The organism is Rhodothermales bacterium (assembly GCA_039944855.1).
Lineage (GTDB): Bacteria > Bacteroidota > Rhodothermia > Rhodothermales > JANQRZ01 > JBBSMX01.
Genome location: JBDUXZ010000005.1, coordinates 1 through 57,382, shown reverse-complemented (window position 1 = coordinate 57,382; position 57,382 = coordinate 1). Strand labels below are relative to the sequence as shown.

51 protein-coding genes (1 of these 51 cut by a window edge) are annotated in these 57,382 nt (G+C 65.5%); 16 read left to right on the top strand and 35 right to left on the bottom strand.

What is annotated here, in order from left to right:
* Positions 1-502, top strand: partial view of an HDIG domain-containing metalloprotein gene (locus ABJF88_02765; GenBank protein MEP0545827.1) — the final stretch only. Its footprint begins 2,084 nt before the window's first position; only the last 502 of its 2,586 coding nucleotides appear in the window; its start codon lies beyond the left edge, outside the window; its stop codon occupies positions 500-502.
* Here the strand turns inward: ABJF88_02765 and ABJF88_02760 are convergent.
* Positions 499-1,416, bottom strand: a complete 918-nt coding sequence (locus ABJF88_02760; GenBank protein ID MEP0545826.1) for a GntR family transcriptional regulator — start codon at positions 1,414-1,416, stop codon at positions 499-501. The two genes, ABJF88_02765 and ABJF88_02760, sit on opposite strands and share 4 nt — an antisense overlap.
* A gap of 141 nt (positions 1,417-1,557) precedes the next feature.
* On the opposite strand from ABJF88_02760, the gene ABJF88_02755 reads away from it, so the two are divergent.
* A complete protein-coding gene (locus ABJF88_02755) occupies positions 1,558-2,199 on the top strand; it encodes a YceI family protein (GenBank protein ID MEP0545825.1) in 642 nt (213 codons plus the stop codon).
* A 7-nt stretch (positions 2,200-2,206) separates the two neighbouring features.
* Here ABJF88_02755 and ABJF88_02750 read toward each other — a convergent pair whose 3' ends face one another.
* From ABJF88_02750 to pruA, 3 genes are all read right to left on the bottom strand, one after another.
* The gene (locus ABJF88_02750; GenBank protein MEP0545824.1) at positions 2,207-2,422 is read right to left on the bottom strand and encodes a hypothetical protein; all 216 of its coding nucleotides are present in this window, start codon (positions 2,420-2,422) and stop codon (positions 2,207-2,209) included.
* Between the two features lie 13 nt (positions 2,423-2,435).
* Positions 2,436-2,912 carry a hypothetical protein gene (locus tag ABJF88_02745; protein ID MEP0545823.1) on the bottom strand — a complete coding sequence of 159 codons (477 nt, stop codon included), beginning with the start codon at positions 2,910-2,912 and terminating at the stop codon, positions 2,436-2,438.
* A gap of 80 nt (positions 2,913-2,992) precedes the next feature.
* Positions 2,993-4,666 carry an L-glutamate gamma-semialdehyde dehydrogenase gene (gene pruA / locus ABJF88_02740; GenBank protein MEP0545822.1) on the bottom strand — a complete coding sequence of 558 codons (1,674 nt, stop codon included), beginning with the start codon at positions 4,664-4,666 and terminating at the stop codon, positions 2,993-2,995.
* Between the two features lie 174 nt (positions 4,667-4,840).
* On the opposite strand from pruA, the gene ABJF88_02735 reads away from it, so the two are divergent.
* The 8 genes from ABJF88_02735 (at position 4,841) to ABJF88_02700 (ending at position 13,247) form a co-directional block, all read left to right on the top strand.
* Entirely contained in the window at positions 4,841-6,433 is a 1,593-nt protein-coding gene (locus ABJF88_02735) for a T9SS type A sorting domain-containing protein (GenBank protein MEP0545821.1), read from the top strand.
* A 206-nt stretch (positions 6,434-6,639) separates the two neighbouring features.
* On the top strand, positions 6,640-7,890 hold the full coding sequence (locus tag ABJF88_02730) for an ABC transporter permease (protein ID MEP0545820.1): 1,251 nt from the start codon (positions 6,640-6,642) through the stop codon (positions 7,888-7,890).
* Positions 7,891-7,928: 38 nt separating this feature from the next.
* Positions 7,929-8,408, top strand: a complete 480-nt coding sequence (locus ABJF88_02725; GenBank protein MEP0545819.1) for a peroxiredoxin — start codon at positions 7,929-7,931, stop codon at positions 8,406-8,408.
* Between the two features lie 2 nt (positions 8,409-8,410).
* Complete coding sequence (locus ABJF88_02720) at positions 8,411-8,689, top strand: MoaD/ThiS family protein (protein ID MEP0545818.1); 279 nt, start codon at positions 8,411-8,413, stop codon at positions 8,687-8,689.
* A gap of 245 nt (positions 8,690-8,934) precedes the next feature.
* Positions 8,935-9,324, top strand: a complete 390-nt coding sequence (locus ABJF88_02715) for a molybdenum cofactor biosynthesis protein MoaE (protein MEP0545817.1) — start codon at positions 8,935-8,937, stop codon at positions 9,322-9,324.
* Between the two features lie 35 nt (positions 9,325-9,359).
* The gene (pta, locus tag ABJF88_02710; protein MEP0545816.1) at positions 9,360-10,340 is read left to right on the top strand and encodes a phosphate acetyltransferase; all 981 of its coding nucleotides are present in this window, start codon (positions 9,360-9,362) and stop codon (positions 10,338-10,340) included.
* A 2-nt stretch (positions 10,341-10,342) separates the two neighbouring features.
* Complete coding sequence (locus ABJF88_02705; GenBank protein ID MEP0545815.1) at positions 10,343-11,698, top strand: mechanosensitive ion channel family protein; 1,356 nt, start codon at positions 10,343-10,345, stop codon at positions 11,696-11,698.
* A 76-nt stretch (positions 11,699-11,774) separates the two neighbouring features.
* Positions 11,775-13,247, top strand: coding sequence for a hypothetical protein (locus tag ABJF88_02700; protein ID MEP0545814.1), 1,473 nt, complete (start codon positions 11,775-11,777; stop codon positions 13,245-13,247).
* On the opposite strand, the gene ABJF88_02695 is transcribed toward ABJF88_02700, so the two are convergent.
* The 6 genes from ABJF88_02695 to ABJF88_02670 all read right to left on the bottom strand — a co-directional run bounded on the left by ABJF88_02695 (position 13,196) and on the right by ABJF88_02670 (position 18,678).
* Positions 13,196-13,693 carry an RES family NAD+ phosphorylase gene (locus ABJF88_02695; GenBank protein MEP0545813.1) on the bottom strand — a complete coding sequence of 166 codons (498 nt, stop codon included), beginning with the start codon at positions 13,691-13,693 and terminating at the stop codon, positions 13,196-13,198. The two genes, ABJF88_02700 and ABJF88_02695, sit on opposite strands and share 52 nt — an antisense overlap.
* 6 nt (positions 13,694-13,699) lie before the next feature.
* Positions 13,700-14,104 (bottom strand): antitoxin Xre/MbcA/ParS toxin-binding domain-containing protein, encoded by a 405-nt coding sequence (locus ABJF88_02690; GenBank protein MEP0545812.1) that lies wholly within the window; start codon positions 14,102-14,104, stop codon positions 13,700-13,702.
* An 86-nt stretch (positions 14,105-14,190) separates the two neighbouring features.
* Positions 14,191-15,186 (bottom strand): phosphoribosylaminoimidazolesuccinocarboxamide synthase, encoded by a 996-nt coding sequence (locus ABJF88_02685; GenBank protein ID MEP0545811.1) that lies wholly within the window; start codon positions 15,184-15,186, stop codon positions 14,191-14,193.
* A gap of 44 nt (positions 15,187-15,230) precedes the next feature.
* Positions 15,231-16,241 (bottom strand): LacI family DNA-binding transcriptional regulator, encoded by a 1,011-nt coding sequence (locus tag ABJF88_02680; GenBank protein ID MEP0545810.1) that lies wholly within the window; start codon positions 16,239-16,241, stop codon positions 15,231-15,233.
* 43 nt (positions 16,242-16,284) lie between these two features.
* Positions 16,285-17,163, bottom strand: coding sequence for a PfkB family carbohydrate kinase (locus ABJF88_02675; GenBank protein ID MEP0545809.1), 879 nt, complete (start codon positions 17,161-17,163; stop codon positions 16,285-16,287).
* 129 nt (positions 17,164-17,292) lie between these two features.
* Complete coding sequence (locus ABJF88_02670) at positions 17,293-18,678, bottom strand: DUF2254 domain-containing protein (GenBank protein MEP0545808.1); 1,386 nt, start codon at positions 18,676-18,678, stop codon at positions 17,293-17,295.
* Positions 18,679-18,831: 153 nt separating this feature from the next.
* On the opposite strand from ABJF88_02670, the gene ABJF88_02665 reads away from it, so the two are divergent.
* The 3 genes from ABJF88_02665 (at position 18,832) to miaA (ending at position 22,341) form a co-directional block, all read left to right on the top strand.
* Entirely contained in the window at positions 18,832-19,788 is a 957-nt protein-coding gene (locus ABJF88_02665) for a tyrosine-type recombinase/integrase (GenBank protein MEP0545807.1), read from the top strand.
* A gap of 14 nt (positions 19,789-19,802) precedes the next feature.
* Entirely contained in the window at positions 19,803-21,353 is a 1,551-nt protein-coding gene (locus ABJF88_02660; protein MEP0545806.1) for an NAD(P)/FAD-dependent oxidoreductase, read from the top strand.
* Positions 21,354-21,423: 70 nt separating this feature from the next.
* Entirely contained in the window at positions 21,424-22,341 is a 918-nt protein-coding gene (gene miaA, locus ABJF88_02655) for a tRNA (adenosine(37)-N6)-dimethylallyltransferase MiaA (protein MEP0545805.1), read from the top strand.
* 5 nt (positions 22,342-22,346) lie between these two features.
* Here miaA and ABJF88_02650 read toward each other — a convergent pair whose 3' ends face one another.
* The 25 genes from ABJF88_02650 to ABJF88_02530 form a co-directional block, all read right to left on the bottom strand.
* On the bottom strand, positions 22,347-24,071 hold the full coding sequence (locus ABJF88_02650) for a class I SAM-dependent methyltransferase (protein ID MEP0545804.1): 1,725 nt from the start codon (positions 24,069-24,071) through the stop codon (positions 22,347-22,349).
* Positions 24,072-24,226: 155 nt separating this feature from the next.
* Positions 24,227-24,646, bottom strand: coding sequence for an ATP-binding protein (locus tag ABJF88_02645; protein ID MEP0545803.1), 420 nt, complete (start codon positions 24,644-24,646; stop codon positions 24,227-24,229).
* 4 nt (positions 24,647-24,650) lie between these two features.
* Entirely contained in the window at positions 24,651-25,601 is a 951-nt protein-coding gene (locus ABJF88_02640) for a glycosyltransferase (GenBank protein MEP0545802.1), read from the bottom strand.
* A 1-nt stretch (position 25,602) separates the two neighbouring features.
* Entirely contained in the window at positions 25,603-26,676 is a 1,074-nt protein-coding gene (locus ABJF88_02635) for a Xaa-Pro peptidase family protein (GenBank protein MEP0545801.1), read from the bottom strand.
* A gap of 16 nt (positions 26,677-26,692) precedes the next feature.
* The gene (gene guaB, locus ABJF88_02630; GenBank protein MEP0545800.1) at positions 26,693-28,156 is read right to left on the bottom strand and encodes an IMP dehydrogenase; all 1,464 of its coding nucleotides are present in this window, start codon (positions 28,154-28,156) and stop codon (positions 26,693-26,695) included.
* Positions 28,157-28,179: 23 nt separating this feature from the next.
* Positions 28,180-29,034 carry a pseudouridine synthase gene (locus tag ABJF88_02625; GenBank protein MEP0545799.1) on the bottom strand — a complete coding sequence of 285 codons (855 nt, stop codon included), beginning with the start codon at positions 29,032-29,034 and terminating at the stop codon, positions 28,180-28,182.
* On the bottom strand, positions 29,012-29,656 hold the full coding sequence (gene scpB / locus ABJF88_02620; protein MEP0545798.1) for an SMC-Scp complex subunit ScpB: 645 nt from the start codon (positions 29,654-29,656) through the stop codon (positions 29,012-29,014). The genes ABJF88_02625 and scpB overlap by 23 nt, the downstream gene beginning before the upstream one ends.
* Positions 29,649-30,422 (bottom strand): segregation/condensation protein A, encoded by a 774-nt coding sequence (locus ABJF88_02615; protein MEP0545797.1) that lies wholly within the window; start codon positions 30,420-30,422, stop codon positions 29,649-29,651. The genes scpB and ABJF88_02615 overlap by 8 nt, the downstream gene beginning before the upstream one ends.
* A 46-nt stretch (positions 30,423-30,468) precedes the next feature.
* Positions 30,469-31,419 (bottom strand): NAD-dependent epimerase/dehydratase family protein, encoded by a 951-nt coding sequence (locus tag ABJF88_02610; protein ID MEP0545796.1) that lies wholly within the window; start codon positions 31,417-31,419, stop codon positions 30,469-30,471.
* Positions 31,420-31,547: 128 nt separating this feature from the next.
* Entirely contained in the window at positions 31,548-32,795 is a 1,248-nt protein-coding gene (locus ABJF88_02605) for a pitrilysin family protein (protein ID MEP0545795.1), read from the bottom strand.
* Between the two features lie 121 nt (positions 32,796-32,916).
* A complete protein-coding gene (gene pnp, locus ABJF88_02600) occupies positions 32,917-35,199 on the bottom strand; it encodes a polyribonucleotide nucleotidyltransferase (protein ID MEP0545794.1) in 2,283 nt (760 codons plus the stop codon).
* 261 nt (positions 35,200-35,460) lie between these two features.
* On the bottom strand, positions 35,461-35,727 hold the full coding sequence (rpsO, locus tag ABJF88_02595; GenBank protein MEP0545793.1) for a 30S ribosomal protein S15: 267 nt from the start codon (positions 35,725-35,727) through the stop codon (positions 35,461-35,463).
* A 194-nt stretch (positions 35,728-35,921) separates the two neighbouring features.
* Positions 35,922-37,250 (bottom strand): T9SS type A sorting domain-containing protein, encoded by a 1,329-nt coding sequence (locus ABJF88_02590; protein ID MEP0545792.1) that lies wholly within the window; start codon positions 37,248-37,250, stop codon positions 35,922-35,924.
* A gap of 159 nt (positions 37,251-37,409) precedes the next feature.
* Positions 37,410-38,348, bottom strand: a complete 939-nt coding sequence (locus ABJF88_02585; protein MEP0545791.1) for a bifunctional riboflavin kinase/FAD synthetase — start codon at positions 38,346-38,348, stop codon at positions 37,410-37,412.
* Positions 38,349-38,362: 14 nt separating this feature from the next.
* Positions 38,363-39,091 (bottom strand): tRNA pseudouridine(55) synthase TruB, encoded by a 729-nt coding sequence (truB, locus tag ABJF88_02580; GenBank protein ID MEP0545790.1) that lies wholly within the window; start codon positions 39,089-39,091, stop codon positions 38,363-38,365.
* A complete protein-coding gene (gene rbfA / locus ABJF88_02575) occupies positions 39,084-39,518 on the bottom strand; it encodes a 30S ribosome-binding factor RbfA (GenBank protein ID MEP0545789.1) in 435 nt (144 codons plus the stop codon). Before rbfA ends, truB begins: the two co-directional genes overlap by 8 nt.
* Before the next feature lie 61 nt (positions 39,519-39,579).
* Complete coding sequence (infB, locus tag ABJF88_02570; protein MEP0545788.1) at positions 39,580-42,390, bottom strand: translation initiation factor IF-2; 2,811 nt, start codon at positions 42,388-42,390, stop codon at positions 39,580-39,582.
* Between the two features lie 126 nt (positions 42,391-42,516).
* Positions 42,517-43,986, bottom strand: coding sequence for a transcription termination factor NusA (nusA, locus tag ABJF88_02565; GenBank protein ID MEP0545787.1), 1,470 nt, complete (start codon positions 43,984-43,986; stop codon positions 42,517-42,519).
* Positions 43,987-44,019: 33 nt separating this feature from the next.
* Positions 44,020-44,523 carry a ribosome maturation factor RimP gene (locus tag ABJF88_02560; protein MEP0545786.1) on the bottom strand — a complete coding sequence of 168 codons (504 nt, stop codon included), beginning with the start codon at positions 44,521-44,523 and terminating at the stop codon, positions 44,020-44,022.
* 329 nt (positions 44,524-44,852) lie between these two features.
* Positions 44,853-46,487 (bottom strand): L-aspartate oxidase, encoded by a 1,635-nt coding sequence (nadB, locus tag ABJF88_02555; GenBank protein ID MEP0545785.1) that lies wholly within the window; start codon positions 46,485-46,487, stop codon positions 44,853-44,855.
* 523 nt (positions 46,488-47,010) lie between these two features.
* A protein-coding gene (prfB, locus tag ABJF88_02550; GenBank protein ID MEP0545784.1) for a peptide chain release factor 2 occupies positions 47,011-48,118 on the bottom strand; the annotation gives its coding sequence in 2 pieces (ribosomal slippage) (positions 47,011-48,069 and positions 48,071-48,118; 1,107 coding nt in all).
* Positions 48,119-48,222: 104 nt separating this feature from the next.
* On the bottom strand, positions 48,223-50,847 hold the full coding sequence (locus tag ABJF88_02545; GenBank protein MEP0545783.1) for a M1 family aminopeptidase: 2,625 nt from the start codon (positions 50,845-50,847) through the stop codon (positions 48,223-48,225).
* Between the two features lie 119 nt (positions 50,848-50,966).
* Complete coding sequence (locus ABJF88_02540; GenBank protein ID MEP0545782.1) at positions 50,967-51,650, bottom strand: hypothetical protein; 684 nt, start codon at positions 51,648-51,650, stop codon at positions 50,967-50,969.
* 207 nt (positions 51,651-51,857) lie between these two features.
* Positions 51,858-52,505, bottom strand: a complete 648-nt coding sequence (locus tag ABJF88_02535) for a hypothetical protein (GenBank protein MEP0545781.1) — start codon at positions 52,503-52,505, stop codon at positions 51,858-51,860.
* A 31-nt stretch (positions 52,506-52,536) separates the two neighbouring features.
* Complete coding sequence (locus ABJF88_02530) at positions 52,537-53,733, bottom strand: aminotransferase class I/II-fold pyridoxal phosphate-dependent enzyme (protein MEP0545780.1); 1,197 nt, start codon at positions 53,731-53,733, stop codon at positions 52,537-52,539.
* 440 nt (positions 53,734-54,173) lie between these two features.
* On the opposite strand from ABJF88_02530, the gene ABJF88_02525 reads away from it, so the two are divergent.
* The 3 genes from ABJF88_02525 to ABJF88_02515 all read left to right on the top strand — a co-directional run.
* A complete protein-coding gene (locus tag ABJF88_02525) occupies positions 54,174-55,700 on the top strand; it encodes an aldehyde dehydrogenase family protein (GenBank protein MEP0545779.1) in 1,527 nt (508 codons plus the stop codon).
* 218 nt (positions 55,701-55,918) lie between these two features.
* Positions 55,919-56,743, top strand: a complete 825-nt coding sequence (gene asd / locus ABJF88_02520) for an archaetidylserine decarboxylase (protein MEP0545778.1) — start codon at positions 55,919-55,921, stop codon at positions 56,741-56,743.
* 222 nt (positions 56,744-56,965) lie between these two features.
* Positions 56,966-57,382, top strand: a 417-nt coding sequence (locus tag ABJF88_02515) for a hypothetical protein (protein MEP0545777.1), incomplete at its 3' end; no start/stop codon positions are given.

Below are 57,382 nucleotides of genomic sequence, written 5' to 3'. Positions count from 1 at the left end.
CCCGCGCCCGCAGACCAACGAGCAGGGCATCGTGATGCTCGCCGACTCCGTCGAGGCTGCCAGCCGCAGCCTCGACAAGCCCACGCCGAAGCGGCTCGAAGGGCTCGTCGACGCCATCTTCCGCGCCCGCACCGAGGACGGCCAGCTCGACGGCTGCGCCCTGACGTTCGCCGACCTGAACCACATCAAGGAGACGTTCCTCTCGATCCTCGGCGGCATCTACCACTTCCGCGTCAAGTACCCGGATCAGGATAAGACCACGGGCGAGGAGAGCACGCCTCCCGAGCCGGCACCGGAGCCGGAACCCCCAACGCCCGAGCCCGAATCGCCTCCCGTGCAGCCCGCGTCCGACGCTGTTGCGAGCGATGATACGCCCGACGACGTTCCGCCCACGGCGCAGGACGTGCCGGCGGAGAAGGAGCCGCCGAAGGACGGCGGTGCGGGCCGTCCGAACGGCCGGAAGCCGGGACCGTCGAGCGAGGAACGCGCGTCGCTGGGCTAGCGACGCATCGCCTCCCGCACCGTGTCCAGCGAGGCCGGATCGACGATAGGGTTGAGCGGGGCGTGCGCCACGTCGTCGAGGAGGGGGCGGAGTTTGCGGCGGGCTTGGGGTGTGAAGAGCAGGAGGTCCACGTCCGTGATGAAGTCGGCGAGGCGCTCGCGGTCGGCGTCGGATTGGAGGGCGAGGGCGGGGCCGGGGAAGCCGGTGAGGTGGCGGAGCTCGTCGAGGATGGGGCCGACGGCGTCGCTGTAGCGTGTGACGAGGCCGAGCGTCGCGGTGGGGGCGAGGCGGGCGACGAGGTGGAGCGTGTCCGGCGGCGGGTGGACGAGCACGCCGACGGCTTCGGCGAGGGGGACGGCCCCGGCCGCGGCCCGCAGGCTCGGGTGCGGCGTCACGACGAGGTCGGCGTCGGCGTGGCGGTCGAGGTCGGCGAGGGCGACGGCGTCGACGCGCTCTTGCACGGCGGCGCTGACCTGCTCGGCGCACGCCTCGGCGAGCTCGCGGTACGACGCGGCGAAAACGATGTTGGGGCGCGAGCCGGGGTCGTCGAGGAAGGCGAGCTGCTCCTGAAAGAGGTATTCGACCTCGCCCTCGTCCAGGCCGAGCCCGATCAGCTTCTGGATCGCTTCCTGCACGACGCCCGCGCCGCGTTCCATCCGGTCCTCCGCCGGGGCCGGCGCGCGCTCGACGGCGGTGTAGCCGCTGCCCTGCCGCGCCTGCAGGAGCCCCTCGGTTTCGAGCTGCTGGTACGCCTTCCGCACCGTGTGAAACGACACGCCGAGCTGCTCGCCGAACGCCCGCGTCGACGGCAGCCGCTCGCCGGGCCGGAAGCGCCCGGTGGCGAGGTGGAACCGGAGCTGCTCGGCGAGCTGCTCCACGATCGGCGTGCTGGCGTCGCGGTCGAGTTGGATCATCAGGTTATCGAGCGATTAACGGGAGCGCCACGCGCAACTTTGCGGCGTGCTTCTTCGGATACGCCGGGACAAATCGAGCCGCCGCCCTCCCCACGTCACGGCCGGGCGGCGGTGCCCAAACTACTCGTATCGGAGGTCCCCATGCGACGCACCCTCTTCCGCATCGTCCCCACGCTGCTCGTCGGCATCCTGCTCACCGGTTTCGCGGCACACCGCACCGAGGCACCCGACCGGCCGACGAAGCCGCCCACGTCCGAACGCGCCGTGTTCGAGATCGACAAAGCGCACAGCATGGTCGGGTTCAAAGTCCGCCACCTCGGGCTCTCGAACGTCACCGGCACGTTCTCCGACTACATGGCCCGCGTAGAACTCGACCCGACCGACCTCTCGTCGATGTCCGTCGCTGCGCGGATCAACGTCGCGAGCGTCGACACCGGCAACGAACGCCGCGACGCCGACCTCCGCTCGGACAACTTCTTCGATGCCGCCCAGCATCCACAGATCCGCTTCCAGAGCACGGGAGTGACCGACATCGACGGCAACATGTTCAAGCTCGCAGGCGACCTCACGATCCGCGGCGTCACGAAGTCCGTCGTACTCGACGGCGAGCTGATCGGCGTGGCAACGGGGCCGATGGGCAAGCAGCGCGTCGGCATCGAGGCCCGCACGACGATCGACCGGCGCGACTTCGGGCTGACGTGGAACCGACTCACCGAGGCCGGTGGCGTGATCGTCGGCCACGACGTGACGATCCTCCTCGACATCCAGGCCGTCCATTCGTGAGCGGGACTCAGTCGAAGTCCGAGCAGCTCATGAAATAGAAGCAACTCGGGCAGCGGTACTTGCAGCCGTGGTTGTGCAGCCGCGAGCCGCAGTTCGGGCAGTAGTCCCAGTAGCACGCGTCCGGCGGGGCTTCGCGCTTCGCCGGACGCTCGGCGTTTTCTGCCGGCGTTGCCCGGGGCGGAGCGCCGTCGAAGAGGTCGTATTGCCGGGACGAAGGCGTCATCGGGCGGAGTCGGTCAGATCGCAGCGCGGGTGCGGCGCTCCTGCTCCGACGCATTCGCCGCAGCGAAGACGGCCGCTTCGAGCCGCTCGAACCCCGGCCAGTCGCCGGGCGCGAAGGAGTGCAGCGTGCGGCCGATCGGTACGTCGACGCCCTCCATCGTCCGGCGCGGGGAGTAGACGGAGTGCAGCGGGAGGGCGTTCGCGCGGCCGGCCGCGTCCCACACCGAGCGGACGCCGCCCCGCGAGCCGTCGAGCACGAGCTCGGCCGGGGTCCGGCGGAGGTCGTGGACCGTCCACGCCGTGCTGAGCGCGTAGACGAGCGGGACGACCCACACCACCCACGGCAGCGGGTCCTGCCCTTCGAGCATCGAGACGGCGGCGGCGATCATCACGCCCGTCATGCTCCACGCGAGCGGGCCGGTGAGCGCGCGGGCGTAGACGAGCGCCGTGGACGCATCGCCCGGGTGATGTCGGCTGCGGAAGACGGTCATGGGTCGGGTGGGGGGGTGTGGGCGGTTGGATGTGTGGAGGTAGAGAGCAGTCACGTCCACACCTCCAACCGCCCACACGCTCATACGTCAGTGTGCTTCTCCTGCCCGTTCGCGGCCGGTTCGTCAGCGCCGAGGAAGGGATAGGCGTAGTGCGTAGGCGGGTCGAACGTCTCTTTGATAGCGCGGAGGCTGGTCCACCGGAGGAGGTTGACGCGCGAGCCGGCCTTGTCGTTCGTGCCCGAGCCGCGCGCCCCGCCGAACGGCTGCTGCCCGACGACGGCCCCGGTCGGCTTGTCGTTGATGTAGAAGTTGCCGGCGGCCTCGGCGAGCGTGTCGCGCGCCTCGGCGACGGCGGCGCGGTCCCGCGCGAAGACGGCGCCGGTGAGGGCGTACGGGCTCGTCCGGTCGACGAGCCGGAGCGTCTCGCTGAAGCGCTGCGACTTGGGCGCGACGTAGAGCGAGGCGACGGGGCCGAACAACTCGTCGCACATCGTCTCGTACTTCGGGTCGTCGGCGACGAGCACGGTCGGCTCGATGTAGAACCCCTCGCTGTCGTCGGAGCCGCCGCCGTGGGCGATGCGGACGCCGCCGTCCTGCTTCGCCCGGTCGATGTAGCTCGTGATGTTGTCGAACGACTTCCGGTCGATGACGGCGTTGACGAAGTTCGAAAAGTCCTCGACCGGCCCCATCTTCAGCTCGTCGAGCTGGCTCATGAGCGACTCCTCGACGGCGGGCCAGAGCGCTTCGGGGATGTAAACGCGCGACGCCGCCGAGCACTTCTGCCCCTGGTACTCGAACGCGCCGCGCACGATCGCCGTGGCGACGGCCTCGGGCTCGGCCGACTCGTGGGCGACGATGAAGTCCTTCCCGCCCGTCTCGCCGACGATGCGCGGGTACGTCCGGTAGTGGCCGAGGTTGTTCGCGATCTCGCGCCAGAGGTGGTTGAACGTGCCCGTCGAACCCGTGAAGTGGAGCCCGGTGAAGTGCTCCGACGCGATCACCGGGTCGCCGACGTCGGGGCCGCTGCCGGGGACCATGTTGATGACGCCGGGCGGGAGGCCGGCCGCCTCCAGCAGTTCCATGATGTAGTGGGCCGAGAGGAGCGCCGTCGTCGCCGGCTTCCACAGGACCGTGTTGCCCATCAGCGCAGGCGCCGTCGGGAGGTTGCCGGCGATGCTCGTGAAGTTGAAGGGCGTGACGGCGAAGACGAACCCTTCGAGTGGACGGTACTCGACCTGGTTCCATTGGCCGGGCGGCGAGAACGGCTGGTCCTCGTAGATCTGCCGCATGAAGTGGACGTTGTAGCGGAAGAAGTCGATCAGCTCGCAGGCGGCGTCGATCTCGGCCTGGTACGGGTTCTTGCTCTGGCCGAGCATGGTCGACGCGTTGAGCGTGTCGCGCCACGGGCCTTCGAGGAGGTCGGCGGCGCGGAGGAAGATGGCGGCGCGGTCGTTCCAGTCCATCCGCATCCAGTCGTGCCGGGCCTCGACGGCGGCCTCGATCGCGCGATTGACCTCGGCCTCGCCGCACTTGTGTTCGATCCCGAGGACGCGGCTGTGCTCGTGCGGCGCGACGACCTCCGCCGTGCGCCCGGTCTCGACGCGCTCGCCGCCGATCACGGCGGGGATGTTGACCGTCTCCTCGCGCATCTCCAGGAGGCGGGCGCGGAGCGAGGCGCGCTCGGGGCTGCCGGGGGCGTAGGAGCGGACGGGCTCGTTGACGGGGATGGGCGGGGAGAGGATGGCGTTCGTCATGGCGGGGTCGGCGTCGTCGGAAAACACGGGAGAGGAGGCGCTCAAGATACGGGCGGCGAAGCGCTTCCACCGACGACGCGCGGCACCGGGCGGGAGATCCATCGGCGCTTCAACCCACGCGAAAACCTCCGGCAGGCTGTATGTTGCGACGTTCCGCTTTCGACCGTGTCGATGATGCCTCGCAGACTGCATATCGTATCCCTCGTGCTTGGGCTGTGCCTCGCGCTCGGCAGCACAACCGTGCACGCGCAACTCATGGTTGAGCCGTTGGATCTCAATGTGGCCGTGGAGCAAGAGACGACGGCGACGCGTAGCGTCACGCTCACCAACGCGGGGGAGGAACCGCTCACCTTCTGCGTCACCTTCGACCGGCCATTGCAGCGGCGGAGTCCGGTGCTACGACTTAGTGAACAGGCGACGGGCGAATTACCCTGCGGGACCTACGGCGAGGTGCTCTACTACTTCGACGAGGACGATCTCGGGAGTGGGTGGGGACCTTCCGGCGTCGTGATGACGCCCGAAGGTCGTCTCTTTACTACTGAATTGAGTGCTCTCCATCGGACGTTCGAGTTCACCCCCGACCTTACTCTCGTCCGCTCATTCGAGAACCCCACTGTCGCAGAACTCACGCCGTTCGCTGGCACGATAGGGATAGGCTATGACACCGAGAGCGGCACGCTCTGGTGGATGAACCTCGAACGTGAGAATGGGAGCGGAAGCCGCACGCGCCGCGTGCTGCTCCTCGAAGGCGACCTCACCGGCCGCCGCATCGAGATTGCCCCGCCCGATGACCCCATTGACGACTTCAGTCCTGGCGGTCTTGCCTACGACCCCAGCACCGATCACTTCCTCTTCTCGGCGGTGCTCGGCGACGGCGAGAACCGCGACAACTGGCAATTCTGGGCCGTGGACCGCGACGGTACCGTGCCCGAGGGCTACCCCGTTCGCCCAGAGCCTTATCCCGATGGCATCTTCAACATCATTGACGCCCATGGGGGCGCAGAAGGTGGCCCCGACGGCGTGCGGATCGAGTACGGGGTGTACCCGCCGGGAGCGCTTGGCTTCAGCCGGATTGCGGTCGTGGATCGGTGGGGCAACGACGAAGGCGAGGAGCTGGAGACGCCGGTGCCGCCGGTGCTCTTGGAGGCGGGCGGCGCCGGTCCGCGGGGGAACCCGCTCCGTAGTCGTATCGACCCCAACGGCATGATGTACATGACGTTCAACAACTTCAACCACAGAGGTATCGTCGGCGTCCGTCCGCACCCGCTCCCGCCGTCGTGGCTTGTGGTAAACTCGGACGCGGGGTCGGAGGGGGCGTGGGACGGGACGCTGGCGCCGGGCGCGAGCCGCGAGATCGCGCTGACGTTCCGAGCAGGAGCGCGTGCCGTGGGCGACTACACCTCGGCGCTGCAGGCGTTCGTTGCGGCGACGGGTGAAGCCGTCGAGGTACCGCTCTCGCTGACGGTGACGCAGGGGACGGGTGCCGAGGACGCGGGAGCCGAACCTGCGGTGTCGAGCCTGTCGGTGTACCCGAATCCGGCGCGTGCTTCGGCAACGGTGGCGCTCACGCTTGACGCGGCAGCCAACGCGCGGGTCGTGGTCTACGACGTGCTCGGACGGGCGGTGGCGATGCTCGCCGATGGAGCGCTCGGCGCGGGGACGCACGAACTGATGCTCGACGGGCGCGGGCTGCCGGTAGGGGTGTACGTCGTCCGCGTCGTCGGCGACGGGCTCGCGCTCACGCATCGGCTGACGCTGCTGCGGTAGCTATACTGTCATTGCGAGGAGCGTAGCGACGCGGCAATCTTCTTCAGGCTACGACGGCGGTCGCTTGTGGCCCTTCTGCTGATGCAGGGAGATTGCCGCGTCAGCCTTCGGCCTCCTCGCAATGACAGGGAAGGAATGGGGAGACGCAGCCCTCAGCGGCTCGGCGGATGCGGTACCTTTCGGGCCTCCTTCGCCGACCGCTCCGCATGGCCGCTCGCTCCTCTGCCTCCTTCCAGCGCTTCGTCGCGCTCCGCTACCTGCGCGGGGCGCAGGGCCGCGATGAGGGGCGGCGCTTCCTCCGTTTCGTCACGTACGCCGCGATTGGCGGCGTGGCGCTCGGCGTGGCGGCGCTCCTGCTCTCGCTGATGATCGTGCGCGGGTTCAGCCGCGAGATCGAGGAGAAGATCGTCGGGTTCGGCGCGCACGTACGCGTCGAGAGCTACGTCGACCAGCCGCTCACCGACGACACGCTCGCGACGAGCCTCGCCCGGCTGCCTGGCGTCGCGCGCGTCACGCCCGTCGTGGACGAGTTCGCCCTGCTCCGCTCGAAGTCGGGGATCGACGGGGCTGTCGTGACGGGGACGGTCGAGGGGCGGCAGGACTTCCTCGCCGAGCAGGTGCAGGAGGGCACGTTCACGTTTGCGCCCGACTCGGCGGGTCGGCCCGGCGTGGTGATCGGCCGAGCGCTCGCCGACCTGCTCGCCGTCGAGGTCGGCGGCCAGCTCACGGCGTTTTCGATGCGGGAGGTAGGCGCGGCGACCTTCGCCCGGCCGCGCGTCCGCGCCTTCCACGTCGCCGGCATCTACGAAACCGGCCTCGCCGACTTCGACGAGGTGTTTGCCTACACTGACCTCGAAGCTGCCCGCGCGCTCTTCGGCTACGCCGACGATCAGGTCACCCGGTTCGACCTCCAACTCGACGACCTCGACCGCGCCGACGCCACGGCCGAGGCCATCAACGAGGCGTACGGCGTGCCGGTCTACGCCCGGTCCATCTTCCAGGTGCAGCAGAACCTGTTCGCGTGGGTGAACCTCCAGCAGAGCGTCGTCCCGCTCGTGATCGGCGTGATCGTGCTCGTGGCGGCGTTCAACATCATCGGAACCCTGCTGATGGTGACACTCGAGAAGACGCGCGAGATCGGGATCATCCTCTCGATGGGGTGCCCGGCAGACGGCGTGAAGCGACTGTTCGTGTGGCTCGGCTTCCTCATCGGTGTCGTCGGGACGGGGCTGGGGATGGGGCTGGCGCTCGTGCTCGCCCTCCTGCAACTGGAGTTCGGGCTGATCCCGCTCCCGCAAGAGGCGTACTACATCGACACGGCGCCGGTAGAACTCAGCGCGTTCGACTTCGTACTGGTAGCCGTCGTGTCGCTCGCGCTGTGCACGCTGTCGGCGTACCTCCCGGCCCGCGTCGCCTCCCGCGTCGATCCCGTTCGGTCGATCCGCTTCGCGCAGTGACTCCACCCTTCCCTCTCACCCATCTCCACTCCCCGAACATGGCTATCGAAACCGGGCAGCAAGCCCCCGACTTCACCCTCTACACCGACAAGAACGAGGCGTTCACGCTCTCCGAGATGCGCGACGGCAAGAGCACGGTGCTCCTGTTCTTCCCCGGCGCGTTCACCGGCGTCTGCACCGCCGAGATGTGCTCCGTTAACGACGACCTCTCACGCTATCAGGACCTCGATGCCCAGGTCGTTGGCATCTCGACGGACTCGCCGTTCGTGCTGAGCGAGTTCAAAAAGCGCTATGACCTCGGCTTCCCGCTCCTCAGCGACCACAACGCCCAGGTCAGCGAGCAGTACGGCGCGAAGTACCACAACGACTTCACCGACATGAAGCTCGACCGGATCTCGAAGCGGTCCGCATTCGTGATCGACGCCGACGGCGAGGTGAAGTACGCCGAGGTACTGGAGAACGCAGGCAAGCAGCCCGATTTCGAAGCGATCCAGCAGGCACTTCGCGATCTCCAGTAGCCATGTCCCACGGCGAGGCCGACGCGGCCGAACAGATCGGCGTGCATGTGTTGTTCTTCAGCGTGCTCCGCGAGCGCGTCGGGGCGGGCGCGGTGGCGGTGTCGCTGCCCGCGCCCGCGACAGGCAATGTGTTGCTGGACCGGCTGATCGAACGCTACCCCGCGCTCGCTGACTTCCGCCCCGTCGTCCGCCTCGCCGTGAACCAACAGTACGTTGCTGGCGAAACAGCTTTGCACGACGGGGACGAAGTCGCGCTCCTCACCCCGACGAGTGGTGGCTGACAGCGCCTGCTGTATTGCGAAGCCTCAGCTGAGCAGTACCGTGATACCTTCTAACGTGTCATCCCGAGCGCAGTCGAGGAACCCCGGAGGGCTCGGCGAAGCCCATCTCTCCTCGGCACGACGTTGCTCGTCACAGATCCTTCGGCAAGCTCAGGATGACACAAGAGAGGGCTTCTCAACAAAGTAAGAACGCTTCCGCCGAGCGCCGCGACGCGCAGCGGTGGTGCGCGCTTCGTACCGGCCCGCTGCCGGTGGGGGAGGTGTCCGCTTTCCTCGCTGCGCCCGAAGCGGGCGGCCTCAGCCTGTTCGTCGGGACGACGCGGCAGTGGACGGGGGAGCGGGAGACGGTGCGGCTGTGGTACGAAGCGTACGAGCCCATGGCGCTCGCCGAACTCGGCCATCTCGCCGACGAAGCGGCCGAGCGGTGGCCCGTCGCGCGGTGTTGCCTGCTCCACCGGCTCGGCGAGGTGCCGGTCGCCGAGTCGAGCGTCGTCGTCGGTGTGGCGACGCCGCACCGGGCGGAGGCGTTCGCCGCGTGCCGGTGGCTCATCGATACCTTGAAAGAGCGCGTGCCGATCTGGAAGCGCGAGACGTTCGCCGACGGCTCCGAGGCGTGGGTCCGCCCGCACGGGTAGCGCTGCTGCCCTTAACTAAATTATCCGTTATTGCAATGATCGACCTCCTCTCTCGCGCCAAGAAGCTGAACAAGCGCATCGTCCTTCCCGAAGGCGAGGACCCCCGCACGATCCGCGCCGCCCACACGATCGTTGAGCAGGGGATCGCTCGGCCCGTGCTCCTCGGCAACGAAGAGCGCATCCGCGCCACGTCCGCCGAGATCGGCGTGACGCTCCCGCACACCGTCCCGATCATCGACCCGTCTCGGACGGAGCGGGCGACGGAGTACGCGCAGGAGCTGTTTCAACTCCGCAAGCATAAAGGGATGACGTACGAGCAGGCGCGCGAAACCGCGCAGGACGTGCTCTACTTCGGCGATCTCATGGTGCGTCGGGGCGAGGCCGACGGCTGCGTCGCCGGCGCGGCGCACCCGACGCCGGACGTGCTCCGCGCCGCGATCCACTGCATCGGCGTCGACGAGCACTCGGCGCTCGTGTCGAGTTTCTTCCTCATGATCCTGCCCGACGGACGGCCCGTCACGTTCGCCGACTGCGGCGTCGTGCCGACGCCCGACGTCGATCAACTCGCCTCGATTGGCATCGACGCGGCGCGGTCGCACAAGCTGCTCACGGGCGAGGAGCCCCGTGTCGCGTTCCTCTCGTTCTCAACGAAGGGCAGCGCCGACGACGAGGCGGTGACGCACGTGCAGCAGGCGACGGCGAAAGCGCAGGCTCGCCGTCCCGATCTCGCGATCGACGGCGAGCTGCAGTTCGACGCGGCGTTCGTGCCGTCGGTCGGCGAGCGGAAAGCGCCGGGCTCGGATGTGGCCGGGCACGCAAACGTGTTCGTCTTTCCGACGCTCGACGCGGGCAACATCGGGTACAAAATCGCCCAGCGCGTCGGCGGCGCTGAGGCGTTCGGGCCGATTCTGCAAGGCCTGAAGAAGCCCGCCAACGACCTCTCCCGCGGCGCCGATGCCGAGGACATCGTCAACGTCGTAGCGATCACGGCGATTCTCGCCGGGCAAGAGGACTGACGATGCCTTCCCGCCGCACCACCACACGCCGCACGACGCAGCAGTCGGGTCGCCGAAGCCGTCGGCGGATCCGCTCCGCCGTAAGCGGCCGGGCGCGGCGGCTCCGCACCGTGGGGTCGGCGAAGGCCGGGGCCGAGCGAAGCCTGCGTGGCTTCCGGCAGGCGACGGTCCTCGCCGTGGCGATCACGAGCCTGCTCGTCTTCTTCGTTCCCGACGCCGGTGAAGGCGCGACCCCACAGCAGCCCGATGCCACGCTCGATACGCTTGTCGTTGACAGCGTCGGGACGGGCACCATGGCCGCCACGCCAGCGATGGCGGATTCCGCCGTCGTCGCGCCGGAGTTCCGCGCCGATTCGCTCGCGCGCGAGACGACGACGCGCGCGCGGCAGGCCTTCACCGACATCTGGTACGTCCTCGTCCGCAGCCTGCCGAAGCTGATCGTCGCGTTTCTGATCCTGTTTCTGGCGTGGCTGATCGTGCGGCTTATCCGGCCGCTCGTCCGCCGCGTGCTCGGGCGCTGGGAGAAGGCGGCGGCGGTGACAGCGCTCTTCGGGATTGCCGTGTGGCTCATCGCGGTGAGCATCGCGGTCGGGGTAATCGCGGGCGACTTCCGGGCGCTTCTCGGCTCTCTCGGGCTCGTCGGCCTCGCACTGTCGTGGGCGCTGCAGACCCCGATCGAGAGCTTCACCGGCTGGCTGCTCAACTCGTTTCAGGGCTACTACCGCGTTGGCGACCGGATCGCAGTGGGGGAAGTGTTCGGCGACGTGTACCGGATCGACTTCCTCACGACGACGGTGTGGGAATACGGCGGCCCGGACCGCCCGCCCAGCTTCATTCAGGCCGAACAGGCGACGGGGCGGCTCATTACGTTCCCGAATAACGAGGTGCTGACGGGCAGCATCGTGAACTACACGCGCGACTTCGACTTCGTGTGGGACGAGTTGTCGATCTCGATCGCGCCAGAGTCCGACGTGCGCTACGCCGCCGGCGTCGCCGAGCGCGTGGCGCACGGGCTGCTGCACGACTACATGGTGGCCCCGGCTGCGCGTTACCGTGAAATCCTCCAGCGCGCCGGGTTACCCGACAGCGTGGCGGAGGACCCGACGCTCTATTTCTCGATGACGGATTGGAGCATCAACCTCACCGTGCGCTACCTCGTCGGGGCGCGGGAGCGGCGGAAGTGGAAGAGCGAGCTTGTCGCGCTGCTCGTCGAGGAGTTCGGCCGGCCCGAGCACGCGGACAAAATCCTGACGGTGTACCCGCGTCAGCAGCTCCAACTCGTGGAGGCCGACGGGACGATCACTCGCTGGCCCGTTGGCCGAGACGGCACGGGGTCGCCACCGAGCGAGTCCGCGTGACCGCTCCGAGTGTATATGCCGACGCTGGAGGGCTGCGGCCTCCGAAGTAATGTTGTCCGTTATTGCATCATCTTTTATGCCTTCCCCACCACGCCCGGTCGCAGACCGCGCCATTTTTGCCGGGCTGTGTGCGGCCATCGTGGTCTCGCGGCTGCCTTTCCTGAGCACGGCGAGCGCAGGCCTGGACCCTGACGCGTGGCGGATCGCCCTCGCCGCCCGTCACCTCGCGACGACGGGGGAGTATCTCGCCTCACGGTTCCCGTCGTACCCCGTGCATGAAATTGGGAGTGCACTCGGGTGGGCGCTGGGCGGGCTCGGCGGCCTGAATGGGCTGACGATCCTGTTCTCGGGCATCGCAGCAGGATTCTTCGGGCTGATTCTGCGACGACTTGAAGTAAAAGGCTATCTGCTCGGCGGACTCGCGTTCGCGTTCGTGCCGGTGGTCTACATCAACAGTCTGTTCGCGATGGACTACGTGTGGAGCCTGGCCATCGTGCTCGGCAGTCTGTACTTCGCGTTACGCGAGCAGCCTGGGATCGCAGGTGTGGGGTTGGGGCTTGCCATCGGCACTCGCCTCACGGCGGGTGCGATGGTGATCCCACTCGTATGGCTGCTCGCGATGGGAGGGAGGCCGCGGGAGGACCGGACCGCGGGGCGAAACGTACTCCACTTTGCTTTTGTCGCGTCAGTCGTGGCGGGCCTCTGCTACCTTCCGCCTCTGCTCGTGTATGGCCCCGACTTCCTCCGATTTTACGATGGTGCCCTCCCGCTCCGAATCGCCGTGCATCGCGCGACGCTCGACGTGTGGGGCGAGATTGGATTCGCCGCGGTCGGGGCGGCGGTGCTGTGGGCGCTCGTTCGCCCCCGACCGCTCGCAGCGCCCCGGCGGCATGTCGAGTGGGCGCTGCTCGGTGGAATCGGGCTGTATGCGATGGCCTTCGTCCGGCTTCCTCTCGAGTCGGGATACCTCATGCCTGTCGTCCCGCTCGGGCTGGCGTGGCTCGGGCTCCGGCTTCCGGACCGAGGCTTCGGCGCGCTTTGCATCGCACTACTTCTTTCTCCTTTCCTGCTCGACCTCGAAGCGGATAGCTCGCTTCCGCCCGTGGCGATGGAGCCGGCATTCCCCCTCCATATCGGCTCAGGTGAAATGCGTTTGCTCGCCCTCGGCCCCGTGTTCACCGAGCGGGCCCGTGTCCAGCACGAGACGGATAGCCTGCGAGGGCTCGCCGACGCGCTTCGTGGCTTGCCTCGTCCCGCCATCGTGCTCGCCGACGGGCTTTCGGCGAAACTCGATGTAACGCTCGGCGATGACGCCGAAGGCCTCGTCATCGTGCCTTCGCTCGACTGGCTCTGGGAGGAGCGTGCGGCCGATCCACTCTCCCTGCGTTGGCCCTCTACCGAGCCCACGTCCCGGTGGCCCCTCTACGTACTCCCAGGCGTCGAGCCCCCGAGCGGAAGCGACCCACGCCTCGCGGGCCGGCGACCGATCCCCGTCCCTTACCCCGCTGCGTCGAGGAAGCGGCGGTCTACGTCGAGTCGTTCGGGCTGACCGATCGTCAGCTCGGCGAAGTCGGGATGCGCGGGGTTGAGCAGGAAGTTCGGCTCGGCGGGCAGGATCACGCTCGGCACGCGCAGTATGGCTGAGCGCTCCCCGCGTGCCCACGCATCGCCGATTTCCTGGGTGGAGGATGGGGCCGGGTGCGCCTGCCAACCCTCCGGCAGCCGGTCCTCGCTGAGTGTCTCGACGAATCGCACGTCGAACGTGACGGGGATGAGGACGTAGTGGCCGAGCAGCCGCGTCGATTCCGCGTGGACGAGGATTTCGAGCAGGGCGAGGGAACGCGACCCTGCCGTGTACGCCACTGCCGTACCCCGGCTGTTCCACCGCCCGCCGTAGCGCCGCGCGCCTTCGCCACTGAACGCCCCGCCACCGGCTGCGCGGTCATCGGCGTAGCGGGCCTGCGTGATGCGCCATGCCGTAATTGGGTCCGGCATGCGGGCTTACACGAAAACGCCGTGCGCGAGGCGACCGAGCAGGTCTTCCACCTCCCGTGCGCCGGGCTCGGTGTCGGCGTAATCGAGCGGGCTCTGGCCGCCGAGCGCAGTGTTCGGGGCCTTCAGCCATCGCCGGGCCTCGGCCTCGCCCATCAGCACGTCAGTGGCGATCTCGTAGAGCCGAGCGATCCGGAGCAAGCGCTCGCTCGTGTCGGGCGCGAGCGGCGCATCCTGTTTCTTACGGCGGGCGAGCGTCCGCGTCGAGACGCCGGTGAGGTGGGCGAGGGCGTCGGAGGCGAGGTCGAGGTGCTCGCGGAGCCGCTCGAAGGCACTCGGCGGGAGCCCGCGCTTCAGCCGCTCGATGAGGTCGTCGGTCGAGCGGGCCTCGAGGCCGATGGAGGTTCCGTGCATGGCGTCGTCCGGTGAGTGACACGTGGCATAATCAAGGGTGACACGTGGCACATTTGACGCATGATGGGTACGGCGGTTCCGCCGCGTCACACGCCGGGTACGACACCGGCGAGCGCCTCCCGAATCCGCGACTCGGGATCGGAGTGCGAATCGGGCTCGAACGGCTCTCCCGTCACGGTCTCAAAGAGCTCGATGTATCGCTTGGCGGCGAGCACGCGGAAGTCGTCGGGAAGGTCGGGCATGGTCTGGCCGTCCTTGCCCTGGAATCCCTGCTCCATCAGCCACTCGCGCACGAATTCCTTCGAGAGCTGGCGCTGCGGCTCGTCTCGGGCGAGGCGCTCCTCGTAACCCTCCGCGTAGAAATAGCGAGACGAATCGGGCGTGTGCACCTCGTCGATCAGCACGACATCACCCTGCGCATCGAACCCGAACTCGTACTTCGTGTCGACGAGGATGAGGCCGCGTTCGGCCGCGAGTTCGCTTCCCCGTTTGAAGAGCCGCAGCGCGAAGGACGCGATCCGGTCGAAAACAGTGGCATCCATCAGTCCGCGCTCAATAATCGCTTCGCGGGAGATGTCCTCGTCGTGGCCTTCGGCCGCTTTGGTGGCTGGCGTGAGGATCGGTCGGGTGAAGCGGCTGTTCTGTCGGAGCCCGTCGGGCAGCGTGACGCCGCACAGCGTTCGGCCGCCATCGCGGTAGACCCGCCAGGCGTGACCGGCGAGGTAGCCGCGCACGACGAACTCGATCGGGATCGGCTCGCAGGCGAGGGCCACGGTCACGTTCGGATCCGGCACCGAAAGCACGTGGTTCGGGACGATGTCGTGCGTGGCGCGGAAGAAGTGCGCGGCGAGCTGGTTCAGCACCTGCCCTTTGAACGGGATCGGGCGCGGCAGGATGTGGTCGAAGGCCGAGATCCGGTCCGTTGTGACGAGCACGAGCCGGCCGTCTCCGGTGCGGTACGTGTCGCGGACTTTGCCCCGATAGCGCTTGCCGAGCGTGCCGAGTTCGGTCTCGACGAGGCAGTGATCGAGCTGGTTTCGGAGGAGCGTGTCGAGCGAATCAATGGAGCGGGACGGCATCATCGGGGTGGCTGGTCGGCGGGGCTGTAAGATACCGCCGGACCCTGTTACGACAGCTCGGGCGCGCTGCTGCTACGGACGATCAACTCGGGCTCGATCGATTCCGAAATCCGCTCCTCCGTGGTCGCCTCCATGCGGTGGAGAAGCCGTTTCGTAGCGCGGTGCCCAACATCGTACATCTTCTGATCGACGGTGGAGAGCCCGAGGAAGCGGCTGAGCTTGAGGTTGTCGTACCCGATGAGGGCAACGTCCTGCGGGACCCGTTTCCCCATGTCTCGGAGGGCCGCCCACGCGCCAAACGCCTGCACGTCCGACGAGGCGCAGATCGCGGTGGGCGGGTCGGCAAGCTCCATCAGCTTGTGAATCGCTTCGGAGCCTGCCTCCTCACTGAACCCCGCGTGCTTGGTGGTGTCACCGGTCACGACGAGGTCGGGGTCGAAGGGGAGCCCGGCTGCTTCGAGCCCGCGCCGGTACCCGTGGACCCGGCTCTCGACGTTGTGATCCCACGGGTGCGCGGCGATGAACCCAATGCGCTCGTGCCCCTGCGCGGTGAGATGCGCGAGGGCACGCTCCGAGCCCGCCACCTCGTCCCAGAAATAGGAGTCGAACGCATCGCGGCGGGAGCCGACGAGCACGATCGGCGCGTGGAGCTTCGAGAGCTCGCTTTCGAGCTCGTCGTCGACGGGCAGCGAGATCACCATGAGGGCATCGACGGCGCCGCGTTGGAGGAAGCGCCCGAGGGTGTGGTACGGTGCGGTCGAGCCAAGATTGCAGAGGAGGAGGTCGATGTCGTGCATCCGTAGCTCATCCTTGATCCCCTTCAGCACCTCGACGAAGAACAGCGACGTGAACGAAGGCATCGCGACGGCGAGCGAGTGCGTCTGCTGCTGCGCGAGGGTTCGGGCGGTCCGCTGCGGCCGGAACTTCAGCTTTTCGATGGCCGCTTCCACCTTCTCTCGGGTCGCCTCCGACACCTCGCTCGACCCGTTGAGCACACGGGAGACCGTGGAGATCGCCACGCCGGCTTCGCTGGCTACGTCGTAGATCGTTCGCTTCATGAGTTTCGAGGGTGAGGTAAGGAGGGTGGCGGGCTTAAACTAATTAATGAGTCTCTTGCCTGGACCAGTCGAAATTAAAGAAAACGGTCTCTCCTTCTTTCGTGCCGTTCCGTATGCCCTCCGTTACGAACCGTTTAGCTTCCTGGAGCGCTTCTTCCGTCGTCTTGCCGTCCGTCATCCCCCGGAGCGCCGCAATTGCGAACGCGCTGGAAGCCGCCTCGCACGGCCCGTCGGTGAGGTGCGGCGCTTCGAAGAGTGCGAACGACTCCCCGTCAAAATAGAGGTCGGCGTTGAATGGCGCCTCGGGATCGGAAGAGGGGAGACCCTGTTCCGTCTCGAAGAACCGGGCAGGGAGGGGGCCGCATTTTATGACGACGGCCCGTGCGCCCTGACGGACCAGCCGTTGCGCGGCGACCTGAGCGTCGTCGAGTGACGCAATCTCCCCGCCGCTCAACGGCTCGGCGTCCGACCGGCTGATGACCACAAGGTCCGGCACCGCGAGGCGATCCATCACGACGTCGATACCGCGGCTCGTGAGCACGGTCTCGCCGTGCCGCCCGCTGAGTTGGAGGTCGAGGAGCACAGGCCCGTCGAATGCTTCTGCGAAGGTCAACACCGCATCGGCCGAGCCGTGGGACGACAGCACACCGATCTTCAGCGCGCTTGGCCGGACCGTCGCGGCGAGGTGCTCGAGTTGAGCGCGGACCGTGTCTTCGGGGACATCCGTGGCATCAGTCGTCGTGCCGTGGCCAGCCATGAGGAGGAGGGTGCAGACAGGGTACGCCACGCCGCCGAGCGAGCGGGCGGCAGCGAGGTCGGCGGCCAGTCCGCGCTCGACACTGGGATAGAGCGCGCCAACAGCAATCGGGCGGAACGACCGAGAAGCAGCGGAGGGGTTCGGGTGGTTCGAGGCAGGAAGCATGAGCAGAGGATCGGGAAAGCGAAAGAAGATAGCGTGTTACCGGCCGGGAGTGGAGTCGATGCGGTATTGCTGTTATTGCACTAACCAAGAATTAAACTGGTAGCAAAGTGCCACTGAAGGCACAGCACGTCAGCCTGCGAAGTCTTGGGGGAGGTTCGGGACGCGTTGCAGCGAGGCGCTGTCGTCGTCGGTATTCCCCCAAACGGTGGCCATCGTGATACGGAACTGGGTTTCGACTCGAGTCAGGTCGCTCTCGTGCGTGAGGTGATGGAGTGCGTCAGTATAGATCGCGTGCGCGTGGCGGCTCAGCGTGTCGCGATTCTGTGGGATCGTCACGCGCTGGCCGACCGACTCGATGCTCTGTAGCAGGCGGACGACGATTTCTACCATCCCGCGACCGTATTCGCGCAGTGGGTCGAACGCCGCATCCATAAACTCCTCGAACGTCGCGGGTTGGAACACGAGTCGCAACGTGCCGCCATCATCGTAACGATACGCTGAGGGCACATCCTCCGCAGCCAGTCGGCTAAACGCGGCCGTCAGCCAATCGATGCAGGTGATCGCCGTAAACGGGTCGTTGATGCCGGGCGATATCGCGCGCGCAGCCACTTCGACGAGTTGCTGGACCAGCGAGATGACGTCTTGCGAATCCGTCCTCCGCATGCCAAGCAAGAAGGTGCCGACGAGCTGCTTAGCGACGTGGGCGTCGTCAGCCGCACGGCCGAGCACGCGGAGGAGTTCGCCATCGTCAACGACGAAATCCCCCGGCCGCGACTGGACGCGGATGAGCAGGTCGTGCTTTGCCGCGAGTGCTACAAGGCGGGCGTCGTTGACCACCTGGACGTACCCGGCCCGTCGCGAGCGGATCGTCACGGCGCGGTCGCTGAAATCCTCAGGGAGATCCCGCCATTTGCCGCCGTCCACGGCATAAGCGGGCTGCGCGGCCGACGATTGCAGCGAGTCAATCCGGTGGTTGAGCGTCTGGCTCACCTGATGGATGACGTACGAGACGCGGATCGTCTGCGACACGTGGTGAATGAAGTAGATCAGCACGCCGACCGAAAGGATCGCGAGGACGAGTCCGACGATAATCGCGAGGTGCGGGACAAACGAAGCCGACTCCGAACCGCGGATAGTCCGCAGGATGAGCAGGCAGTATAGAAAGGTCGAGGTGTACGTGCCGAGCACGAACTGATTGCCGCGGTCCCGCATGAACCCCGCGATGAGCCGGGGTCCGTATTGCGAGGACGCGAGGCTGAGCGCCGCGATCGTAATGGAGAACGTCACGCCGGCGACGGAGATCACCGAGCCCGCGATCGTAGACAGCATCGCGCGGGCCCCTTCAGGCTCGTTCGCGTAAAGCCAGGGGATGTCGTCGATCCAACCCCGTCCGAGTCGGATGTCGATGCTGACCAGAATGATGGAGAGCGTGAAAGCTGCTACGGCCATCAGCGACGGAATGAACCAGTAGCTCGCACGGACGCGGCGGAGGAGTTCGAGAAAGCGTAGATACACAGGCACACGGGGAAGCCGAGGAGTGAAGCCTAAAGCACGGCTCACCGAATGGTTTCGAGGCGACGAGGCCCAGGGGTAGGAAAAAACAGCATATTGCCTTGTACCCGTGATAACCCTTATTATCACACCTTAACTTCCAACCCTCATCCTGCCATGACAGACCACGCCATCACGAGCCTCGTCGCCTCCGGCGGTGACATCGCCCCGCACGACCCCGCACTCGACGCTGACCTGCTGCCGGTCTACCTGCTTCGTTTCGATCGCGAGCAGACGCGGCGCGCATACCGCAACGACCTGTTGCAGTTGTTCGATGCAGAGTTTGTCACCCTGCGAATGGCACGGGCTATAACGTTCGTTCACCTCAACGCCTTCCTCCAGCATTTGCAAGAGTCGGGCTTGCGACCGAGTACACTCCAGAGAAAGGTATCAGCGATCAGGGGTTTTTATAGTTGGCTTGAAGCACTCGGACTCGTAGACGCCAATCCGGCGAACAAGCAACTCGTGCGCCGGATCGATAGAAATGCGAAGTCAAATACAACCATCACGGTTCTGACACAAGAGCAAGCCACTCGCCTCATCGAAGCCACGGCAGAGAACGGACAAGCTGCCGTTCGAGATAGGACGCTACTCCTCGTCATGATACACTGCGCGCTGCGCCGCTCGGAAGCCTCCGCGATGGATGTGCGCCACGTGCACACGACAGGCCCGTACTGGGTGCTCGACCTGCCGAGGACCAAAGGCGGATCGGATGAATACGTAAAAATTCCAGCTCACGTCGTCGAGGCCATTGAGGACATGCGAGCGCATTACGGTATCGAATCGGGACCGCTGTGGCGGTCGTTGAGCCGAAACGACAGCCGAGGAAACCGCCTCTCCCCCGATGGTATTTATGGCGTCGTACGCCGGACGGCAAGCCGCGCCGGCCTCGATGCGACCGTCGGGGCCCACACACTTCGACATACGGGCTGCACCCTGGCTATCGAGGCGGGCGCCACGCTGCAACAGGTGCAGACGCACGCACGCCATAAGCGACTCGAAACGACGATGGGTTACATCCACCAGCGCGACAAGCTGCGCGACAGCGCTGCCGACTACATTAAACTCTCTTGAAACGAACGTGTTAAATGACTAGCGAGTCGACGGATTACGATGTCATCATCATTGGGGCAGGTCATAATGCGCTGATTTCAGCAGCCTATTTGGCACAAACCGGCCACAAGGTGGCCGTCTTCGAACGCAGGGATATCGCAGGAGGAGCTGTTTCTACTAAAGAGATTGTTCCTGGTTACCAGTTTGATCTAGGAGGCAGTGCCCACATCCTCATCAGGCTTACGCCTATCGTTGAAGAATTAAAACTTAATAATTACGGGCTAGAATATATCGATATAGACCCATTGTTTTATGCTCCTTTTTTAGATGAAGACGGCGTCTTCTTCTACAGGGATGCGGATCGCACGGCACATCATCTTGAGGAGAAATTTCCAGGGGAAGGTGAGGCTTATCGGCGCTTCGTCAGCGATTGGCTACCCTTTGCCCGCACCGTGCGGGATGTGTTTTTGGCAGTTCCTGGCCCCTTACAATTAGGGCATAAAATGATAGCTAGCCCGAGCGGAAACATGGCTTGGCAGCAGCAACTGAGCATGATCCTGCAGCCCTACGGGAGCGTCGTCGACCAATACTTCAAAGAAGAGAAAATCAAAGCACCCTTGACGTGGATGGCAGCGCAGTCCGGGCCGCCGCCCACGGAGCCTATGACCGCACCATTCCTGCTGTGGCATCCGCTGTACCACGAAGGTGGCATGGCGCGGCCCCGCGGCGGATCGGGGATGCTGACACAAGCGCTCCAACGCCACATTGAGGCACACGGGGGCGACGTATTCCTCTCATCACCGGTGGAAGAGATCCTGTTCAGTGGGCGAACGGCCAAGGGGGTTCGAGTACACGGCGAAGCGTACACCTCTAAGGCCGTCCTGTCCGGAACGCACATTCTGGAGACTATCGAGCGACTCATGCCGGAGTCGCTCCGCCCTCAGCCGAAGCACGAGTACCGTGTAGGTAATGGGTTTGGTGCGGTATTGCGCCTGGCGCTCTCGGAGCCCATCAGATATTCGTCGCATCCAGGCGACGACGCCCGCGTTGCGATGCAGTTGATCTGCAGGGACCGACAACATATCCAGAACGCATACGCGGATTACTTAAAGGGGTATCCCGCCACCGACCCGCCTATCGTCAGCATGAGTTTCAGTGCTGTTGACGACTCCTTGGCTCCGCCGGGCGGCGAAGTGCTCTGGCTGTGGGCTCAGTACTTCCCGTACGAACTGGCAGACGGACAGTCTTGGGACACAATCGGGGATCGCGTAGCCGATGACATCTTGACTTCGTTCGAGAAGTACGCCCCAGGCACGCGAGACAAAGTCGTCGGGCAGCTCTTCCAGCACCCGCTCTGGCTGGAACGTGAGCTCGGTCTCTTCCGGGGAAACGTGATGCACTTAGAGATGGGGCTCGACCAGATGTTCATGATGCGACCCAGCGTGGAAATGAGTGGATATCGTAGCCATTTAGACGGCCTCTACCTGACCGGCGCGAGCACGCATCCCGGCGGGGGAATTATGGGCGCCTCAGGTCGTAACGCCGCTCGTGTCATCATGCAGGACTTGCAGCCGACGCTGTATTGATCGAGAGCCTGGCCGAGACTAAGAACGGGTGCCCCAGTACGTTCGGAGACTACGATCTACTGATCCAATAATGTCAAAATCTGCACCAGTCATACCTGCCCTCATCGGGCCTACGGCCGTCGGGAAAACAGAGCTCAGCATAGGTCTTGCAGAGCGAATGGACGGAGAGATTGTCTCGGCCGACAGTCGGCAAATTTATAGGCAACTATCTATAGGAACGGCGAAGCCTGACCATAAACACCTCCAGCGGGTCCCTCATCATTTCATCGACGAGTTGGATATCTCAGAGCCATTCTCTGCGGGTCGCTTCGCACAGGCCGCTACTGAGCGGATAGATCAGATACTGAAGCGCGGCAAAATCCCCATCGTCGTAGGTGGTTCGACACTTTACATCGAAGCGCTGCTGCATGGCCTAGCTGAGATCCCACCTACGACGACTGCCACAAGGACGGCCTTGATGGATCGACTCGATCGTGAAGGTGAGGACATCCTTTTTCAAGAACTGCAGGCGGTCGACCCGGACAGCGCGGCCATGATGGACGCGACGAAAACGCAGCGGGTCGTTCGCGCACTAGAGGTCTACATCGATACGGGGCAGCCGCTCTCTTCGTATCACGAAGAGAAGACGGTATCCCGGCACCGCTTTGCCCCGCGCGTTCTAACGCGCCCCCGGGTGGAACTCTACGACCGGATTAATCGGCGCGTGGATGAGATGCTCGATCGCGGGTTGGTCGAAGAGAATCGCAGCCTGCAACCGTATGTAAACGAGCGGACGCCAAACCCCCTGAGAACGATCGGCTACCGGGAGCCCCTCGCCTATCTCCGAGGCGAGATCGGATTCGAGGAGATGGTGCGGCTCATCAAGCGCAACTCTCGGAGGTATGCGAAGCGACAACTGACGTGGTTCCGTCGCCACGGCGAGTATGTGTGGTTCGATATTTCGCAGGGGAATGCAATGGATGATATTAGTGCTGAGACATTGCAATAACAGATTCAGGCGAGCACAAAAAGGACCTGCTTGTGCAACAGCCGCCCGCGCCTCGATTCAAAGTTGACTTCGAAACCCGCGTCCGCAAACGCTCTTCTCCACGCCGCACTGGATTTGAAGTGGAGGTGCTCCTCTTGCTGACTCATCCGCCCCCCCGATCGCAAGCGATTCGCCAACCGATCCGCGAAGGGTAGCCACCGTTCATCGAAGCTGTTTTCAGCCACAGACTCGAGCACAGCGACGCGTCCACCCACTTTCGTGACCCGTCTCACCTCACGGAGCACCTCCCCCGGCTCTTCCGCGTGATGCAGCACGAATACGAGCAGCGTCACATCGAACGCATCCGGCTCGAAGGGCAGTCGGTGACCGTCATAGAGCGTCAGCGGCATCGAGGTTCGATTGAAATCGACCACGTCCGTTAGCGTGACTACGTTGCCCGGATCTTCCGCGGCCCCTTCCCCTACGTACCCCTCCCCCGCCCCGAGATCAAGTATCCGCGCTGGAGACTGGAGGTGTGGGCGTATGCGACGCCACTTCCTCCGAGCCCGATATCGCATGATGACAGGCAGCAAAAGAAGCGAAAGCGCGACACCCCACAGCGCTGCCGCTCCTCCCCACCCGATCACAACCGACATCCAATACGGACGATCGCCGGCAGTATACAAGAGATAGGTCCCGAGGGAAGCCACGGAGAGCCAGAGCCAGCCTGCCGCAACAAACGAAGCGGTCGGCCCTGTGCCCTTCTCAATCGCGAGCGGGATAAGCGCGAGCACACTCAACAAGTACCACGGGTGCACCGTCGTCGCAGTGAGCCACAAGAGACCGACCGCGGCTAGCCACGCCCAAGCGATCGGCCGCCGCGAGCGCCGATCTACTACGAAGATGCAAATGGTACCGAGTATAAATACGTAACGCAGTAAAGGACCAAGCGCCTTACTCCAGTCTGCGCCAGCCCCGGCTAATCCTATCGTCTTCAATGTGAAATAAGGGCCTGCATTGAACTCGAATAACCGAACGTATAAATCGAGGGACTGCGCTACGTTAGAGAGGACCGATGGGGCGGCGTATGGGAAGCACAGTGCGACCGTGACAGCACCTGCGGCCCACACGTGACGCCACCCCGCACGGCGAAGCAGGAAAGGCAAGAGCAGAAGTGGATACAGCTTGAACCACCCTGCCGCCGTGAGTGCTGCAACTGCTGAGGCAGGGCGTCCGAAACGATAGAAGTAGAGGGCGAGGAGCATGAAGCCGACCATCCCGCCCTCGGTGTGTGCTTGCCCCGCAATCTCGATAAGTACGAGCGGGTGCCAAGCGTAAAGCAACAGGGAGCGGGCCGTTACCATCCGGCTCAGTGCCCAGATGCCAGTGCACTCGATGACTACGAATATCCCTTTGATCGCGAACCACGAACTTTGCCAACTGCTTCCACCGACGAAGCTGCCGAGCAGAAAGACGAGTTGGGAAGACGGTGGGTAAACGGAGTAATAGGGCGTCGAATTCAGGCGACCCAACAACCCGGGGGCATCCATCACGCGCGAAGAGACCTCGGCGGGGATGGTCAGGTAGGGGTTGAGACCCATAAGCTGAAGCCAACCATCCCACACGTAGCGGAAGCCGTCATCGGACAACGTGGGGAGGAGCGGAAAGGCTGCGAGGCGGAACAGGGCTGCGAAGAACAGCACCTCGCCCGTCGTCACATCGTCGCGTTTCCAGGCGTAGCCGATCAGCACCGCCACCAAGAGTCCAGATCCTACGAATGTCCACCGAGCCGACGAATCTCCGCTCGGTTCGGCTGCGCTCACGACGAAGACGACCACGGACGCGACGAGCAGCGCGCGGTGAAGCCACCAGGTCCTCTCCCGGGGCTTACCCCACCAGCGGGACGTCATGACGACGGAGCATCATCGACTTCGCGCCACATCATGCACAGGCGACGTCCCGAAGACTCTAACCACACGCGATCTGCAAGGGATTTCATGATGAAAAGCCCGCGGCCACTCGTGTCAAACGGATCATTCGGGAGCTGGGCGTGCTCAAGACGCTCGACGGGCACCCCGGGACCTTCGTCCTCCACACACAGTCGCACCTCACCGTCTCCTTTCGCGCACTCGACGACGACCTGTTTTTTCGGATCGAGTCGGTTTCCGTGACCGGCGGCGTTCGCTACCGCTTCGCCGACGACGAGGAGCAGTGCTTCCCGGATCGAGTCCGAAAGGCCGAATTGCTCCGCCGTGCTCATGACGAAAGCAGAGGCATCGGCGGCGGCGTCCCGCGTGCTGGGGAAAACCTGTACTCGTACGTCCATCGTGTCAGGAAGGTGAGACCGAGTTGCGGAACGCCTCGGCAATCGAGGCGGCGAGCACGTAGCGAATAACCACGTCGCTCATTGGAGGTGGCGCGTACGGGAGGAGGCGGCGGAGGGGTGCAACGAGGCCCGGCTTCAACGCCCACCGCTTTAGCGAGGCCTCCCAGGAGCGGGGCTGGCTCGGTGAATCTACGAAATCGACCTTTGCTGCCGCAGCGAGGCCGGGATGCTTTGCAAGGAGGGCCGGCAGGTTGTCGCGCCCGAACTCCCGGAGCTTACGCAGGCGTCCATCGAGATCGCCGTGGTCGTAGTGATGGACGACCGGCCGGTCGGAGAAACGGAGCGCATCGGGGTAGCGCTGGGCAAGGCGATATGCGAAGTCCAGATCTTCTCCGTACGAAAACTGCTCATCGAAGCCTCCGACGGCAGCGACGGCCGCCGCTTTGACCGACGTATAGCCGATGATGAAGTAGCGGAACGGCAATGGCTTCCCCGGCCCCACGCCCGCTGCCCCACGACGTGATCGGAGGTAGCGGTGATACGGATTGGCCAAGTCGAGGTCTTCCAGGATAGGATTCGACACGACGCCAATCACGTCAGGATCGCTGTGGGCGATGGCATGCTGCCGCACGAAGTCCGGCTCAGGTCGCATGTCCGCATCGAGAAACAAGAGCACCTCGCCCGTTGCCGCAGCGATTCCCGTGTTGCGCGCCGCAGCACGCCCGCGGTTTCGGGAGTGACGCAGCACCTGCATGGTCGCCCCCGCCATCGAAGAGAGCAACTCGGCCGTGTCGTCCGACGACCCGTCGTCGACGAGCAGCCACTCTGCAGAGGTGTCCTGGCTGAGCCACGAAGGCAGCGTCGTTTGAAGCACCCCGGACGCGTTATAGATCGGGACGATAACAGAGACGCTGGGGAGTTCTCGGTCGCTCGGCACGGGCGGACGAATAGTCACGCTAGAGTATGAGCAAATCTTTGGGCGTTTGCGTGAGCACTTCCGGTCCGTCTGCTCGCGCCACGACCATGTCTTCGATCCGAATTCCGAACCGCTCCGGGAGGTAAACGCCCGGCTCGACAGTGACAACGGCATTTGTGGGCAGCACGTCGTCCGAATTATGGGAGAGCCGAGGCCACTCGTGCACTTGCAACCCGACGCCGTGACCGAGCCCGTGGGAGAAGTAGTCTCCGAGCCCAGCGTTGGCGATCACATCGCGCGCGACGGCATCAACCGCTCGGCACGAAGCACCGGCGCGGACCGATGCGACGGCTTGCCGCTGCGCATCGAGCACAACGGCATACGCCCGCTGCATCGCTGCATCGGGCTCACCGATAGCGACCGTGCGTGTCATGTCGGACGCATAGCCCTCGAGCACGCAGCCCATGTCGATCACGACGAACTCGCCCGGCCGTAGCGTTTTGCTCGACGCGCGGGCGTGCGGCAGTGCGCCCCGCAGCCCCGACGCCACGATGGGATCGAACGACATCGCCGACGCGCCGCGCCGGAGGTGCTGGTACACGATCTCCGCCGCGAGGTCTTGCTCGGATACGCCCGGCCCGATCTGGGGCAGCAGCGCGTCGAACACGTCTTCCGTCACCGCCTGCGCACGCCGGATCGCGTGGATTTCCTCCTCTGTTTTCGATGCGACGAGCTCCTGTAGGAAGCCGGAGACTGGCTCGAATGCGACGCCAGGAAACCGATCGCGTAGCCGGTCGAACTCGGAGACCGTGACGTGATCGGCCTGCACGGCGACCGTCCGAGCCGTCCCGAAGAGCCCTTCGCGCTCGACGTGTTCGAGGAGGTTGTAGCCCGGAACGTGCACCGTCGCGTGCTCCACTTCCGACCGCGCCTGCACCGAATAGCGGCCGTCCGTAACGAAATGTGCCGCTTCCTCCGCAACGACGAGCAGGCCGTTCGAGCCGGAGAAGCCCACCGCCCACCGGATGTCCGGCAAGAACGTGACGAGCGCCGCGTCCGCCCCACGATCGCGGACGAGGCGTCGAATTGTGGAGAGGCGCGAAGAGTCAGACATAGCGGGCGGCGAGGGATCAGCTCCGGACGGAGTAGTTCGGGGCTTCCTCCGTGATCGTCACGTCATGCGGGTGACTCTCGCGGATACCCGAACCCGTGACGCGAACGAACTGCGCCCGTTCGTGCAGCGCCTCGATGTCGGCGCAGCCGCAGTACCCCATCGCCGCACGGAGGCCGCCGACCATCTGATAGACGATCTCCGAGAGGTCACCCTTGAACGGGACGCGGCCCTCGATGCCTTCGGGGACAAGCTTCCTGAGGTCGTCTTCGGCATCCTGGAAGTAGCGATCCTTGCTCCCAGCTTTCATCGCGCCAAGCGACCCCATGCCTCGGTAGTGCTTGTACTTCCGGCCTTCATAGAGCACCGTTTCGCCGGGACTCTCGGCCACGCCGGCGAACAGACCGCCGATCATGATCGTGTCGGCGCCGGCGGCGAGGGCTTTCGGGATGTCGCCGGTCTGCTTGATCCCACCGTCCGCGATCACCGGAACGTCGTACTTATGGGCCGCGGCAGCGCACTGCAGCACGGCCGTGAGTTGCGGCACGCCGACGCCCGCGACGACGCGCGTCGTGCAGATCGAGCCCGGTCCGATGCCGACTTTCACGGCGTCGGCACCGGCGAGGATGAGGTCTTCGGTGCCCTGCGCCGTCGCCACGTTTCCGGCCACGACCTCGAGCGTGCCGTACTCGCCTTTGACCCGCTCCACCATGCGGAGCACGCCTTCCGAATGGCCGTGCGCCGTGTCAATCGTAATGAAGTCGACGCCGGCTTCCACGAGGGCGGCGATGCGCTGGAGCGTGTCCGCCGTAATCCCAACTGCCGCTCCGACGCGGAGCCGCCCGTGCTCGTCCTTCGACGCGTTCGGGTGCTTCCGCTTCTTTTGAATGTCCTTGAACGTGATGAGACCCTTTAGGAAACCGGGGTCGTCCGTGACCGGCAGCTTCTCAATCTTGTGCTTTTGCAGGATCGCCTCGGCCTCTTCGAGCGTGGTCCCGACGGGCGCCGTGATCAGGGGCGCCTTCGTCATGATGCTCTTGAGCTGCGCCCCGCCGTCGGGTTCGAAGCGGAGGTCCCGGTTCGTGACGATCCCGACGAGCTTGTTCTCGCCGTCCACGACCGGAATTCCGCCGATGTGGTAGCGAGCCATGAGGGCGCGCGCTTTGTCGACGGTCGCGTCCGGCGGGAGCGTGATCGGATCGAGGATCATCCCGCTCTCGGACCGCTTGACGCGGCGGACTTCGGCGGCCTGCTGCTCGATCGTCATGTTCTTGTGCAGCACGCCGGCCCCGCCCTCACGGGCCATGGCGATCGCAAGATCGGACTCGGTGACGGTGTCCATCGCGGCCGAGAGGATTGGCACGTTGAGCGTGATGCCGCGCGTGAGCCGGGACCGCATCGTCACCGACCGGGGCATGACCTCGGAGCGGGCGGGGACGAGGAGGACGTCGTCGTAGGTGAGCCCTTCGAAGGCGATTTTCATTGCAATAACGGTTGTGTTCGTCCCTAAAAAGTCAGCTTCTTCAGACCTACCGAGCGCCGCAGCCGGTTGACTTCGCTCGGCGTCAGCCGCCGCCACTGGCCCCGCCGCACTTTGTCGACGGTGAGCCCGGCGTACTGCACGCGGTCGAGTCGATGTACGTCGTACCCAAGCGCTTCCATCATCCGGCGGATCTGCCGGTTGCGGCCTTCGTGCAGTGCGAGCCCGATCTCGCGCGGATCGTCCCCCACGTAGGTCGCTCGGTCGGCTTTTGCAAGCCCGTCTTCCAATTCGATCCCGGTACGGAGCTGTTCGAGATCGTGCGGCTTGACGGGGGACGAGGCGCGGACAAGATACAGCTTCTCGACGGCGTACCGGGGGTGCATGAGCCGGTGCGTGAGGTCGCCGTCGTTCGTGAGGAGGAGGGCTCCGGTCGTGTCGCGGTCGAGCCGGCCGACGGGGACGACGCCGTGCGCACGTGCCTCATCGTCGAGCAAATCCATCACGATGCCGCGGTCGCGGTCGTCGTCGACCGTCGTGATCGTGTCCTTCGGCTTGTTGAGCAGGACGTAGTCGAAGACCTGCTGCTGAATCACCTGGCCGTCGACTTCGACGCGCTGGCTCGGGTCCACCTTCGTTCCCATCTCCGTTACGACGACACCATCGACGGACACCTTGCCGGCGGCGATCAGCTCGTCCGCTTTCCGGCGCGAGGTGATTCCGGCCTGCGAGATGTAGCGGTTGAGGCGGACGGGCTCGTTGGGATCTGGGGCCGGAGCCGAGGCCCCTCCCTCCTCTCGCTCGCGGCGCTGCTTCATCTTGCGTCGGCGCGTGGACTCGGCGTCGGCACGGGGTTTCTTATTCGGTCGCCGGTTCGGCATGGGGGGTCAGCGCCTCGCGCTGGTCGGGATCGAGGTTGATGAGGAGTTCAGTACGCTCGTGGGTAAAGGCAGGATCGTTAAGAAGCTGCTCGATCTCGCGCGGGCGCGGCAGTTCGTCGAGCGCGGCAAGACCGAATTGTTCGAGGAAGAAGTCGGTCGTGCCGTAGAGGAGGGGCCGCCCAACGGCTTCACTCCGGCCGACGACGGTGACGAAGCGCTGCTCGAGCAGCTTCTTCAGCGCGTAGTCGGCGTCGACGCCGCGCACGAAGTCGACCTCGGGCTTGGTGACGGGTTGTTTATATGCAATAACGGCCAACGTTTCCAGGAGGGACCGGCTCAGCCGCCGCTCGTCCTCGGACGCGACGAACGCGCGCACGAAGGGCGCGACCTCGCGCACCGTCGCCATCCGGAAGCCCCCGGCCCACGACTCGATGCGGAATGCGCGCCCCGTCTCGCGGTATGAGTGGTTGAGGGCTTCGACCGCAGCTTCGACGGATGCGGCATCGGCCTCCTCACTCCCCGTGACCTCGGCATACACGGCCGCGACCGTCGCCGCGCTCACCGGCTCATCGGCAGCGAAGATCAGCGCTTCGGCGACACGTTCGAGGGTGGCGCTATCCATCGTGTAACTCCTTCAAGGCGTGGACAGCCGCGCCGAGCGATTCGTGCACGGGCGGCCTCTCCCCTGCTGCGAGCCAGAAATCTTCGCTCGAAACCCCGTCGACGATCCGGATTTCGTGCCGCTGCACGAGTTCGAGGATCGCTAAAAACGTCGTGATGACAAATGGCTTCGGGTGCTGTGCCACGAGGGACACGAACGATGTGCGCCCGTCCCGGACGCGGCGTAGCACGTACGCCTGCTGCTCCTCGACGGTGTAGTCGTAGCGCTGGACAGGATGCACGTAGGCTTCGGCCGGGGCCTCGGCGAGCACCCGTTTGAGCACGGAGATCAGATCGAAAACGGACACGCGGTAGCTCGTCTCGACCGTGTCGCTCAGTTCGGTTCGGACGTCCGACGCGGCCCCACGCACGTACTGCTCACCGCGTTGCTCGAAACGCTGTTCGAGGTGAGACGCCGCCTCTTTATAGCGCATGTATTCGAGCAACCGCCGGACGAGTTCGGCGCGCGGGTCGACCGGCTCGCCTTCGTCGTCGAGCTCGGGCCGGGGCAGCAGCATCTTGGCCTTGATCCCGATCAGGATTGCGGCCATGTAGATGAAGTCGGCGACGCCGTCGAGGTCCACCTCTTCGAGCACGCGCACGTAGGCGAGGTACTCGTCGGTGATGCGGGCGACGGGGATGTCGTGGATGTCCAGCTCATCGCGGCGGATGAAGAACAGGAGCAAGTCGAGCGGCCCCTCGAAGTTCTGTAGCTGGACGCGGTACATATCGAGTGACGAATTACGAGTAACGAACGTTGAGTGGGGACATTCGTCACTCGTCACTCATCGCTCGTCGCTGAGCAAACCAGTCGACGGTGCGGCTGAGGCCGGTTTCGAGCTCCACCTGGGGCTGCCAGCCGAACACGTCTGCGGCGTGCGACACGTCGAGCACGCTGCGCTGCTGCTCGCCCGGTTTCGCGTCGGCGTGGACTTCGTCGGCGTGCCCGCCGGTGAGGTCGTTGATGACGTGGAACAGCCGGTTGACGCTCGTCTCCTGCCCGGTCCCGACGTTGACGATCTCGGAGCCCTCGTGGTCGAGCCCGGCGAGGATCGCGCGGACGACATCACCGACGTAGACGTAGTCGCGGGTCTGCTCGCCGTGGCCGTAGATCACCGGCTGCTGCCCGTCGAGCAGGCGCTCGGCGAAGATCGCGACGACGCCAGCCTCTCCGTGCGGGTTCTGGCGCGGGCCGTAGACATTCCCGAAGCGGAGCGCGACGTACGGGATGCCGTGGGTCTGCTCGTAGAAATAGAGGTACTTCTCGAGGGCGAGCTTGGTGATACCGTAGGGCGAAAGTGGCCGCTGCGGATGGTGCTCCGGCTGCGGCCCCGCATCGTTTACCGCCGGGTCCGGCTCGCCGTAGATCGCGCCGCCGGTCGAGGCGAACACGACCTTTTTTAATTCGCTCTCCCGCCCCGCTTCCAATAGGTTCAGCGCGCCGATCACGTTCACGTCCGCGTCGAAGCGGGGGTCGGCCACGGACTTCCGCACGTCCATCTGCGCCGCGAGGTGCAGCAGCGCATCGAACTTCTCCTTTCGAATGAGGTCAGCGGCTCCGGCGGAGCGGATGTCGAGTTCGTGGAAGGTCGCGGTGTCGGGCACGTTTGCGCGGCGCCCTCCCGAGAGGTCGTCCATCACGTGAACGTCGTAGCCGCGTGCGACGAGGGCGTCGGCGACGTGGGAGCCGATGAATCCGGCACCGCCGGTAACGAGAACTTTCATGGATCGATGGTTGAGTAGAGATGCCCCGCCGGGGCGTCTGAATAAGGCGTCATTCCCGATGCAAAGGTAGAGACGCAGCATGCTGCGTCTCTACGCGCTGGCGCTGCGTTCATGCGATATGTCACGTCCTACGCTTCGGGGAGGATGGCGACGGTCGAGAGTCGCGCGGGGTCGAAGAGTTCGGCGGCGAGGTCCTGCACTTCCTCGGCCGTCACCTCGTCGATGGAGGCGATGACTTCGTCGAGCGTAAAGTACCGGCCAAAGGCGAGCTCGATGCGGCCGAGCCGCATCATCCGGTTGCTCATGCTCTCGAGCCCGAGCATCAGCGAGCCCTTGAGCTGGTTCTTCGCCTGGTTCAGCGCGCGCGGGCTGACCGGCTTCTGCACGAGCTTGTCCAACTCCCGCCCGATCAGCTTCCGCGAGCGCTCGACCTTGCTGGCGTCGGTGCCCATGTAGACGCCGAAATCGCCGGTGTCGGCGAGCATGTTCGTGAACGAGTAAATGTTGTAGCAGTAGCCGTACTTCTCGCGGATGTTCTGGCTGAGCCGGCTCGACATCCCGCCGCCGAGGAGGGTGTTAAGCGTCGTGAGCACGGTCCGGCGCTCGTCGTTCAGGCCGGGCGACCGCGTGCCCATGACGAGGTGCGCCTGCTGGATCGGCCGGTGCTCGAACAGCTCTTCGGCGTCGTAGCCATTGGCGGACGAGCGCTCGACGGGCTGCGGCTCGCGCTCGAGGTCCGCCGTCATCCGACGGACGTAGCGCACGACGGTCTCGTGGTCCACATTCCCCGCCACGGCGACGACGAGCCGGTTCGGGGCATAGTGGTCGTCGATGTAGTCGAACAGCCGCTCGCGCGTGAACGAGCGGACAGTCTCGGGCACGCCGAGGACGGGCCGGCCGAGCGCGTGGTGCGGGTAGAGCACGGCCTCGAACTTGTCGAAGATGAGGTCCTCGGGAGCATCCTCGTACATCTTCATCTCCTCGACGACGACCTCCTTCTCCTTCTCTACCTCCCGCTCCGGCAGCGTCGGGCTGACGACGAGGTCGAGCACGACGTCGAGCGCGCGTTCGAGGTGCTCGTCGAGGGCGCGGGCGTAGTAGCAGGTGTACTCCTTCGACGTGAACGCGTTGAGGTAGCCGCCGACGGCCTCCATCCGCTGCGCGATGTGGTGAGTCCGCCGCCGCTGCGTCCCCTTGAACACCATGTGCTCGATGAAATGCGAGATCCCGTTGTCCTGCGGGGCCTCGTCGCGGCTGCCGGCGGCGAGCCACGCGCCGACGGCGATCGAGCGGACGGACGGGATGCGCTCGCTCACGACGCGGATGCCGTTGGGGAGCGTGGTGCGGTGGAAGATCGGGTACGAAGCGTCGGGCATGAAAACGAGAAACGCGAGGGCGTTGCGAGGGGGGCGAAAATATAGCGCGAGGGCGGGGTCGAAACCCCGCCCTCGCGCAGACTCGGGAGCGACCGGGTGGGCGCCCCTACGGTACGAACGGCTAGCGGTTCCGCCCGCCGCCGCGGTTGCCGCCGCGACCGCCGCCGCTGCGCCCGCCACGGTCACCGCCACGGCTGCCGCCGTCGCCGTTGCTGCTGCTGCGGCGCTGGCGCGACGCCTCCTTCTCCTCCTCGGTCGGCTCGGGCAGGTACGGCTTCCGGCTGAACCGGAGCTTCCCGTCGTCGCGGACCTCGATGAGCTGGACCTTCACCTTGTCACCGACCTGCATCTCGTCTTCGGGGTTCTCGACGTAGCCGTGGGCCATCTCGGAGACGTGGAGCATCCCCTCCTTGCCCGGCAGGATCTCGAGGATCGCGCCGAACGGGAGCATCTTGCGGACGGTGCCCTCGTACTCCTCCCCGACCTCGGGGACGGTCACGATGCCGCGGATGATCTCGATGGCGGCCTCGGCATCTTCCTGGTTCGTGGCGGAGATCGTCACGTAGCCCTTGCCGTCCTCCTCGTCGACGTTCACCTGCGTGTTCGTCTCGGCCTGGAGCGCCTTGATGTTCTTGCCGCCCGGCCCGATGATGGCGCCGATGAACTCGGAGTCAATCACGAGCTGGAAGAGGCGCGGCGCCGTGGCGGCGACTTCCTCGCGCGGCTCGGCGATCGTCTTCGCCATCTCGTCGAGGATGTGCTGGCGGCCGGCGCGGGCCTGGTCGAGCGCCTGCTTCATCGTCTCCTTCGCGAGCCCGGACACCTTGATGTCCATCTGGCAGGCGGTGATGCCGTCGCGCGTGCCCGTCAGCTTGAAGTCCATGTCACCGAGGTGGTCTTCAGTGCCGAGGATGTCGGAGAGGATCGCGACGCGGTCGTCCGTCTTGATGAGACCCATCGCAATGCCCGCGACCGGCTTCTTGAGCGGGACGCCGCCGGCCATCATCGCCATCGAGCCGGAGCAGACGCTCGCCATCGACGAGGAGCCGTTGGACTCGAGCACGTCGGCGATGATGCGGATCGTGTAGGGGAACTCGTCCGCGCTCGGGAGCATCGGCGAGAGGGCGCGCTCGGCGAGCATGCCGTGCCCGATCTCACGACGGCCGGGGCCACGGAGGAACCGTGCCTCGCCGACGGAGAACGGAGGGAAGTTGTAGTGGAGGTAGAACCGCTTGTCGGTCTGGTTGAAGAGCTGGTCCACGCCCTGCACGTCGCGCCCGGTGCCGAGCGTCATCTGCGCGAGCACCTGCGTCTCGCCGCGCGTGAAGAGCGCCGAGCCGTGGACGCGCGGGAGATAGTCGATCTCAGACCAGATCTGGCGGACTTCGTCGAGCTTCCGCCCGTCGATGCGGACGCCTTCGCTGAGGATCATCTCGCGCATGACCTCGCTCTGGACCGACGAGAACGCATCTTTGATGTCGCCCTCGGAGGGCTCGGTCTTGGCACCGACCGCTTCGAGCGCGTTCTCGACGACGCCGCCCTGCACCTCGGCGACGACCTCCTTCTTCATGTCGCTGAGCCCGCCGTAGAGGCTCTTCTTGTCGTAAGGCTGGCGGAGGTGCGCCGCGATCCGGTCGCTGGCAATCTTCCGAACCTTCTCGACGAGCGAGTCGTCGGCGACTTTGAGGTCGTACTGCATCGGCTCGATCGTGCCCTTCGCGGCCTCGACCTTCTGGCGGAGCTCGACCTGGGCGCGGCAGAGCTTCTTGATGACCTCGTGGGCGAAGTCGAGCGCGGCGATCATGTCGTCCTCGCTCACTTCTTTCATCTCGCCCTCGACCATCACGATCGCGTCTTCCTTCCCGGCGACGATGAGGTCGAAGTCACCCTCGGCGGCTTCCGCCACGGTCGGGTTGATGATGAACTCGCCGTCGACGCGGCCGACGCGGACGTGGGCCGTCGGGCCGTCGAACGGGGCGCCGGTGAGGTAGAGCGCGGCCGAACCGCCGAGGCCGCCGAGCACGTCGGCATCGATCTGCTGGTCGGCCGACATCACGCTGAGGAGCACCTGGACTTCGTTGCGGAAGCCGTCGGGGAAGAGCGGGCGGATCGTGCGGTCGACGAGGCGCGAGGAGAGCGTCTCCTTGTCGGTGGGCCGGCCTTCGCGCTTCATGAACCCGCCGGGGAATTTGCCGGCGGCGCTGTACTTCTCGCGGTAGTCGACCGTGAGCGGGAAGAAGCTCTGGCCTTCGCGCACGCCGCTGTCGATGACGGCAGTGCAGAGCACCATCGTGTCGCCTTGGCTGACGACGACGGCGCCGTGCGCCTGCTTGGCGAGCTTGCCCGTTTCGAGCACGATCTGCTTGCCCTGGCCGATGTCGATGGTCTGGGTAATGGCTTGCATGGGGATGGGGGTTGGAGGTGTGCCGTCGCCCGATCGGCCCCGCTTCCCGGTCGAAGCCGGGGTACCAGAAATCAGCTTTCAGGGGCCAGCGCCGGGAGCCGAACGGCAGGCGGGGCTGGCTGCTGAAGACTGACCGCTGGGCGGGCGCGTGATGCGTCGGACCGTGGAGCGACAGGCGGAGGGTGGGCCGCACCGCTGGGGGCGCCGCCCGTTTACAGCGGCAGCGGCACCCGGGAGGGATGCCGCTGCCGGCGGGACCGCTTACTTACGGATCCCAAGCTTGGCGATGATCGCGCGGTAGCGCTCGATGTCTACGTCTGCGAGGTAGTCGAGCAGCCGGCGGCGCTTGCCGACGAGGCGGAGGAGGCCTCGGCGCGACGCATGGTCCTTCGTGTGCGTCTTGAGGTGCTCGGTCAGCTCGTTGATGCGCTGGCTGAAAATGGCGATCTGGACTTCGGAGGTGCCGGTATCGGCGTCACCGTTTCCGTGCTCGGTGATGAGCTGCTGCTTCTGTTCCTTCGTGATCATGCAGGGTGCCTCTTTAGATATTCCATGCTAAAGGAGCGGACGCTCGTCCCGCGGGGCGGGTTCTGTGAGGAGCGCAAGCTAGAGAAAGAGATATTACGCGCGAGCGGGCGAGGCTCATTCGAAGTCTGGGCTAAAAGTCACCGCATGCAAACGACGGTGGAGTCCGCTGCATCGTTAACGCCCTATCGGCTCCGTCAATTCAGCACAGTCACGCGCCGCGTGAGCACTTGCGACGATGGGCTATCGCCCACCTCCATCCTCACGATGTAGACGCCCGAGGCTAGGCCGTCCGACGCGAATGTCACCTCGTGCGTGTCAGGCGATTGCACCGCGTCCGGGAGTACAACTACCGCTCGACCGAGCAGGTCGTACACCGCCACTCGTACCGGAGCCGCCTCGGACAGCGCGTAGTGCAGCGTGACGGCCCCGGCTGCAGGGTTCGGGAAAACCTCCAGCCGAAACGCTTGTGGCGTCATGCTACCGTCCTCGTTCGACACCGGCTCGCAGGGATTGGCGAGCACGACCTCAGGCGAGGTACACGTGCCAATGGGGTTGTTGAACTCGACGGTAATCTCGCTTCCAACACCCACGAACGTAGGTGGATCGCCCGAGACGAGTCCACTCAGCCCGCACGAACAAGAAGCCAGCGCGCTGTTAAACCCGACGTACAGCTCCTCTCCCACGGATGTGATTCCCTCTAAACCATCCAGCGATACAAGTACGTCATTGCTGAATATGCCGAGAGTTCCCCCAATCGAGACGAGCCCTCCGATCTCGGGCAATGTCTCGAGTGCGTCGTTGTTGCTAATGACTAGATCGCCCTCAATCGACTGAAGATCTACCAGCCCTTCCAGCGTCTCAAGAACTCTATTATCAGCAATCCGAAGGTCTCCATCGATAGTGAGGAGACTTCCCAACCCCGCAAGAGACTCGAGTGCATTGTTGCTTGTAATCCGGACGCTCCCTCCGCTGGATGTCACTTGGTCGAGGCCATCGAGCGACGTCAGGGCCGCATTCGCATCGATCTCGATGCCCAATGGGATGACGGTGACCTGCTCCAATCCCTCGAGTGACGTCAGCGTGAGATTTCGCTCCACGACCAGACCGCCTCCGATGTCTACCAACCCGCTCAATCCATCTAGCGACAGGAGCACATCGTTGTCGAAAATCCCCACGCTGCTGCCTACCGAAGTGATGGCTTCGAGCCCGTGCAATGATGGGAGGATGTCGTTGTTTTCAAGAAGAAGCCATCCCCCTACCGCATCTAGCCCTTGGAGGGCCGCCATTGAGGTCAGTGCATCGTTGCTCGCGATGTCAAGGTTTCCCCCGAGGAAGGCGAGGTTCTCCAAACCAGCCAGAGACTGGAGCAGATCGTTATTCGCAATGACGAGTTCTCCGCTGATCCTCGTTAAACCCGAGAATGCCGAGAGGTCGCTGATGTCGCTCTCAGTACTACCCAAGAGGATGTCACCCACTACCTCTGTGCAGCCGAACGCATCGACTTCTGCCTGCGTGCTCAGCATTAAATCCCCTTCGCAGACCTGGGCGTGCGTCTGTGCACAGAGAAGTAGGACCGCCGCGACACAGGTAATTCGGATCCGCATAGTCGGGAGATATCTCGTTCACAAAGCAGCCGTCCCGGCTTCGGGTAGACCGGACTGGCACAAGTAACGTAGTGCGGATCAACCGTGCCGGTCAGAAAGCAGTGCCCGGCTCTGCTGCTCGTCGTCGCGGAGTTGGGCGACGAGTGCGTCGGGGCCGGAGAACTTGACCTCGTCGCGGAGCCGCTCGACGAATGACACGCGGAGCGATTCGCCGTAAATCTCGCGGTCGAAGTCGAATAGGTGGACTTCGACGCTGAGCGCGCTGTCGGTCTCGAAGGTCGGACGGCGGCCGACGTTCATCATTCCGCCGAACTCGTCGATGCCGTGCGTTACGCGGACGGCGTAGACGCCGGGCTTCGGGACGAGTTTGCGGTCGCCGTGGACGCGGAGGTTCGCCGTCGGGTAGCCGATCGTCCGCCCGCGCTGATCGCCGCGGACGACGGTGCCGGTGAGCGCATACGGCCGGCCGAGCATCTCCGCCGCCTCCGCCACGTCGCCGTGCTCGGAGAGCAACCGGCGGATCTCCGACGACGAGACGGTGACTTCGTGGACGATCTGCTCGGGGATCACGTCGACGCTGAAGCCGCGCTCCGCCCCCATCGCTTCGAGCGTCTCGCGGCTCCCGGCGCGGTTCCGGCCGAACCGGTGGTCGTACCCGATCACGACTTCGCGCAGCCCGATCGTGTCGATGAGGATGCGCTCGACGTAGTCCTCGGGCTCCAGGTTCGACAGGTCGCGCGTGAACGGGAGCACGACGAACCGGTCGATGCCGAACGCTTCGAGCAGGTCGGCGCGCTCGTCGAGCGTCGTGAGAAGCGGGACGTGGACGCCGAGGACGACCTCGCGCGGGTGCGGGTCGAAGGAGACGACGACGCTGCACCCGTCCACCTTCGCCGCCCGCTCGTTGAGGTAGCGGAGGATGGCCTGGTGCCCGAGGTGTACGCCGTCGAACGTGCCGACGGTGAGCACGGAGCACGCGTCGCGGGTGATCTCGTCGAAACCGAATTGTCGCTTCATTGCAATAACGGAATCTATGCGGGCGCGATGGCGTCGCGCAGTGCCTCCAGCCCCCACGCCTCGTCCACGCCGAACGGCCCGATGGCCGCCCGCCGCAGCGCCGTGAGGTGCGCCCCGACGCCGAGCGCCTGCCCGAGGTCGTGCGCGAGCGTGCGGACGTAGGTCCCCTTCGAGCACTCGATCAGGAAGTCCACGTCGGCTCCGCGCCGCGCCGTGAGATCGAATCGGTAGACCGAGACGGGCCTCGCGACGCGCTCGATGGTCTCGCCGCGCCGGGCCTTTTTATAGAGCCGCTCCCCTCCCACCTTCACGGCGGAGTACATCGGGGGCTGCTGCTCGATCTCGCCGAGGAGCGGCTGCCGCACGGCGTCGAGCTGCTCGTCCGTGACGTGGCTCGCGTCGACGCGCTCGATGACCTCGCTCTCAGCGTCGTACGACGGCGTGACTTCCCCGAGCCGAAGCGTGCCGGTATACGTCTTCGGCAGGCCCATGAACTGGTCCTGCAACCGGGTCGCCTGGCGCCCGACGAGGCAGATCAGCAGCCCCGTTGCCATCGGGTCGAGCGTGCCCGCGTGCCCGATCTTCTTCGTGCCGAGCAGGGGACGAAGCCGCCGGATCACGTCGAACGAGGAGAGACCGCCGGGCTTGTCCATGAGCAGCACCGCCGGACCCCCACCGATCGGAGGCTGATCCGTGCGGGTGACGATGGGCGGCGTAGCGTCGGACAGCGATCCCTCAGGCATCCCGCTCCTGCTCGCCGCTCGCTGACTCGTCGACGCCCGGTGCGTCGGCTTCCGGCTGCTCGTCGTCGCGGTCGCTCCGCTCTTCGCGGATCTGGTCGAAGAGCTCTTCCATCCGAGCCACCATCTGCTGCGACTCGTCGAGGAAGAACTTCAGTTCGGGAATCCGGCGGACCTGGTGCCGGATGCGTTGCGCGAGCGCCTGCCGAACCTGCGGCGCGATGTCTTCGAGCCTGCGGAACGCGATCTGCCGCCGCGCCGGCTCCTCGCCGAGGATGCTGACGTTGATGTAGGCGATGCCGAGGTCCTTCGTCACGCGGACGTTCGTCACCGTCACCATCGACTGGGAGGCCTCGAAGAACTCGTTATTGAGAAGCTCGGCGACCTCGCGCTGGACGAGTCGGGAAAGCCGCTCGGTACGGATGCTCATGGGTCTGGGGTTGTGGGTTCGGGGTTATGGGTAGAAGACTCCAAACCCAAAACCCAAAACCTCAAACTTGCAGTTTCCGCTGCTCCTCGACGACTTCGTAAGCCTCGATCTGATCGCTGACCTTGATGTCGTTGAAGTTCTGGATCGAGAGGCCGCACTCGTACCCGTTCGTCACCTCGCGGACATCGTCCTTGAAGCGCTTGAGCGAGGAGAGCAGGCCCTCGTAGACCACGACGCCTTCGCGGACGAGGCGGACCTGATCGTTGCGGCGGATCTTGCCTTCGAGCACGTAGCAACCGGCGACGGTGCCCACCTTCGGGATCTTGAACGTCTCGCGGACTTCGAGCATCCCAAGCGTCTTCTCCTTCTCCTCGGGCGCGAGGAGGCCTTCGAGCGCGTCGCGGACGTCTTCGATGGCGTCGTAGATGACCGAGTAGAGGCGGATGTCGATCTCTTCGCGCTCGGCGATCTGGCGGACGCCCGCCATCGGGCGAACCTGGAAACCGAAGATGATCGCGTCGCTCGCCGCGGCGAGCATCACGTCCGTCTCGGTGATCGCGCCGACCCCGCTGTGCACGATGTCGACGGCGACCTCGTCGTTCGAGATCTTCAGGAGGGCGTCGGAGATGGCCTCGACGGAGCCGGCCACGTCACCCTTGATGATGAGGTTGAGGTAGGTGAGCTCGCCGAGGGCCATGCGGCGGCTGATGTCGTCGAGCGAGACGTGCTTGCGCTTGCGCATGGTCTGCTCGCGCTGGATCTGCTGGCGCTTCTGCGCGATCTCGCGCGCCTCGCGCTCGTCCTCGAGCACGACGAAGCGGTCGCCGACCTGGGGCGCCCCACTGAAGCCGAGGATCTGCACGGGGCGACTGGGCCCGGCCTCTTCGACCCGTTCGTCGCGCTCGTTGAACATCGCGCGGACGCGGCCCGAGTGCGTCCCGGCGACGAACGCATCGCCGACTTCGAGCGTCCCGTTCTCCACAAGGATCGTCGCGACGACGCCGCGGCCCTTATCGAGCCGGCTCTCGATCACGGACCCGACGGCGTAGCGGTCCGGGTTCGCTTCGAGCTCGAGGAGCTCAGCTTCGATCAGGACTTTCTCGAGGAGTTCGGGGATGCCCATGCCCGTCTTCGCCGAGACGAACTCGCTCTGGACCTGCCCGCCGTACTGCTCCACGAGCACGTTCTCCTCGGAGAGCTGCTGCATGATGCGGTCGGGGTTGGCCTCCTCGCGGTCCATCTTGTTGATGGCGACGACGATCGGGACGCCGGCGGCCTTCGAGTGGTTGATGGCCTCCTTCGTCTGCGGCATCACCTGGTCGTCGGCGGCGACGACGAGGATGACGAGGTCGGTGACCTGGGCGCCACGGGCACGCATGGCCGTGAACGCCTCGTGACCCGGCGTGTCGAGGAAGGTGATCGGGCGGCCGTCCTTCGTTTCGACGGTGTAGGCGCCGATGTGCTGGGTGATACCGCCGGCTTCGCCGGAGGCTACGCTCGCTTCGCGGATGTAGTCGAGCAGCGACGTCTTGCCGTGGTCGACGTGGCCCATGATCGTGACGACGGGCGGGCGGGAGACGAGATCCTCGGGATCGTCCTCGTCCACCTCGATGTCTTCCATCCCGACGTCCGTCACGAACTCGACATCGAAGCCGTACTCGTCGGCGATGAGCGTGATGGCGTCGGCGTCGAGACGCTGGTTGATGGAGACCATCATGCCGAGACCGAACCCGGTCTGGATGACATCGGTGGCGGGCACGTCCATCATCGTGGCGAGCTCGCCGGTCGAGATGAACTCCATGACGCGGAGCTGGCTCTCCTGCTCGCGCAACTCCTCCATCTCGCGCTCGCGCTGCTCGGCGCGCTCTTCGCGGCGGTCGCGGCGGCGCTTCTGGCGACCACGGCCGGAGCCCTGCGCAAGCTTCTGCAGCGTCTCCTGCACGGTCGACGCGGCCTCAGCCTTATCGACCTTGCCCTTCTTCTTCGTGCGCTTGCCGCGCTTGCTGCGAGACGACGAATCGGTATCGTCGTCGCTGACGGGCTCCTCCGTCTTCCGCTTACGCTTGCGGCGGCGGCCGGACTCGATGCCGGAGAGGTCGATTTTGCCAATGACTTTCGTCCCCGTCAGTTCGTACCGATCGGCACGGAGCGTACTCGCCTCGTCGTCTTCGTCGTCGTCGGCTTCGGCGACGAGCTCTTCAACGTCCTCGGCTTCGGCCGGCGTTTCTTCTTCGGCGACCGGCTCAGCAGACTCGGCGGCGGGCGCCTCGACATCTTCGGGTTCGTCCTCAGGCTCCGGCGTGGGCGCAGGCTTCGCTTTCGCTGCCGACTTGGCGACGGGCGCTTCCTCTTCGGCCTCGGACTCTTCAGCTTCGACCGGCTCCGGCTTGGCCTTCGCCTTGATGACGGGCTCAGCCTCGGCGACCGGCTCTTCCTCTTCTTCGGGGAGTTCGATGACGGGCTCCGCTTCTGCAACGGGCTCCTCGACGATCTCCACCTCCGGCTCGGGCTCCTCGGCGACGGGCTCCGGCGCAGGCTCCACCTCGGGCGGCTCCACGCTCGGCGCGGAGTCCCCGGTGGCCACGGGAGCGGGAGGCGGCGCGGGCGCGTCCGCCTGCTCCTCCTGCCGACGGCGGGAGCGGAGCGCGGAGACGCGGGCGCGGGCATCCATGTCCTCGGCGAAGACGGACCGCAACGCGTCGTACATCTCCGGGGGGAGCTTCGCGTTGATGTCGCCTTGCTCGAGCTTCTTGTCCAGCTCGAACCCGCTCTCTTTCAGCGTATCGACGAGCGTGTCGACGGACACATTCAGCTCGCGCAGTGCTTTAAAGAGGCGGACAGGCTTCGTCGCCTTGGTCGAATTATCGGGCATACAGGGGGTAATCGTGTGGTGCGGCTCGCTGCCGCATGAGTCTATGTAAATCTGCAGCGGGGGCGGTCAAGTTCCCACCCCGTCGGGGACCCTCCGAGAAGAAGGTAAGGAACGAGCGACTCCGGCTTATGCTCCTTCCGTGGTTGGTTTGTCGTCTGCTTCCGCATCGGCCTCCAGCTCGGCCGCGTCTTCGGCAACGGGTTCCGCCGTCTCTTCGGCCTCGGCATCGGTGTCGGCCTCAGCGACGGCGTCGGCCTCCCCGTCTGCATCGACCTCGGGGGCGGCGGTCGCGTCGGAGGTCGGGGCGCGGAGGTCGGCGACCTCTTCGACGATCTCTTCGATCTCCTCCGGCTCCTGAGCGAACTCGGCGCGCATGAGGAGGAGGATTTTCTCGGTCGTCTCTTTCTCGAGGCCGGAGCGGCGGGCGAGCTCGTCCTCCGACAGTTCGAGGACGGCTTTCGCTGTATCGCAACCGATGTCTTTGAGGCGGCGGATGACGTCGGCAGGCATCACGTCGGAGAACTCGTCGATCTCCACGTCCTCCTCGTCCTCCTTGATGTCGCGGTAGACGTCGATCTCGTAGCCGGTGATGCGCGACGCGAGGCGAATGTTCTGCCCGCCACGACCGATCGCGAGCGAGACCTCTTCGGAGGGCACGGTGACGCGGGCGCGCGGCGGGTCGAGGTCGTCATTCAACTCGACGGCGACGGGCTTAGCGGGCGCGAGCGAGCGCTTGATGAACTCGATCTTGTCGTCGGTCCACGGGATCACGTCGATGTTCTCGTTCGAGAGCTCGCGGACGACGGCGTGGATGCGCGAGCCCTTCACGCCGACGCACGCGCCGACGGGGTCCACGCGGTCGTCGTAGCTCACGACGGCCACCTTCGCCCGGTCGCCGGGCTCGCGCTCGATCTTCTTGATTTCGACGATGCCGTCGTAGATCTCCGGCACTTCGAGCTCGAACAGCCGCTCGATGAAGATCGGCGCCGTCCGGCTGATGATGACCTGGGGCGAGTTGCCCGTCTCGCGGTGGACCTCGTGGACAATCGCGCGGAGCATGTCGCCCTTGCGATAGCGGTCCTTGTAAATCTGTTCGTTGCGCGGCAGCAGCAGCTCCGTCTTGTTGTGGAGCACGAGGACTTCGCGCCGCCGCATCTGGTACACCTCGCCGACGACGATCTCGCCGACGAGCTCGGAATACTCCTTGTAGATGTTCTCCTTCTCGATGTCGCGGATCCGCTGCCGGAACGTCTGGAGCGCCATCTGAATCGTGCGCCGCCCGAAGTCCTCGATCTGAATGTTCGAAGCCACTTCGTCGCCGACTTCGTAATCGTCTTCGATCTGGAGCGCGTCCCGCTCCTCGATCTGCGTGACCGGGTCCTCCACGTCCATGTTGTCCACGACCTCTTGGATGTGGAGGATCTGGATGTCGCCGTTGTCGGGGTTGAAGATGATCTCGAAGGAGTCGTCGGCGCCGTAGCGCTTGCGGATCATGGCGCGAAACACGTCTTCCAAGATGAGTTGGAGCGTGTCGCGGTCGACGTCCTTCTCGCGCGCGATCTCGGCGAAGGCGGAGACTAGCTGGGTGCTTTGCATATCAGTCGGAAATCAGCGGTCGGAATTCGGGGGTCACCAGGGCAACTGGATGCGGGCGTCGGTCACATCGGCGAAAGCAATCGTTTCGGTCTCGCCGTCGACGTCGAGATCGAATGCGTCGTCGCGGACGGCGGCGAGTGTACCTGTCCGTACTGCCTCTTCGTCGCCCGCGCCTGTCGTTACCTGGAACGTTCGGCCGACGTGCTTGCGGTACTGCCGGGGCAGGACGAGGGGCCGCTCGGCGCCCGGCGAGGACACGTTGAGGTAATACTTCCCTTTAACGACTTCTTCGGTTTCGAGCAAGAACGCGAGGCTGCGCGAGAGGCGCGCGAGGTCGTCGGAGCCCACGCCCTCGTCGGCGTCGAGGAACACTTCGACGATCCGTGAGCCCTTCTGGCCGCGAACCTGCACGTCCACGACGTAGGCGTCGCTATCCGTGGCGACCTCGTCGGCGAGGGCGTGGATGCGCGACCGGAGGTCGACGTTCTCCGCCCGGGCGGCGGCGACGTGGGGCTTTTCTGAGGGTTGCTGAGGCATCTATACGCGAAACGCCCGTTCTAGCGAACAGGCGTCTACGAGAGTGTCGTAAACAAAGAGAGGCGGCACGTGGCCCCCTCCTCCACCCCACACACGGGCGTGTGGAAGGCAGTCGGAATATACGGTCAGAGCCCGGCGGCCTCCAAACGCACATCCTGCCAAGTCAACATGAAACCGCAGAGCGGGTTTCGGCTTCTCCGTGCGTTACGAGTGAAGGGCAGGCTCCTCATGGAACGGATGACGCGCCGGCAGCCCCTTGACGGTACGGCACTCTCGGCTCCCTGCTCCGTCAAGGGACTCGCGCCGACCCTCGACGAGATGGCGTCGGACTACGCTTCTTCGAACGTGTAGCTGAGGACGGTGTCGAACCGCTGCGCCGGGTCGGGCTCGGGGAAGTCGGTCATGTAATGGAGCCCACGGCTTTCGGTCCGCTGCATCGCGGAGAGCACGATGAGGTGCGCCACGGCGACGAGGTTGCGCAGTTCGCAGAGCCCGCTCGACACCGTCGTCCGCTTGTAGAAATCCTCGGTCTCCTCGTGGAGCAGTTCGACGCGCCGCCGCGCCCGGTCGAGCCGCAGCATCGAGCGGACGATGCCGACGTAGTTGCTCATCACCTGGCGGACTTCGAGCTGGTTCTGCGCCACGAGCACCCACTCCTGCGGGTTCGCCGTCCCGCTCTGGTCCCACTCGGGGACGGCGTCGTTGATGGCGTTTTCGGCGGCGTAGGCCACGGCGGGTTCGAGCGCGCGTTCGGCGTAGACGAGCGCTTCGAGGAGGGAGTTCGACGCGAGCCGGTTCGCGCCGTGGAGCCCCGAGCACGTCACTTCGCCGCACGCGAAGAGCCCCGCGATGCTCGTCCGCGCTTTCGTGTCCACGACGACGCCGCCGCAGAGGTAGTGCGCCGCCGGCACGATCGGGATCGGCTCCTTCGTCATATCGATTCCGAACCGCTCGTCGAGCGTCTCGGCGATATTCGGGAAGTGGCGAAGGATCTCGTCCTTCGGTTTGTGCGAGATGTCGAGCCAGACGAACGGCTCGCCGCGCCGCTTGAGCTGGTCGTCGATGGCGCGGGCGACGATGTCGCGCGGGGCGAGCTCGGCGCGCTCGTCGTAGCCGGGCATGAACCGCTCGCCGGCCTGGTTGCGGAGGATGCCGCCGTCGCCGCGCACCGCCTCGGTGATGAGGAAGCTCCGACCGCCGAACTGGTCGGCCGAGCCGTAGAGGCTCGTCGGATGGAACTGGATGAACTCCATATTCGCGATCCGCGCCTTCGCCCGGTACGCCATCGCCACGCCGTCGCCGGTCGCCACCGACGGGTTTGTGGTGTGGAGGTAGACCTGCCCCGCGCCGCCGGCCGCGAGGAGCGTCGCCTTCGCGAGCACGGTCATCACCTGCCCCGTCTCCTCGTTGAGCACGTAGGCCCCGAAGCAGTGGAGATCAGGCCAGATCGCGCCGACGTCGATGCCGAGGTGGTGCTCCGTGATGAGATCGACGGCGAAGTGGTATTCGAGCAGGTCGATGTTCGCGTGGTCACGGACTTTTGCGAGCAGCGTCCGCTCGACCTCCCGGCCCGTCATGTCGGCGGCATGGACAATCCGGTGCGCCGAGTGCCCGCCCTCGCGGCCGAGGTGGAGCGGCGCGTCCGGCGCCTCGCCTTCCTGGTCAAAGTCTGCCCCGAGCGCCATCAGCTCGCGCACCCGCTCCGGCCCCTCCGTCACGACGATCCGCACGACCTCCTCGTCGCACAGCCCCGCCCCGGCGATGAGCGTGTCGCTGACGTGGTCCTCGACGGAGTCCGCCGGGTCCATCACCGCCGCGATCCCACCCTGCGCGTAGTTCGTGTTCGACTCCGCCGACGCCTTTTTCGTGACGACGGCGACGGTGCCGTGCTCGGCCGCGCGGAGGGCGAACGACAGTCCAGCCACCCCACTGCCGATGACGAGGAAATCGTACCGTTCAGCCATTGTTCTGACGAAGCCATTGTAGGAAAGGCGGAGACTGGGGCGGGTCAGTCGTACATCGCTGATTTTCGATACGCACCTCGGGGCGCTTCGGAGGCGTTACTCCGAAGCATGGATCGTAAAGCGAAGGGTCAGCTAGCAGATAGCCATCGACCAAATCTCGATACTCCAGATAGCTCTCATTGTACTGCATGACCATATGGACGAGTGAGTCTGCGCTGATAGAGCCCGGTGCAAAAGACAAGTAAGCACACACTTCCCCGCCAGGCTCTATTCCTACTTCGAGAACACGGCATTCGTCTTCCGACCCCGCCTCCAATCGGCCTGCCATTCTCCACACCTCCTGTTCGAGATCCAACATGCGGGACGGATTCGGATCGTCTCCGGCCGCGTCAGGTCTGGGACCCGTTGATCGTGCGCTACACGCAGCGAAAGACAGCAGCAAGGAGATCGGCACGAGCCATCGTAGGGGCACAGCATGCTGCGCCCCTACCGTCCCCTCACGTATCGCTAGAAGTCGCATCGCTCAATCCTGACTGAGTCCCTCCTGCAAAAGGAAGGCTTTGATGAACGGTTCGAGGTCGCCGTCCATCACGCTCTGCACGTCCGTCACCTTCGTCTCGGTGCGGTGGTCGTTGACCATCGTGTAGGGCTGGAAGACGTACGAGCGGATCTGGCTGCCCCACTCGATCTTCTTCTTCGACGCCTCCTGTTCGTTCTTCGCCGCCTCTTTGATGTCTTGTTCGAGCTGGTAGATCCGGCTCTTGAGCATCGTCAGCGCGCGCTCGCGGTTCTGAAGCTGGCTCCGCTCCTCGGTGCACTCGGCCACGACGCGGGCGTCTTCTCCATTCGAGAGCTGGCCGGTCCAGATGTAGCGGACGCCGGTCTCGACCTTGTTCACGTTCTGCCCGCCCTTCCCGCCGGAGTGGAACTTCTGAAGCTCCAGATCCGCCGGCTTGACGTCGACCTGGATCGAGTCGTCGACTTCGGGATAGACGAACACGCTCGTGAACGAGGTGTGGCGGCGGCCCGACGAGTCGAACGGCGAGATGCGGACGAGGCGGTGGACGCCGTTCTCGGCCTTGAGGTAGCCGTAGGCGAAGCGACCCTCGATGCGGAGCGAGGCGCTCTTGATGCCCGCGCCTTCTCCCGGCTGGTATTCCAGCATCTCGGTCTTATAGCCCTGCGTATCGGCCCAGCGGGTGTACATCCGCAGCAGCATCTCGCCCCAGTCCTGGGCTTCGGTGCCGCCCGCGCCGGGGTGGATCGTGAGGATCGCGTTGCGGTGGTCGTCCGGCCCGGCGAGCATGCCGCGCAGTTCGAGCGCGTCGAGCGCCTGCCGCAGCGCCTCGGACTCCCGCTCGATCTCGTCGGAGAGGTCGGCGTCGTCGGCCTCGGCCTGCATCTCGGCGAGGGTCTCGATGTCTTCCTGCCGCTGCACGAGCGCGTCGTAGGCGTCCACCCACTCCTTCTCGGCCGCGATGTCCTGCTCTACTTGCTGCGCCGAGTAGGGGTCGTCCCAGAACGTCGGGTCGAGGCGCTTTTGCTGGAGTTCGGCCAGCTTGTCCCGTCGATGAGCGACGTCAAAGATAGCCTCCGAGCGCGTGGATGCGCTCTAACAGTTGGGGGTCCATGGTGCGTTGGGAATTGGAAGTGTAGGGGTTTGAGAGTGTGGAGGTGTGGGAGTGTACGCGCAAACGTATGCGTGCTGGCACCCTTACGTTTTACGCTTCACGCTTTACTCACCGGCCCGCACCTGCGTCGAGCCCTTTTTGATCTGCTCGACCGCCCCGCGCAGCGCCGCCTCTACGACGGGGTCGCGCTCGACCTCGACCTGCGCTTCGAGCGCGGCGATCGACGCCTCGTCGCCGATCTCGGCGAGCGCCGAGGCGACGGCCTGGCGGACGCCGGGCCGCTCGTCGCCGACGAGCCGGGCGAGTGCGGACGCCGCGACGGGCCGCACGTCTTCATCCCGACGCGCCCAGACGAGGAGGCCATTGATGGCGGCGAGCCGAACGTTGTCGGGATTCATCACGCCCGTCTTCGCCGTCAGCACGCCGACACCTTCCATCTCGCCGAGGCGGTACTTCGTGATCGTCTCGATGAGCGCTTCCTCTACGGTCCCCCGCCACGAGGCGAGGTCGAAGAGCGGCCGGAAGGCGTCGAACGCCTCGCTGCGGAAGTGCTCGGCGAAGAGGCGGACGGCCGTGGCCTGCGTGAGGTACGACGGATCGGCGAGCGCCGCTTGCAGCACGGGCTTCGCCTGCGCCGAGGGCCCTGCGATGCTCGTGAGCGCGGCGCGGCGCACAGACGGCGCGTCGTCGCGCTGGGCGAGCCCGGCGAGGACGCTGCGGACCTCGGCGATCTGCGCGTAGCGCTCCAGCGCCTCGGCGGCGCGCTCGCGGACGAAGGCGTGCTCGTCTTCCGTCGCTGTCTGGACAAGCGCAGCGCGAACCTGCGGATTCAACTCCTGCTTCGACAGCGAAACGATAGCGGCGTAGCGGCCCGCCATCTCATCGTCGGACACCGCCTGCACGAGCGTCTCGCTGAGCGGCTGCTCGATCGTTGCCTCAACGAACGCCCAGTTGCCTTCGTTGAAACGGACGAACGACGGCTTCTCGGGGACCTTGAACCGCAGCGTCGTATCGGCCGCGGCGATCCGCACGCGGCGGACTTCCGTCGGGCGGGTCGGGTAGTTCAGCTCCACGTTCACGTCGAAAGCGAACACGGGCGATTCTTTCAGGTCTTGCCGCTGCACGACCTGCACCGTGTAGAGCGTGCTGCCCGCGAAGTACGCCTGCTCCACGTCGAGGACGGGGTGGCCGGGCTCGCGGAACCACTGGTCGAAAAAGCGGCGCAGGCTCCGGCCCGTCACCTCCTCGAACGCCTGGCGGAGGTCGTCGAGCTCGACCGTGCGATAGCGGTTCTGCTCGACGTAGCGGTTGATCCCGCGCCAGAACGCCTCGTCGCCGAGCTCGAAGCGGAGCTGGTTCAACACCTGCCCGCCCTTCTGGTACGTGTGCCGGTCGAACATCGCCGTCGGCGTGTCGTAGCCGTACCACACGATCGGGCGGCGCAGCGTCTCGGCCTGCTCGAAGTACGCGAGGCGGTCTTCGATCCCATGCGCCTGCGCGTCGGCGCGGCCCTCCGTGTCTTCGATGTAGACCTCTTCCAGATATGACGCGAAGCTCTCGTTGAGGGCGAGATTGGCCCAGTCCTCGGCCGTCAGCAGGTCGCCGAACCACTGGTGCGCGAGTTCGTGGACGATGAGGTCGCGGCCGGTCACGTCGAGGTAGGCGCGCTCGTCGGTCTGGATCCATTCGTAGAGCTTGGTGATCGTCGTGTTCTCCATCCCGCCGGCGGTGAAGTCGCGCACCGGCATCTGCTTGTAGTTTTGCCACGGGTACGGCACGCCGATCTTCTCTTCGAAATACCGGATCATCGCAGGCGTCTCGCCGAAGATGCGCCCGGCGGCCTCGGCGAAGGCGGGCTCGACGAAGTACTCGACGGGGATCGTCCGACCGTCCGTGCTCACGACGGAGTCGCGCACGACGGCGAAGGCGCCCGCCGCGACGGCGGCGAGGTACGCGGGCTGATCGCCGGAGAGCGCCCAGCGGTCGCGGCGGAGCCCGTTCGGCATCGGCGTCTGCTCGACGAGCGCGCCGTTCGAGGCGGTGACAAGCGAATCCGGGACGGTCATCGTGATCTCGAACGCCATCCGGTCGTTCGGGTAATCCCACGTCGGGAACCAGCGGCGGTTGCTTTCGGCCTGCCCCTGCGTCCAGATCTGCGTCGGCCGGTACGGGTCGGTACCCATCGGATCGATGAAGTAGAGCCCTTTCCCGCCATCGCCGAGGCTTCCCTGTCCCGCCCCGCGCGTCGGGTGCGCGACGTAATCGACGACGAACGTGTACGCCGAGTCGAGAGCCAGCGGCTCCCGTGGCACGATCGTCAGCCGCGTCGAGTCATATTCGAACCCGACGCCGACATCCTCCCCATCCACGACCTGCCGGACGGACTGGATCTCCATCGCCTCGGCGTGGAAGTAGAACCGGGCGAGCCCGTTGCGCAGCGGCGAGAGCGTGTGCCGCGCCGTCCCGACGACGGCCTCGTCCGCGAAGTCGAACGACACGTCGAGCGCCGTCGTGAGCAGGTCGTAGTCGCGGTCCGGGGCCACGTCCGGCGTCACGCGGGCGGGCTGGATGTAGTCGACGCGGGCGCGCTGGGCCTCGAACGTCAGCGAGTCGCTGGCGTATTCGGCGGGGCGGTCAACCTCGGTGATCTCGTAGACCTCTTGGGTGGAGGAGCAGCCGGCGACGGCAAAGGATATTGCAATAACGGCAGCGAACAGGAAACGGGGCATGGAAAGCAGGAGGGTTCGAGGGAGTCGCAGATCAAACAGACGAGGCGGCGTGCTATTGCCTGTCACGGAGCGTGGCACGGTGAATTACCCAAAAGCGTTTCGGTACGCACACGGCGAGGTCAGAAAGCATAGGCCAGCCCAAGCGATCCCACCAGCGTAATGGTCGTCGCGCCACTGCTTATCGTTACCAAGGCCGCCGGCTCCACGACGACGAGCACGCGGGGACTGACGGCGAAGCCGGCTCCGAAACCAGCGCCTATCAGCTGTGCATAGGCGACATCTGACTCCCCTAGCAGCATAGCCGCACCGGCCTGCACTTGGAGGACGCCCCGAATGGGGCTCTCCGCCTTCGTCACGACACCTGCCGCGAGCAGGTTGGCCGTGAGGGTGATGGCGCTGTTGTCGAATCGCTCTACGAACTCCTGAAACCGGAGGGTGACGGTGCTGCGCGTGTGCCCTACCCCAACCCCTACGCCGAGCGTAAATGCCCCCCCTTCGCCCTGACGTAGCGGGTACCCAGTAATCGCTCCACTCCACGTCACGATCTCGCCGTCCTCTCGGATGCCGTCAGAGCCGGCCACCATTTCAGCGTCCGCTCCCCCGTAGCCAAAGGTGAACGCGACCCGCGAAGAGGGAGCGATCTCGACTTCGAATCCTACGCCGCGGAGATCCTCACCCTGTTGGACGAACGTGCTTCCTGATATGAGGCGTTCGCCTTCGGTGAAGTATTCCGTTTGCGCCTCGGCGGGCGAGAAGACGCTCGTGACGAGCAACACGGCGAGCAGACGTAGGATGGAGCGCATATAGCGTCGGAGGAGGTCGGTGGATGGAGATGGCGCCTACGCTCGCACACGCTGGGCGCAAGGCGGTGATGCGGCGGGCGGCCTCTTCGACGGTCCGGCTCGGCCCGAACGCATCATCGGGCACGACGGCGACGTGCTCTTCGTAGAGCAACCGCTGCGCGCAGTCTTCCGATGCGCACTGCGCAGTGAAACGGCTTTGGACACGCATTACTGCAGAAGGGTGATACCCAGGGCGACGCCGAACGCTTGGTACGATTCCTCCTCGCCGCCCGACACGAACGTGTAATTCGGCCGAGCATACACTACGAACCCCCGTGCGAGCCGCAATCCGATCCCGATTCCAGGAGCGAAAGAAAACGTCTGCTCGGCGCTCGATGTGCCGATAGGAAACGTGACGGCCGCCTGGACGGAGGGCGCTACTAATATCGGTTGCTCCGGGTCCATCGCGAGCGACAGCCTCACCCCTATCAGCCCAACGGTGGCCCCGCTCCTTCCTTCGTTCCCGATGCCGTATCCGAGCCCGACCCCCACCTCCGCGCTTAGCGGCGACGCAGTCCGTGCCTGGTTGGCGATGAAGCTGGCCCCGAGGCTGATCGAGGTAACGGTCTCATCTTCTTCGAACTCCTGCGATACGGTCGTCTGTCCGAACCCGAAGGAGAACCCAAACTCGGGGACCGGCATGCCCGCGATTTCTACTCCCAGGGCACGATACTCCTCATCGTCTATGGAGAAGCGCTGTGAAAAACCGCTCAGCGAGTACACGAGCCCTTCGGAGAAAAACTCAGTTTGCGCCTTGACTGGAGAACAGGCACTCGCCACAAGCAAGACAGCGAGCAGGATGGAGGTTCGGTGCATAGAACAGCGTACTCGATGAGGGCAGGGTGCGCTACGACCGCACGCGCTCTGCGAAGGCGGTGATGCGGCGGACGGCTTCTTCGACGTTCTCCAGCGAGGTCGCGTATGAGCAGCGGACGTAGCCCGCCCCGCTCGGCCCGAACGCATCGCCGGGCACGACGGCGACGTGCTCCTCGCGGAGCAAACGCTGCGCGAACTCTTCGGACGAGAGCCCCGTCGAGGTGATGTCGGGGAAGGCGTAGAACGCGCCCTCCGGCTCGAACGTCGGCAGCCCGGCGGCGTTGAGGCCGTCGACGAGCGCGCGGCGGCGGGCGTCGTACGCCTGCCGCATCTCCTCGACGTGCGGCTGGCACTCCTTGATCGCGGCGACGGCCCCGATCTGTCCCATCGTCGGCGCGCTCATCACGACGTACTGGTGGCACTTGTAAATCGCTTTCAGAATCTCCGGCGGCGCGCAGCAGTAGCCGATCCGCCAGCCCGTCATCGCGTAGCCCTTCGAGAACCCGCCGAGCAGCACCGTCCGGTCGCGCAGCGACGGGATCGACGGCAGGCACGTGTGGCCGAGCGCGTGCGATTCGCCGTAGACGAGCCGGTCGTAGATCTCGTCCGATATCACGAGGAGGTCGTGCTTCACGACGACCTCGGCGATTTCCTCCAGCGTTTCGCGGCGGAGCACGGCGCCCGTCGGGTTGTTGGGGTAGCCGAGGAAGAGCACCTTCGAGCGCGACGTGATCTTCGCTTCGATGTCGGCGGCCGTCACTTGAAAGTCGTGCTCGACGCTCGTGGGGACGTAGACCACGTCGGCGCCGGCGAACTTCGCGGTCGGGCCGTACGAGACGAAGCACGGCTCGGGGATGAGGATCTCATCGCCGGGGCCGAGGAGCGAGAGCATCGTGAGCTGCATCGCCTCGCTCACACCGACGGAGACGAGGATCTCCGTCTTCGGATCGTACCGCACGCCGTAGAGCCGGTCCAGGTCGTCGGAAATCGCCTCGCGGAGTTCCATCAGCCCGGCGTTTGCCGTGTACCCCGTCTTGCCCGCGTCGAGCGACGCCTTCGCCGCGTCGATGATCGGCTGCGGCGAGACGAAGTCGGGCTCGCCGATGCCGAGCGAGATCACGTCGTCCATCGTCGCGGCAATCTCGAAGAAGCGGCGGATGCCGGAGGGCGGGACGGAGCGGACGCGCTCGGAGAGGCGGGATTCGAGGTCGAGGGTCGGAGTCTGCATCGGCGTGTTGGCTATTGTTTATCGAGCGTGTCTCGCGCTGCTTCGGTGGCTTTACGAATACGCTCCAGAGGGTCTCGCTCGTCCTCCGGCTGAGTAGGAGCAGTTGAGTACCGGAAAGACGATGCAGGTGCCCAGCCCGTAGACGTGAGGTATGCCGCTTCTCCAGAGAATCGGTTGATACGAACTAGACGCTCTTGCCTGTTCAACTCTACTCTTTCATAGCGGAAGGCAGTAGGCCAAACCACCGTGAGGAAGAGGAGTCCCAGGACAACGACAGCAGCCATAACGAAGCGACGACTCATAGTGTCCACGGGAGCTGTTAGAGGGTTTAGAGCACGGGAATCCACGGAAAGCGGATGGACCCGGCGGCGGCGGCGCGGTAAGTTACGCACCCGCCCCGCGCGACGCTCTTATATCCCCCGCAAAACCCTTCATGTGACATGGCAGAGACGATGACAGCCAACGGCACGTCCACCGACGTCCAAACCTTCCAGAACTACATCGGCGGCACGTGGCGCGACGCCGCCTCCGGTGAGACGTTCGAGGACCGCAACCCCGCCCGCAACAGCGACCTCATCGGCCGCTTCCCGAAATCCAGCGCCGACGATGTCAACGCGGCCGTCGAAGCGGCCCGTGCGGCGTTCGAGAAATGGCGGCTGATGCCCGCCCCCCAGCGCGGCGACATCCTCCGCAACCTCGGCGACATCCTCACCGAGCGCAAGAGCGAGTTCGCGCATGCGATGACGCGCGAGATGGGCAAGCCGTTCTTCGAGACGAAGGGCGACGTGCAGGAGGCCATCGATACGGCCTACTACGCCGCCACCGAGGGCCGCCGCCTCTTCGGCCACACCGTCCCGAGCGAGCTCTCGAACAAGTTCAACATGTCGATCCGCCTGCCCATCGGCGTCGTCGGCGTGATCACCGCGTGGAACTTCCCCGTGGCGGTCCCGACGTGGAAGATGTTCCCGGCCGTGCTCGCGGGCAACACCGTCGTCTTCAAGCCGAGCGAGGACGCCCCGCACAGCGGGATGCTCCTCGTGCAGGCGATGATCGACGCCGGCTTCCCCGAGGGCGTCGTGAACCTCGTGCAGGGTGCCGGGCCGGTCGGCCAGGCGATCGTGGAGCACGAGGACGTGGACGCGATTACGTTCACCGGCTCGACCGAGACCGGCTCCCACATCGGCGCCGTGTGCGGGCGGATGCACAAGCGATTCTCCTTCGAGATGGGTGGCAAGAACCCCTGCATCGTGATGGAAGACGCCGACCTCGACCTCGCCGTGGAGGGCCTGCTCTGGGGCGCCTTCGGCACGACGGGTCAGCGCTGCACGGCCACGAGTCGTCTGATCGCCCACGCCGACGTCCACGACGCGGTCGTCGAGAAGCTGAAGGTGCGCGCGTCGGAGCTCAAGCTCGGCTACGGCAACGACGACGACACCGAGATGGGCCCGATGATCAACGCCGACGCCATCGCTAAAGTCGAGCGCTACGTCGAGATCGCCAAGAAGGAAGGCGCGACGCTCGTGCTCGGCGGCGAGCGCGCCTCGGGCGAGGGGCTCGGCGACGGCCACTTCTTCCAGCCCACGATCTTCACGGACGTGACGCCCGAGATGCGCGTGGCGAAGGAGGAGGTCTTCGGCCCGTTCCTCGTCGTGCTCAAAGTCCAGTCGTTCGACGAGGCCATCGCCGTCGCCAACAACACGCCGTACGGCCTCTCGTCGGCGGTGTACACCAAGGACGTGGCGCGGGCCTTCCGCGCGATGCGCGACATCGAAGCCGGCATCACCTACATCAACGGACCGACGATCGGCGCCGAGGCCCACATGCCCTTCGGAGGCGTGAAGGCGACGGGCAACGGGCACCGCGAGGGCGGCTGGGAGGTCTTCGATTTCTACACCGAGACGAAGACCGTCTACGTCGACTACTCCGGCACGCTGCAGAAGGCGCAGATCGACAACGTGCAGGACTGACGTTTCTGGCCAACCTAGCCCGATCGAGACAGTAGAACGCCTCGCCAGCTTCCTTGCCGGCGAGGCGTTCATCTTCGTCCTGCCCACGAAGATCCCTCGGGCTCAGGCGCGGGACCCGACGTATTCGAGAACCGACGGCATTCCCCACCGTAGCTCTCATCCACCTCACGCACTTCCACTTCGCCCGCCTCGCAGCCTCGGTAACTCGTCCCGACCCCATGAGCACTTTTGTCCGGCTCCAACACGTACTCCCTCAGCATCTGATTTCCCGTGCCGCCGGCGCGCTCGCCTCGTCCGAGGCCCGCTGGCTTCGCGGGCCACTGATCCGCGCCTTTGCCCGAGCCTACGGAGTGAACATGGCCGAGGCCGAACGGCCCAACCTCGCGAGCTACCGCTCCTTCAACGATTTCTTTACCCGCTCCCTCGCTCCAGACGCCCGGCCCATCGACGCCGCTCCGCACTCGGTCGTGAGCCCGGCCGACGGCGTCGTCAGCCAGACCGGGACCATCGAGCGCGGTGAACTGCTCCAGGCCAAAGGCGTCCGCTACTCGTTCCAGGCACTCGCTGACACCTGCGCCGGGCCGGAGTTCGAAGGCGGCGCGTTTGCGACCATCTACCTCTCGCCGAGCGATTACCACCGGGTCCACCTCCCGCTCGCTGGGCGGCTGACGCGGACCGTCGCCATCCCCGGCAAGCTGTTCTCGGTCAACGCCGCGACGGAGGCCGGGGTCGAGGGGCTGTTCGCCGTCAACGAGCGACTGGTGATGGAGTTCGAGACGGCCTTCGGCACCATGCTCGTCGTGATGGTGGGGGCCCTCGTCGTGGCGAGCATCGAGACGGTTTGGGCCGGCCCCCGCTCACCCTATCGGGAGCAGCTGATCACGAAGCACGACCTCACATTCGAGAAGGGGGCGGAGATTGGGCGTTTCCTGCTCGGGAGCAGCGTCGTACTCGCGTTCGAGAAGGACCGCGTGCGGCTCGACGCGGGGCTAGCTCCCGGCACGACGGTGCGCATGGGCAGGCCCATCGGCGCGGGCGTCTAGGTGCTGAAGGGAACGTCCGGGGACACCACCGAGGGCGGATTCACGGGACCTACGCGCAAATCAGCTTTGCCGGCAACTTGCCGGCAGGGCCGATGTACATTAGAGCCCTACGGTAATGAGGAGTCGTTTATTTTGGCCCCTCGCCTTACCCTTCGGGCTGCGGCAGCACCAGACCCCGGCCCCCCACATCAACCTATCCCAGCCCCTACCATGCGCATACGATTGTTACTGCGTTACACCCTCACCCCCATCACCACGCTCGCCCTGCTCGCCACGTTGCTGCTCGCATCGAGCCCGGCATCGGCTCAGTCCGCGCGCCAAGCAGGCCAGCTCTTGGATTTCCAGTCGCTGACCATCACTTCGGTCGATGACAACGGTACGGCGGACGACCAACGCGGCGGCGGTATCGTCGCCGATCCCTCGTTCGAGGGCGGCCGCGTCACGACGTTCTGGACCCCGACCAACGGCGCCTACCTCGGCGGCAACCCCATCTTCGGACCCCCCGCCGGCGGCCCCGACTTCGCCCGCACCGGCGACTGGTACGTCGTGCTCGGCTCCGGGAACGGCCCGCTCAACACGGGGATCGAGCAGGACCTCGACGTCGCGGCCGGGGACTACACCCTCGCGCTGTGGCTCTTC

Excerpts from the sequence above, each read along its gene's own strand:
- ABJF88_02760 (MEP0545826.1), bottom strand. The coding sequence starts at position 1,416 with ATGATCCAACTCGACCGCGACGCCAGCACGCCGATCGTGGAGCAGCTC.
- ABJF88_02755 (MEP0545825.1), top strand. The coding sequence starts at position 1,558 with ATGCGACGCACCCTCTTCCGCATCGTCCCCACGCTGCTCGTCGGCATC.
- ABJF88_02750 (MEP0545824.1), bottom strand. The coding sequence starts at position 2,422 with ATGACGCCTTCGTCCCGGCAATACGACCTCTTCGACGGCGCTCCGCCC.
- ABJF88_02745 (MEP0545823.1), bottom strand. The coding sequence starts at position 2,912 with ATGACCGTCTTCCGCAGCCGACATCACCCGGGCGATGCGTCCACGGCG.
- pruA (MEP0545822.1), bottom strand. The coding sequence starts at position 4,666 with ATGACGAACGCCATCCTCTCCCCGCCCATCCCCGTCAACGAGCCCGTC.
- ABJF88_02735 (MEP0545821.1), top strand. The coding sequence starts at position 4,841 with ATGCCTCGCAGACTGCATATCGTATCCCTCGTGCTTGGGCTGTGCCTC.
- ABJF88_02730 (MEP0545820.1), top strand. The coding sequence starts at position 6,640 with ATGGCCGCTCGCTCCTCTGCCTCCTTCCAGCGCTTCGTCGCGCTCCGC.
- ABJF88_02725 (MEP0545819.1), top strand. The coding sequence starts at position 7,929 with ATGGCTATCGAAACCGGGCAGCAAGCCCCCGACTTCACCCTCTACACC.
- ABJF88_02720 (MEP0545818.1), top strand. The coding sequence starts at position 8,411 with ATGTCCCACGGCGAGGCCGACGCGGCCGAACAGATCGGCGTGCATGTG.
- pta (MEP0545816.1), top strand. The coding sequence starts at position 9,360 with ATGATCGACCTCCTCTCTCGCGCCAAGAAGCTGAACAAGCGCATCGTC.
- ABJF88_02705 (MEP0545815.1), top strand. The coding sequence starts at position 10,343 with ATGCCTTCCCGCCGCACCACCACACGCCGCACGACGCAGCAGTCGGGT.
- ABJF88_02700 (MEP0545814.1), top strand. The coding sequence starts at position 11,775 with ATGCCTTCCCCACCACGCCCGGTCGCAGACCGCGCCATTTTTGCCGGG.
- ABJF88_02695 (MEP0545813.1), bottom strand. The coding sequence starts at position 13,693 with ATGCCGGACCCAATTACGGCATGGCGCATCACGCAGGCCCGCTACGCC.
- ABJF88_02690 (MEP0545812.1), bottom strand. The coding sequence starts at position 14,104 with ATGCACGGAACCTCCATCGGCCTCGAGGCCCGCTCGACCGACGACCTC.
- ABJF88_02685 (MEP0545811.1), bottom strand. The coding sequence starts at position 15,186 with ATGATGCCGTCCCGCTCCATTGATTCGCTCGACACGCTCCTCCGAAAC.
- ABJF88_02680 (MEP0545810.1), bottom strand. The coding sequence starts at position 16,241 with ATGAAGCGAACGATCTACGACGTAGCCAGCGAAGCCGGCGTGGCGATC.
- ABJF88_02675 (MEP0545809.1), bottom strand. The coding sequence starts at position 17,163 with ATGCTTCCTGCCTCGAACCACCCGAACCCCTCCGCTGCTTCTCGGTCG.
- ABJF88_02665 (MEP0545807.1), top strand. The coding sequence starts at position 18,832 with ATGACAGACCACGCCATCACGAGCCTCGTCGCCTCCGGCGGTGACATC.
- ABJF88_02660 (MEP0545806.1), top strand. The coding sequence starts at position 19,803 with ATGACTAGCGAGTCGACGGATTACGATGTCATCATCATTGGGGCAGGT.
- miaA (MEP0545805.1), top strand. The coding sequence starts at position 21,424 with ATGTCAAAATCTGCACCAGTCATACCTGCCCTCATCGGGCCTACGGCC.
- ABJF88_02645 (MEP0545803.1), bottom strand. The coding sequence starts at position 24,646 with ATGGACGTACGAGTACAGGTTTTCCCCAGCACGCGGGACGCCGCCGCC.
- ABJF88_02635 (MEP0545801.1), bottom strand. The coding sequence starts at position 26,676 with ATGTCTGACTCTTCGCGCCTCTCCACAATTCGACGCCTCGTCCGCGAT.
- guaB (MEP0545800.1), bottom strand. The coding sequence starts at position 28,156 with ATGAAAATCGCCTTCGAAGGGCTCACCTACGACGACGTCCTCCTCGTC.
- ABJF88_02625 (MEP0545799.1), bottom strand. The coding sequence starts at position 29,034 with ATGCCGAACCGGCGACCGAATAAGAAACCCCGTGCCGACGCCGAGTCC.
- scpB (MEP0545798.1), bottom strand. The coding sequence starts at position 29,656 with ATGGATAGCGCCACCCTCGAACGTGTCGCCGAAGCGCTGATCTTCGCT.
- ABJF88_02615 (MEP0545797.1), bottom strand. The coding sequence starts at position 30,422 with ATGTACCGCGTCCAGCTACAGAACTTCGAGGGGCCGCTCGACTTGCTC.
- ABJF88_02610 (MEP0545796.1), bottom strand. The coding sequence starts at position 31,419 with ATGAAAGTTCTCGTTACCGGCGGTGCCGGATTCATCGGCTCCCACGTC.
- ABJF88_02605 (MEP0545795.1), bottom strand. The coding sequence starts at position 32,795 with ATGCCCGACGCTTCGTACCCGATCTTCCACCGCACCACGCTCCCCAAC.
- pnp (MEP0545794.1), bottom strand. The coding sequence starts at position 35,199 with ATGCAAGCCATTACCCAGACCATCGACATCGGCCAGGGCAAGCAGATC.
- rpsO (MEP0545793.1), bottom strand. The coding sequence starts at position 35,727 with ATGATCACGAAGGAACAGAAGCAGCAGCTCATCACCGAGCACGGAAAC.
- ABJF88_02590 (MEP0545792.1), bottom strand. The coding sequence starts at position 37,250 with ATGCTGAGCACGCAGGCAGAAGTCGATGCGTTCGGCTGCACAGAGGTA.
- ABJF88_02585 (MEP0545791.1), bottom strand. The coding sequence starts at position 38,348 with ATGAAGCGACAATTCGGTTTCGACGAGATCACCCGCGACGCGTGCTCC.
- truB (MEP0545790.1), bottom strand. The coding sequence starts at position 39,091 with ATGCCTGAGGGATCGCTGTCCGACGCTACGCCGCCCATCGTCACCCGC.
- rbfA (MEP0545789.1), bottom strand. The coding sequence starts at position 39,518 with ATGAGCATCCGTACCGAGCGGCTTTCCCGACTCGTCCAGCGCGAGGTC.
- infB (MEP0545788.1), bottom strand. The coding sequence starts at position 42,390 with ATGCCCGATAATTCGACCAAGGCGACGAAGCCTGTCCGCCTCTTTAAA.
- nusA (MEP0545787.1), bottom strand. The coding sequence starts at position 43,986 with ATGCAAAGCACCCAGCTAGTCTCCGCCTTCGCCGAGATCGCGCGCGAG.
- ABJF88_02560 (MEP0545786.1), bottom strand. The coding sequence starts at position 44,523 with ATGCCTCAGCAACCCTCAGAAAAGCCCCACGTCGCCGCCGCCCGGGCG.
- nadB (MEP0545785.1), bottom strand. The coding sequence starts at position 46,487 with ATGGCTGAACGGTACGATTTCCTCGTCATCGGCAGTGGGGTGGCTGGA.
- ABJF88_02545 (MEP0545783.1), bottom strand. The coding sequence starts at position 50,847 with ATGCCCCGTTTCCTGTTCGCTGCCGTTATTGCAATATCCTTTGCCGTC.
- ABJF88_02540 (MEP0545782.1), bottom strand. The coding sequence starts at position 51,650 with ATGCGCTCCATCCTACGTCTGCTCGCCGTGTTGCTCGTCACGAGCGTC.
- ABJF88_02535 (MEP0545781.1), bottom strand. The coding sequence starts at position 52,505 with ATGCACCGAACCTCCATCCTGCTCGCTGTCTTGCTTGTGGCGAGTGCC.
- ABJF88_02530 (MEP0545780.1), bottom strand. The coding sequence starts at position 53,733 with ATGCAGACTCCGACCCTCGACCTCGAATCCCGCCTCTCCGAGCGCGTC.
- ABJF88_02525 (MEP0545779.1), top strand. The coding sequence starts at position 54,174 with ATGGCAGAGACGATGACAGCCAACGGCACGTCCACCGACGTCCAAACC.
- asd (MEP0545778.1), top strand. The coding sequence starts at position 55,919 with ATGAGCACTTTTGTCCGGCTCCAACACGTACTCCCTCAGCATCTGATT.